We start from the raw sequence: 57,504 nt of genomic DNA, 5'->3' as shown, positions 1-57,504 counted from the left end.
CGGAGCATGCTCCGGCCTTTTTTATCTCTTACAGAAATGGTAAAGAAGGCATAACTCCCCGAGAAATACCGGCTAAGAAGCCTTTATCTGGTTGTTCTTCTTTATTGATTAAAGGAAGGTCATCCAAATCGCCCAGCAAATACGTATTTTTTGCCTGCCAGTCAATCATCCATATTTTCAACAGTGGATAAGCCAGACCGCCCGTAATCCCGGATATCACCACCAACACACACATGCGATAAAGCATACCGTGGTACGTTAAAGTTGAGCGAAAACGAATACGCCCATCATTCAGTGACAGGTTGCTCATAAAATGATTTCGCAACGACACCGTTAAATAACTGGTGCTAACAGCAATCCCAAAATAATAAATTAACTGCGCGATTATCATTTTACGTTGCATTTCCATAAATTGCTGTAAATTCTCAATATCATCATTTGCATACCCAGAACTATCATACTCATTTAATATTTGTTCGAAGATAATATAACCAGCAACAGCGAGAAAAGGTAATAAAGCTAAAAATGCGAGGATGGCATATTTTATACAATACGCAGTATCTAATTTCACCTTGAAACGATGTATACCGAAACTGGTATTGCTCCAGAGAAAACTCATTACCAGACTATATAAAGTACCATTAAAAATACCAATGGAAACAATACCAACTATTGTCATCAGAACCACAGATATAATAACGCTACTTGAACTATTGGCATGTAGCATCTTTGTCGAGATAAAGAAAACAGTCCCCATCCCAACGGCCATTAAAATCGGCAAGAAAAAGGTCACCCACCAGAACCCTTTCATAGAGCAATTAAAACTAAATCTTACGCCGTTGAGACTGGTCATCAAGGCCTGATAACGCAGTCCTTTTGCTGCCATAAATATAAGCAAAACCAACAGTGACAAAGTCAAAACACAGCCAACAAGCGGCATATCTGCTGACACTGTCATTAAGATTGCGAAATAGAAAAAAACAAAAACAAGACAACTAAAAAAAACATTCCCACCGGTAATTCCATAAGAAAATCGTTGTCCGTTAACTTCCATATTAGCATAGAGATAACGCTTACATTTCATTAATGCCCATGGTAAATAGATACCTAGCGTTATAATCGTTAACAACACATTCACCACACAAATAAGAAAATATCTCTCACCTGTACCATGAAAAACAAACGAATGGGACGGAACATCCATTTCATTAATAACTTGAGCCATAAAAATTCCCTGAATTAAAAAATCCATTGATATAATTTATAGATACAGACAGTAAAATGTTCTGCCACGTTACAATACTCTTATCAGTAATAGGCTGGCAAAAACTTTATTGCTTTATAAGATGCTTGCGCACGTAAGAAGAGAGTGGTATTAAACAAATGTATAATTACTTTATTTTTATTGGGTTAAACTATGAATAACATTGCGCCGCAATCACCTGTAATGCGTCGCCTGACGCTGCAGGATAATCCTGCTATTGCCCGCGTCATTCGTCAGGTATCCGCCGAATACGGTCTTACCGCTGATAAAGGCTACACCGTCGCCGATCCGAATCTTGACGAGCTGTATCAAGTGTATAGTCAGCCTGGCCATGCATATTGGGTGGTTGAGTACGAGGGTGAAGTGGTCGGCGGCGGTGGGATTGCGCCATTAACCGGGAGTGAGTCGGACATTTGCGAACTGCAAAAGATGTATTTTCTTCCGGCTATTCGCGGTAAAGGGCTAGCGAAAAAACTGGCCGTAATGGCGATGGAGCAGGCACGAGAGATGGGCTTCAAACGCTGCTATCTGGAAACGACCGCTTTTTTAAAGGAAGCCATTGCGCTTTATGAGCATTTGGGCTTTGAGCATATCGACTATGCGCTTGGCTGCACGGGCCATGTCGATTGTGAAGTGCGGATGCTACGCGAACTCTAAAAAAATGCCCGCTAGTATGTGCTATCGGGCATTTTAATCAATTAATTAGTGGCGAACCCCGTCATCGTCTTCATCGACAAAATCTTCATCGTCGCCATCTTCGCCGTTAGGATCTTCAAAGTAAGTGCCCCAACCGTCGTACTCAACGTCAAATTTCTCCGCCAGCGTCATCAGTTGTTCAACCTGGGCATCGATCAGATCGGCATTCAACGCGCACTCGCTGAGGATGTCGCAGCAAATCACGATATCACCATCTTCAACTTCCAGCTCTTCTGGATCGGTCACTTCGTAACCGAGTTTAAACGCTTCAACTGCCGCTTTTTCCAGAGTTTCCAGATCGTCTGCGGAAAGATGGTGTTCGATGGTGTACAGCGCGTCCGGATCGCTGCCATCTTCCAGTAATTCTTCAATAATCAAACGTGTTTCTTCACGCTGTTCTTCCAGTTGTTCCGGGTTTGCCATGGCTCATTCCTCTTAATGTCCTGCCGATACTCTTATTGTCACACACCACTGACATTGCCTCCACCTTTGTGATAAAGATTTATGCTTTAGACTTGCAAATGAATAATCATCCATATAAATTGAATTTTAATTCATTGAGGCGTTAGCCACAGGAGGGATCTATGTCCGGGTTTTATCATAAGCATTTCCTGAAATTACTCGATTTCACGCCAGCTGAACTCAACAGCCTGCTGCAGTTAGCCGCGAAGCTGAAAGCCGATAAGAAAAGCGGTAAAGAAGAAGCCAAACTCACTGGTAAAAACATCGCGCTCATCTTCGAAAAAGACTCGACCCGTACCCGATGCTCTTTCGAAGTTGCCGCATATGACCAGGGTGCTCGCGTTACTTATCTCGGCCCAAGCGGCAGCCAAATTGGTCATAAAGAGTCGATTAAAGACACTGCCCGCGTGCTTGGTCGCATGTATGACGGTATTCAGTATCGCGGCTATGGTCAGGAGATTGTCGAAACACTGGCGGAATACGCTGGCGTGCCGGTATGGAACGGCCTGACCAATGAGTTCCACCCCACTCAGCTGCTGGCGGATCTTCTCACCATGCAGGAGCATTTGCCCGGCAAAGCGTTCAACGAAATGACGCTGGTCTATGCAGGTGACGCACGTAACAACATGGGCAATTCGATGCTCGAAGCTGCAGCGCTTACCGGTCTGGATTTGCGTCTGGTCGCGCCACAGGCATGCTGGCCAGAAGCTGCGCTGGTTACGGAATGCCGCGCCCTGGCACAGCAAAATGGCGGGAATATTACGCTAACGGAAGATGTAGCCAAGGGAGTAGAAGGTGCTGACTTTATCTATACCGATGTATGGGTGTCGATGGGGGAAGCAAAAGAGAAATGGGCAGAACGGATTGCATTACTGCGTGATTATCAGGTGAACAGCAAGATGATGCAGTTGACCGGTAACCCGGAGGTCAAATTCCTCCACTGCCTGCCCGCGTTTCATGACGACCAGACGACGCTTGGTAAGAAAATGGCGGAAGAGTTTGGCCTACATGGCGGAATGGAAGTGACTGATGAGGTCTTCGAATCTGCTGCCAGCATTGTTTTTGATCAGGCGGAAAACCGCATGCATACCATCAAAGCGGTGATGGTCGCGACGCTCAGTAAATAATTGACATCGCTATAAAGATGCCGGGAAATACAAAAAATATCCCGGCATCATATTATTTTATGCAGTGTGAGTTCTATTCTTCCACCCCAATTTTTCTATTACTGTTCGTAAATCTTCCGGAGGATTTAATTTTTCTAACTGTTCTTTATTAATATATTCATATATATTTATTTTCCCATCCCGGAGGATTTTCATCATTCTTGTTCTAATTTTTAATTCATTCCCCATCTTTTCTTCAAAAATCTTAACGACATAACCCGGTTGTTTTTTTACAATTTCATTTGTTTTTTCTTCATTACCATAAACATATCCTAACTCATTAAGATACAGCTGTTCGCCCTCATACTTCTTAAGTAATTGATAGAAGTACCACTTCGCAAAATCAGGTTGCTTCATGAAAAAACCCTTCAAAAAAATATCATTTACTAAAATGCTGACAGGCACTTCATTAAATAGCAACTTAACATCATCAAATAACCTTAGTATTAAGCGTGATTTTTCTTGATTGCTTAAGTTAAAATCATTGACATATGCAACCAACTTATCCCAAATCAATTCATGTAATTCACAGCTATTTTTATAGGGTTCTTTATCGAGATTGAAAAATAAGGTCTCAGCTATTTTAATTTTAGATTGATCGCAGCTAAAATCTTTAGATTGATCGCGGCTAAAATCAATATAATTTATCACAGAGCATGCATGCTTTATCTTTGCTGAATCACCAATATATTGCATGCTTTTATTAAAACACCAATCCAGTATTCTTACATCATTAATATATGGGGATTTTAAAAAAGTCTCCAGAATCGAAACAATGACCGGTGCAAGGTTAACTTTTGCATCATCTAAGGAATCAATAAGAATATGAGACAGGTTAACTTTGATGTCATTAATTTCATTGTCAGTAGCTTTTTTATTATTAATAAGATAATTATTTAATACGTTAAGGTCATCTATTTCTTTCAGTATCCCTTTTTTACCCAGCAAGTATGAAATCGATTCATTACATACATAAGGCATTAATAGCAGATGTTCTTTCCTTATTGCTAATAATGCATTATTCAATGATTTTTCTAATAAATCCGTAATCGTAGAATCAACTGAACCTTTACAACTCACCTGCGAGTTATTTAAGTCATGAGAATTATTTAACTCCTGCGGAATATTTAATAGACGAGCTATTTCCTTGTTAGCTTCGCGTTGGTAACACGCCAGAATCTTGTTAGTAATCAGGTGTAATGAACTCTCATCTTTTCTTTCAAAGGACTTCCCTTCATAACGATTAGTCGAACCATCAGATTGTTGAAATATAATAGCCGTATGTCCTTGACGAGTCCCCATAGTAGTGATAGTGGAAAGTGTAATTTCTATTTCCACCTTAGATAAATCTGCTCGTTCCCCTTCAGGATTATTCATAACAAACTTCATTATCTCACTGCCATCATTATTTTTGATATAAGATGAGGACTCAATATGAGCCATCATATTTCTTCCCGCTTCATTGGAGCGTTTGCTAAAATCCACATAACCCAGGGTAAATATTTTTACCAAAAACTCCAAAAATGTCTTAGGATCAAGGATATTTCTTGTATTATCCTGCCCCTCGGCATTACGGGCAAAATTATTCATTCCAACACGCCAGGTATTTATAACTTCACTTTTTTGTTTAAAATTGTCGGCTGATGTAATGTGTTGAGAAAAATTCCAACCTGATATTTTGCTCATGACGAACTCCTTAAGTTAATAAGAACGTCTAAGCATTACAAATTTTACTCACAAAAAAATATCAAAAAACGCTCTTTTCACAAACTCGCCGTAAACCTGGAGTTATTTACGGCGAAAAGTCATCACGCCATCAGCATCTTCACTACTGCTTTGCGAACCTGGGCTGGCGCGCCCACTGCGCACAGCGGTTTATGCACTTCCCCCGGATAAAACACAACAAAATCACCTTCATTAAGGATAACTGTTTTCTCATCAACGCCTTCCGGCAAAAATGCGATGTCTTTGTCTGCTAACCAGTCGGTATCAGGGGTGCCTGCAGGTTGCGTGCTGAAGGTCATGCCTTCCTGACCTTTTAACACAATCTGAATGTCGAGATAGCGGGCATGGTACTCCGCACGGCGAGCTTCGTACGGCTCGGTCATATCTTCCGAGATAAGATAAAACAGACGATTGCCTTCGATATCGTGCTTGCCCTTTGGCGTTTCTGCCGTAACGTGTGCTTTGATATGCTCAATCGCCTGGCGTAACTCCTGGGGTAGCCACGGCTGAAGATTATGAATATTTCCGATGATCATCTTTTTCACTCCTTAATTAAAACAATGTTTCATTTCTATCGTTATACGAAAAGATGATCAATTACGCTAGCCTTAACGCGTGAATTATTGTCTTATCACAACTTATCGGCAGGCGCGTTCCCGCCTTTCGGATCAAGGCCAGCATCACTCCTTGAGAAGAGTTTTTATCGCTTCCCCCGCCAGGGCAGCTGTTGCACAGAGTTGTTCGATGGAGTGCCCCTCCCGTGCCTTCGCAGAAAGCCCTGACATCACGGTACTCATAAAATCAGTCACACATTGTGCGCTTTGTGGATGCCGCCTGGCGATATAGTCATAAATGGTCGTTTCTGCGGCGTGATAATATTGAACGGCAATATCACGCGCTTGTGGATCATGACTATGAATACCTTCAAGAACCATACAGCCAGCGCAGCCGCCGTTTTGGCTATATCTGCGCGCCGCTTCTTTTAATACCTCAACCAGGCACTCGCCTACCGGACGATCATCACGAAGAATATCGGCAAGCGGAATAGCTTCCGTACCGACATATTCATTGAGTACACGGCTAAACAACCCAGCCTTACTGCCAAAAGCCGCGTAGAGGCTCGGGGGGTTAATACCAAGATAATCAGTAACTTCAGCAACACTGACTGCATCGAAACCTTTTTGGTGAAAAAGCACTTTTGCCGCAGAGACTGCCTGCTCAGGAGCGAAACGTCTGGGGCGACCTGGAACGCGAGATTGTTTTTTAGTGACCATTACAAAACTTGTTGACAGAAAGTTAAAACAGTTTTGTAATGAATGTTACATAATAAATCAAGGAGTCCTTATGGGCGCTTTTACCGGTAAGACAGTTCTCATCCTCGGTGGCAGCCGTGGAATCGGTGCCGCTATCGTACGTCGTTTCGTCACCGATGGGGCCAATGTACGATTCACCTATGCGGGGTCGAAAGATGCCGCTGAACGCCTGGCACAAGAGACTGGAGCGACAGCAGTATTCACAGATAGTGCTGACAGAGACGCTGTTATTGATGTCGTTCGTAAGAGCGGCGCATTGGATATCCTGGTGGTAAATGCAGGTATTGGCGTCTTTGGCGATGCCCTGGAATTAAATGCCGACGATATTGATCGCCTTTTCAAAATCAATATTCATGCTCCTTATCATGCCTCTGTTGAAGCCGCCCGGCAGATGCCCGAAGGCGGGCGCATCTTAATCATCGGCTCCGTGAATGGCGATCGTATGCCTGTTGCAGGCATGGCTGCTTATGCCGCCAGTAAATCTGCCCTGCAAGGCATGGCGCGCGGGCTGGCCCGTGATTTTGGACCGCGAGGGATCACCATCAACGTCGTCCAGCCAGGACCAATTGATACCGACGCTAATCCCGCCAACGGGCCAATGCGCGATATGTTGCATAGTTTTATGGCCATCAAAAGACATGGGCAACCGGAAGAGGTCGCTGGTATGGTCGCATGGTTAGCAGGGCCAGAAGCCAGTTTTGTTACCGGCGCGATGCATACCATTGATGGCGCGTTTGGCGCATAACCGACTACGCTCAATTAAGCCCAGCCATTATCCATGATGTCTGGGCTTTGTTTACTTACGTCGTCCGCTAAAAGCGGCTCCCGGTAAATATAAATCTTCTGTTCATGTCGTAAATCTTGAGGATAACCAAATGGTAGAAAGAACCGCTGTTTTCCCTGCTGGCCGACATTCACTGTATGCTGAGCATCGTTATTCTGCGGCTATTCGTTCCGGCGATTTGCTGTTTGTTTCCGGGCAAGTAGGAAGTCGAGAGGACGGAACACCAGAACCCGATTTTCAGCAACAAGTCAGACTGGCCTTTGATAATTTGCATGCGACCCTGGCTGCTGCGAGATGCACTTTTGACGATATCATTGATGTTACGAGCTTTCATACCGATCCAGAAAAACAATTTGAAGACATCATGACGGTGAAAAATGAAATATTTAGCGCGCCACCTTATCCAACCTGGACGGCGGTGGGTGTTACCTGGCTGGCAGGCTTTGATTTTGAAATTAAAGTGATAGCGCGCATCCCTGAGCTATAAGCAATAGTGTTAGCCGTTCGTTTTCACCCTCCGCCCTATAAGTCGGATGAATGGAATAAAATGCATATCTGATTGCGTGAAAATGAAAAAGAAAAAAGCAGGAAATGTCTGCAATTATTGATACCGAACGACACTTCCCCTCCGAAATCATAGAAAATAAAAATGCACATACTTTGACTTTTAATTCAAATAAACCGTTTGCGCTGACAAAATATTGCATCAAATGCTTGCACCGCTTCTGACGATGAGTATAATGCCGGACAATTTGCCGGGAGGATGTATGGTTCAGTGTGTTCGACATTTTGTCTTACCGCGTCTGAAAAAAGACGCTGGCCTGCCGTTTTTCTTCCCGTTGATCACCCATTCCCAGCCCCTCAATCGAGGGGCTTTTTTTTGCCCAGGCGTCAGGAGATAAAAGATGGCTAATCCGCTATATCAGAAACATATCATTTCCATAAACGACCTTAGTCGCGATGACCTTAATCTGGTGCTGGCGACAGCGGCGAAACTGAAAGCAAACCCGCAACCAGAGCTGTTGAAGCACAAAGTCATTGCCAGCTGTTTCTTCGAAGCCTCTACCCGTACCCGCCTCTCTTTCGAAACTTCCATGCACCGCCTGGGTGCCAGCGTGGTGGGCTTCTCCGACAGCGCCAATACATCACTGGGTAAAAAAGGCGAAACGCTGGCCGATACCATTTCGGTTATCAGCACTTACGTCGATGCGATAGTGATGCGTCATCCGCAGGAAGGGGCGGCGCGCCTGGCCACCGAATTTTCTGGCAATGTACCGGTACTGAATGCCGGTGATGGCTCCAACCAACATCCGACGCAAACCTTGCTGGACTTATTCACCATTCAGGAAACCCAGGGGCGTCTGGACAATCTCCACGTCGCAATGGTTGGTGACCTGAAATATGGCCGCACCGTTCACTCCCTGACTCAGGCGTTAGCGAAGTTCGACGGCAACCGTTTTTACTTCATCGCGCCGGACGCGCTGGCAATGCCGCAATACATCCTTGATATGCTCGATGAAAAAGGAATCGCCTGGAGTCTGCACAGCTCTATTGAAGAAGTGATGGCGGAAGTAGACATCCTGTACATGACCCGCGTGCAAAAAGAGCGTCTGGACCCGTCCGAGTACGCCAACGTGAAAGCGCAGTTTGTTCTTCGCGCCAGCGATCTTCACAACGCCAAAGCCAATATGAAAGTGCTGCATCCGCTGCCGCGTGTTGATGAGATTGCGACGGAGGTTGATAAAACGCCACACGCCTGGTACTTCCAGCAGGCAGGCAACGGGATTTTCGCTCGCCAGGCGTTACTGGCACTGGTTCTGAATCGCGATCTGGTACTGTAAGGGGGAATAGAGATGACACACGATAATAAATTGCAGGTTGAAGCTATTAAACGCGGCACGGTAATTGACCATATCCCCGCCCAGATCGGTTTTAAGCTGTTGAGTTTGTTCAAGCTGACCGAAACGGATCAGCGCATCACCATTGGTCTGAACCTGCCTTCTGGCGAGATGGGCCGCAAAGATCTGATCAAAATCGAAAATACCTTTTTGAGTGAAGATCAAGTAGACCAACTGGCATTGTATGCACCGCAAGCCACGGTTAACCGTATCGACAACTATGAAGTGGTTGGCAAATCGCGCCCCAGTCTGCCGGAGCGCATCGACAATGTGCTGGTCTGCCCGAACAGCAACTGTATCAGCCATGCCGAACCGGTTTCTTCCAGCTTTGCCGTGCGAAAACGCGCCAATGACATCGCGCTCAAATGCAAATACTGTGAAAAAGAGTTTTCCCATAATGTGGTGCTGGCCAATTAATTGCGGTTGGTAATAAAAGTCTGGCTCCCTATAATGAGCCAGACTTTTTACCGCTGTAATAAAGGAGAAATCATGAGCAAAACTATCGCGACGGAAAATGCACCGGCAGCTATCGGTCCTTACGTACAGGGCGTTGATCTGGGCAATATGATCATCACCTCCGGTCAGATCCCGGTAAATCCGAAAACGGGCGAAGTACCGGCAGACGTCGCTGCACAGGCTCGTCAGTCGCTGGATAACGTAAAAGCGATCGTCGAAGCCGCAGGCCTGAAAGTGGGCGACATCGTTAAAACCACCGTGTTTGTGAAAGATCTGAACGACTTCGCAACCGTTAATGCTACCTACGAAGCCTTCTTCACCGAACACAACGCCACCTTCCCGGCACGTTCTTGCGTTGAAGTTGCCCGTCTGCCGAAAGACGTGAAGATTGAGATCGAAGCGATCGCTGTTCGTCGCTAATCTTGATGGAAATCCGGGCTATCATGCCCGGATTAAGTCTGATGACAAACGCAAAATCGCCTGATGCGCTACGCTTATCAGGCCTACGTGATTCCTGCAATTTATTGAATTTGTAGGCCGGATTGGGCGTTTACGCCGCATCCGGCATGAACAAAGCTCACTTTGTCTGCAATCTGAATCCGGGCCACCATGCCCAGTTTATTCTTTACTGCCAGCCGTAACGACGGCTATAGAACCCTTTCACCAACTGGGTTAACGTCATATACCCTGCCAGAATCGCAACCAGCCACGGGAAATAGCTTAACGGCAGCGCCTGCAGCTGCAGATAACTGGCCAGCGGTGAAAACGGCAATGCGATCCCGACAATCATCACGATCACGGTCATGATCATTAACGGCCACGATGCACAGCTCTGAATAAACGGTACACGACGGGTGCGGATCATATGCACAATCAGCGTTTGCGACAGTAAGCCCACCACAAACCAGCCCGACTGGAACAGCGTTTGCGTTTCCGGCGTGTTGGCATGGAATACCCACCACATCAGGCAAAACGTCAGAATATCGAAGATCGAGCTGATCGGTCCGAAGAAGATCATAAAGCGCCCCAGATCCGCCGGATTCCAACGCTGCGGCTTTTGAATTTGCTCGTCGTCGACGTTATCAAACGGGATCGCCACCTGTGACACATCGTACAGCAGGTTCTGAATAAGCAAGTGTAACGGCAACATCGGCAGGAAGGGCAAGAAAGCACTCGCCACCAGCACGCTGAACACATTACCGAAGTTAGAACTCGCCGTCATTTTGATGTATTTCAGCATGTTGGCGAAAGTGCGACGTCCCTCAATAACCCCCTCTTCCAGCACCATCAGGCTTTTTTCCAGCAGGATGATATCAGCCGCTTCACGGGCAATATCTACCGCGCCGTCCACAGAAATGCCGATATCCGCAGCACGTAAGGCGGGCGCATCATTAATACCATCGCCCATAAAGCCAACCACATGCCCTTCGCGCTTCAGTAAGGTCACAATGCGTTCTTTATGCATCGGCGTCAGGCGAGCAAACAGCGTGGTGCGCTGTGCGAGATTTGCCAGTTCATCGTCAGATAGCGTTTCAATATCACTACCAATGACCACCTCTCCCGCGTCTAGCCCCACTTCATGGCACACTTTCGCTGCAACTAACTCACTGTCGCCAGTAAGGATTTTTACGGTAATGCCACTCGCTTTTAATGCCTTCAGTGCCGGAGCAGTTGTCTCTTTTGGCGGATCAAGGAAAGCAATATATCCTTCGAGGATCAGGTCGGATTCATCCGCTCGCTGGTAATCGCCTTCACGCGCTGGCAGGTATTTCGTCGCCACCGCAACCACGCGCAGCCCCTGACGATTCAGCGTATCAGTAACCCGCTTAATCTTACGCAGCATGGTGTCATCGAGCGGCACAATCTCGCCATTGTGACGCACCTGCGAACACACATTGAGGATTTCCTGCAATGCGCCTTTGCAAACCAGCTGATGGTGCTCGGTATTTTCTGCCACTACCACCGACATCCGGCGACGCTCGAAATCAAACGGAATCTCATCAATTTTTTGCCAACGGCTGGCCAGCGAGCGCGCTGACTCTTCATCCGTACCTTCGAGCACCGCGGTATCAAGCAGGTTTTTAAGTCCGGTCTGGTAATGACTGTTCAACCACGCGCTATGCAGCACGCGTTCGCTGGTTTTACCGGAGATATCGGTATGATTCTCCAGCACAATTTTGTCCTGCGTCAGGGTGCCGGTTTTATCAGTGCACAGAATATCCATTGCGCCAAAGTTCTGAATGGCATCCAGATGCTTGACGATCACTTTCTGTTTCGACAGCTTTACTGCGCCGCGCGCCAGCGTCGAGGTAACAATCATCGGCAACATTTCTGGCGTTAAGCCTACCGCGACCGAAAGCGCAAACAGTGCCGCTTCCCACCAGTCACCTTTGGTGTAACCGTTGATAAGCAACACCACCGGAGCCATCACCAGCATAAAGCGAATCAGCAGCATACTGACGCGGCTGATCCCTTGCTGAAAGGCATTCGGCTCGCTTTCCTGCTCACTAACACGCCCCGCCAGTTGACCAAACCAAGTGTTGGCTCCTGTAGCAATCACCATTGCTTGTGCCGTGCCGCTCACCACGGTGGTGCCCATAAAACACAGGGTGTCGCACTCCAGCGGATTGCTGTGCTCCGGCTGGCGAGTAGTAGCGGCTTTTTCCACGGGCAGAGACTCACCGGTTAACGACGCCTGAGCGACGAACAGATCCCGCGCCTGCAAGATACGTAAATCTGCCGGGATCATATCCCCTGCCGCCAGTTTTATAATATCGCCGGGCACCAGCTGGTCGATCGGGATCTCCAGCCAGCCATTTTCGCCTTTGTCGTTAATTACGCGCAGCACCGTCGCAGTATTGCTGACCATCGCTTTCAGGGCATCTGCCGCTTTAGTGGAACGTGCTTCCTGAATAAAGTTCAGCAACGTAGAAATAGCGACCATTAGCGCGATAACGCCCGCGGCAAATAAATCTTCCGTGGCGTAAGAAATAGCGCCGAGAATGGTGAGTAAAATATTAAAGGGGTTGCGATAGCAGACCCATAAATGAACCCACCACGGCGACGGTTGTTGTGCGGGTAATTTATTTTCACCATGTTGTTCGCGGGCAGATTCCACTTCCGCCTGATTTAATCCTTCCGGATGGGTGTCGAACGTTTTCCACAATTCTTCTTCGGGCATCACCGCCATTTTCAGGCAATGCGCACTTAAGGACGGCGGGACCGCCGTATTCACTGTCTGCTGCGCGCCAGGCAATGGATCGCGATGAACCAGACGGGAAGGTAAATGGCGAATGAACCGGGTAAAAATTTCTTTAAACATAAAGAGTCCCTCCGCACTGTCTGAAACAGTACAGAAATGTCTTCAGGCGTGGCGAAGCCTTACCTGAAGGTAATAAAGCTGAGCAGGGACGTTAAAACGTCACGGCCTTACGCATCCGGTAACGCCGTGAAAAGACGGGCTTACCGGAAAAGTTTTAATCTCCGTCGAGGGAGAGGCGTGGGATCAGGTTCCATATAACCTCCGGTAAGTGAAAAAAGCGCCGCAAATAATAAGGAGAATCCAATAATATTCGTAGCATCTATGGCGATATAATACCTGCTGGCAACTAAACCAACGATAAACCAGACTTTACCCATTGCTGAATGCACGGGTAAAGTTAGGCTCAAATAATTAAACAACACGTTACGGGACAACAGGATGCAAAATCGGCTGACCATCAAAGACATCGCGCGCTTAAGCGGCGTGGGGAAATCTACGGTTTCCCGGGTGCTGAATAACGAAAGCGGCGTGAGCCAGCGCACGCGCGAGCGTGTTGAAGCAGTGATGAATCAGCATGGATTTTCCCCTTCCCGCTCTGCGCGCGCTATGCGTGGGCAAAGCGATAAAGTGGTCGCCATCATTGTTACCCGTCTGGATTCGTTGTCAGAAAATCTCGCCGTTCAAACCATGCTGCCAGCGTTCTATGAACAAGGTTACGATCCAATCATGATGGAAAGTCAGTTTTCCCCACAATTAGTTGCCGAACATTTGGGGGTGCTGAAACGGCGTAATATCGACGGCGTAGTGCTGTTCGGTTTTACCGGCATAACAGAAGAAATATTAGCCCACTGGCAGTCATCGCTGGTTCTGCTGGCGCGTGACGCAAAAGGCTTTGCTTCGGTCTGTTATGACGACGAAGGGGCAATCAAGATCCTGATGCAACGGCTGTATGACCAGGGGCATCGTAATATCAGTTATCTCGGCGTGCCGCATAGTGACGTGACGACCGGTAAGCGACGTCACGAAGCCTACCTGGCGTTCTGCAAAGCGCATAAACTGCATCCCGTTGCCGCTCTGCCAGGCCTTGCTATGAAGCAAGGCTATGAGAACGTAGCAAAAGTGATTACGCCTGAAACTACCGCGTTACTGTGCGCAACCGACACGCTGGCACTTGGTGCAAGTAAATACCTGCAAGAGCAACGCATCGACACCTTGCAACTGGCGAGCGTCGGTAATACGCCGTTAATGAAATTCCTCCATCCGGAGATCGTCACCGTAGATCCCGGTTACGCCGAAGCTGGACGCCAGGCGGCCTGCCAGTTGATCGCGCAGGTAACCGGGCGCAGCGAACCGCAACAAATCATCATCCCCGCCACCCTGTCCTGATCGTTTCCTGAACGATAAATTGTGATCTTCGCTGCGTTTCGGGAACGTTCCCGTTTTTAAATTTTTCCGCGCAATATATTCTGCAGCCAACCAAAAATGTCATCTGCCATGGGGCTTTATGATGAGCAAAATAAACCAAACGGATATCGATCGGTTGATTGAACTGGTCGGCGGGCGCGGCAATATTGCGACGGTGAGCCACTGTATAACTCGCCTGCGCTTTGTCCTCAACCAACCGGCCAATGCCAGACCGAAAGAAATTGAGCAACTCCCCATGGTGAAAGGCTGTTTCACCAATGCCGGGCAATTTCAGGTGGTAATTGGCACCAACGTGGGTGATTACTATCAAGCACTGATAGCGTCAACCGGACAGGCGCAGGTTGATAAAGAGCAGGTAAAAAAAGCCGCCCGGCAGAATATGAAATGGCATGAGCAGTTGATCTCTCATTTCGCGGAGATTTTCTTCCCGTTGCTGCCCGCGTTGATTAGCGGCGGTTTGATCCTCGGTTTTCGCAATGTGATCGGCGATTTGCCCATGAGCAACGGTCAAACGCTGGCGCAAATGTACCCTTCCCTGCAAACGATCTACGATTTTCTGTGGTTGATCGGTGAAGCGATCTTCTTCTACCTGCCGGTCGGGATTTGCTGGTCAGCGGTGAAAAAAATGGGCGGCACGCCGATCCTTGGTATCGTGCTTGGCGTAACGCTGGTTTCTCCACAGCTGATGAACGCTTATCTGCTCGGGCAGCAGCTGCCGGAAGTATGGGACTTTGGCATGTTCAGCATCGCCAAAGTGGGCTATCAGGCGCAGGTGATCCCGGCACTGTTAGCCGGGCTGGCGCTGGGCGTTATTGAAACTCGTCTTAAGCGCATCGTGCCGGATTACCTCTATCTGGTGGTGGTGCCCGTTTGTTCGCTGATCCTCGCGGTGTTCCTCGCCCATGCGCTGATTGGTCCGTTTGGTCGCATGATTGGCGATGGCGTTGCCTTTGCGGTACGTCACCTGATGACCGGCAGCTTTGCTCCGATTGGCGCGGCATTGTTTGGCTTCCTGTACGCCCCGCTGGTGATCACCGGCGTACATCAGACCACGCTTGCTATTGATTTGCAGATGATTCAAAGCATGGGTGGTACGCCAGTGTGGCCGCTGATTGCGCTGTCGAATATCGCTCAGGGTTCCGCCGTGATAGGCATTATCATTTCCAGCCGCAAGCACAATGAACGCGAGATCTCCGTGCCTGCCGCTATCTCCGCCTGGCTTGGAGTCACTGAGCCTGCTATGTACGGCATCAACCTGAAATATCGCTTCCCGATGCTGTGCGCGATGATTGGTTCTGGTCTGGCAGGATTGCTATGCGGCCTGAACGGCGTTATGGCGAATGGCATCGGCGTAGGCGGCCTGCCGGGAATTCTCTCGATTCAACCGAGCTACTGGCAGGTGTTTGCGCTGGCAATGGCTATCGCCATCATCATCCCGATTGTACTCACCTCGTTTATCTATCAGCGGAAATACCGCCTGGGCACGCTGGACATTGTTTAATTTTCTTCGGGGCGCAATTGCGCCCCCTCGCATTTGCAGGAATAACGTAATGACTAATCTTCCCCACTGGTGGCAAAACGGCGTTATCTACCAGATTTATCCAAAGAGTTTTCAGGACACCACGGGTAGCGGCACCGGCGATTTACGTGGCGTTATCCAACGCCTGGATTATCTGCATAAACTGGGCGTTGATGCCATCTGGCTAACCCCCTTTTATGTCTCTCCCCAGGTCGATAACGGTTACGACGTAGCGAATTATACGGCGATTGATCCCACCTATGGCACGCTGGACGATTTTGACGAACTGGTGACACAGGCAAAATCGCGCGGGATTCGTATCATTCTCGATATGGTGTTTAACCATACCTCTACCCAACATGCCTGGTTTCGCGAGGCGCTGAACAAAGCAAGCCCTTACCGCCAGTTTTATATCTGGCGCGATGGAGAACCAGAAACACCACCGAACAACTGGCGTTCAAAATTTGGCGGTAGTGCGTGGCGCTGGCATGCAGAAAGCGAACAGTACTATTTGCATCTCTTTGCACCAGAACAGGCGGATCTCAACTGGGAGAATCCAGCGGTACGCGCAGAGCTGAAAAAAGTCTGTGAGTTCTGGGCCGATCGTGGGGTCGACGGGTTGCGCCTGGATGTGGTGAATCTGATCTCCAAAGACCCGCGTTTCCCTGATGACCTGGATGGCGACGGGCGTCGCTTCTACACCGACGGGCCACGAGCACACGAGTTTTTGCACGAGATGAACCGCGATGTGTTTACGCCACGCGGGTTAATGACCGTAGGTGAAATGTCCTCCACCAGCCTTGAGCATTGCCAGCGATACGCGGCACTGACAGGCAGTGAATTGTCGATGACCTTTAATTTTCATCACCTGAAAGTCGATTATCCCGGTGGTGAAAAATGGACGCTGGCTAAACCTGACTTTGTGGCGTTGAAAACATTGTTCCGCCACTGGCAACAAGGAATGAACAACGTGGCATGGAATGCCTTGTTCTGGTGTAACCACGATCAGCCGCGCATTGTTTCTCGCTTTGGTGATGAAGGTGAATACCGCGTGCCTGCGGCAAAAATGCTGGCGATGGTGCTGCATGGCATGCAGGGAACGCCGTATATCTACCAGGGCGAAGAGATTGGCATGACCAACCCGCATTTCACGCGCATTACTGACTATCGCGACGTGGAGAGCCTCAATATGTTTGCCGAACAGCGCAACAATGGGCGTGATGCCGACGAGTTATTGGCAATCCTCGCCAGTAAATCCCGTGACAACAGTCGCACACCCATGCAATGGAGCAACGGCGATAATGCCGGGTTTACGGCTGGCGAACCGTGGATTGGTCTGGGCGATAACTATCAGGAAATCAACGTAGAAGCCGCGCTGACCGATGAGTCCTCGGTGTTTTACACCTACCAAAAGTTAATCGCACTGCGTAAGCAAGAAGCCGTCCTGACATGGGGCGATTACCAGGATCTGCTGCCAAACAGCCCTGTATTGTGGTGCTATCGCCGTGAGTGGAAGGAGCAAACCTTGCTGGTCATTGCCAACCTTAGCCGTGAGACCCAACCCTGGCAGCCAGGGAAAATGCTCGGCAACTGGCAGCTTGTGATGCATAACTACGAAGAAGCCTCACCACAACCCTGTGCCATGACTTTACGGCCTTTTGAGGCTGTCTGGTGGTTACAGAAGTAAATCTTCGCTAAGCCCCGGTAATGCCTGTCATTCCGGGGTTTTGCCTGTCAGTATGTTGTTTTTGTTGATTTTATAATCAAAAAATTCATTAAAAAATTTACATATCGCTGTAGCGCCCGTCATCCGTACGCTCTGCTTTTTACTTTGAGCTACATCAAAAAAAGTTCAAACATCCTTGATGCAAAGCACTATATATAGACTTTAAAATGCGTCCCAACCCAATATGTTGTATTAATCGACTATAATTGCTACTACAGCTCCCCACGAAAAAGGTGCGGCGTTGTGGATAAGCGGATGGCGATTGCGGAAAGCACCGGAAAACGAAACAAAAAAACCGGAAAACGCCTTTCCCAATTTCTGTGGATAACCTGTTCTTAAAAATATGGAGCGATCATGACACCGCATGTGATGAAACGAGACGGCTGCAAAGTGCCGTTTAAATCAGAGCGCATCAAAGAAGCGATTCTGCGTGCAGCTAAAGCAGCGGAAGTCGATGATGCCGATTATTGCGCCACTGTTGCCGCGGTTGTCAGCGAGCAGATGCAGGGCCGCAACCAGGTGGATATCAATGAGATCCAGACCGCAGTTGAAAACCAGCTGATGTCGGGTCCATACAAACAACTGGCTCGTGCTTACATCGAGTACCGTCACGATCGCGACATTGAACGTGAAAAACGCGGTCGCCTGAACCAGGAGATCCGTGGTCTGGTCGAGCAGACCAACTCCTCGTTACTCAACGAAAACGCCAACAAAGACAGCAAGGTGATTCCAACCCAGCGCGACCTGCTGGCCGGGATCGTGGCTAAACACTATGCACGCCAGCACCTGCTGCCGCGTGACGTGGTGCAGGCACATGAACGTGGTGATATTCACTATCACGATCTCGATTACTCGCCGTTCTTCCCGATGTTCAACTGCATGTTGATCGACCTGAAAGGCATGCTGACCCAGGGCTTTAAAATGGGGAACGCCGAGATTGAACCGCCGAAGTCGATTTCTACGGCAACCGCTGTAACTGCGCAGATTATTGCTCAGGTCGCCAGCCATATTTATGGCGGCACCACCATTAACCGTATCGATGAAGTGCTGGCACCGTTTGTCACCGCCAGCTACAACAAACATCGCAAGACCGCAGAAGAGTGGAACATCCCGGACGCCGAAGGCTACGCTAACTCTCGTACCATCAAAGAGTGCTACGATGCCTTCCAGTCGCTGGAGTACGAAGTAAACACCCTGCATACCGCCAACGGCCAAACGCCGTTTGTGACCTTTGGTTTTGGTCTGGGCACCAGCTGGGAATCGCGCCTGATTCAGGAATCTATCCTGCGTAATCGTATCGCAGGCCTCGGTAAAAACCGTAAAACTGCGGTGTTCCCGAAACTGGTGTTTGCGATTCGCGATGGCCTGAACCATAAAAAAGGCGATCCGAACTACGACATCAAACAGCTGGCGCTGGAGTGCGCAAGCAAGCGCATGTATCCGGATATCCTGAACTACGATCAGGTAGTGAAAGTCACCGGTTCGTTTAAAACCCCGATGGGCTGCCGCAGCTTCCTCGGCGTGTGGGAAAATGAAAACGGCGAGCAGATCCACGATGGTCGTAACAACCTCGGCGTGATCAGCCTGAACCTGCCGCGTATTGCTCTGGAGGCAAAAGGCGATGAAGCCACCTTCTGGAAGCTGCTGGATGAACGTCTGGTGCTGGCACGTAAGGCGCTGATGACCCGTATCGCTCGTCTCGAAGGCGTGAAAGCGCGCGTAGCCCCGATCCTCTATATGGAAGGCGCTTGTGGCGTGCGTCTGAATGCTGACGACGACGTTTCTGAAATCTTCAAAAACGGTCGTGCGTCTATTTCGCTGGGTTACATCGGCATCCACGAAACCATTAACGCGCTGTTCGGCGGCGAGCATGTTTACGACAACGAGCAGCTGCGCGCGAAAGGTATTGCGATTGTTGAACGTCTGCGTCAGGCAGTGGATCAGTGGAAAGAAGAAACGGGTTATGGCTTCAGTCTCTACAGCACGCCGAGTGAAAACCTGTGCGACCGCTTCTGCCGTCTCGATACCGCTGAGTTTGGCGTGGTGCCGGGCGTGACCGATAAAGGTTACTACACCAACAGTTTCCACCTCGATGTGGAGAAGAAGGTGAACCCGTACGACAAGATCGACTTTGAAGCGCCTTACCCGCCACTGGCGAACGGTGGCTTCATTTGCTATGGCGAGTATCCAAACATTCAGCACAACCTGAAGGCGCTGGAAGATGTCTGGGATTACAGCTATCAACATGTACCGTATTACGGCACCAACACACCGATCGATGAATGCTACGAGTGTGGCTTTACCGGCGAGTTTGAGTGCACCAGCAAAGGCTTCACTTGCCCGAAATGTGGTAACCATGATGCCTCCCGTGTGTCGGTGACTCGCCGCGTGTGCGGATATTTAGGTAGCCCGGATGCACGTCCATTTAACGCCGGTAAGCAGGAAGAAGTTAAGCGCCGCGTTAAACATTTGGGGAATGGGCAGATAGGTTAATCCTTCCCCCTCACCCTAACCCTCTCCCTCAAGGGAGAGGGTACCGTTCCGTGCCCCTTCCTGATTCCCGACATAATGAATTGCCTCTGGCCAGTTGGTGTCGTCGCAAGGTGGCAAATGCGTAGCATCGGGGGACTTCGCCCGTACGCACCAGAGCAGTCATGGCGTCAATTGAGAATCGAAAATGAACTTTCATCAGTACTATCCTGTCGACATCGTCAACGGCCCCGGCACTCGCTGCACCCTGTTTGTCTCCGGTTGTGTTCATGAATGCCCCGGTTGCTATAACAAAAGCACATGGCGGGTAAATTCCGGTCAGCCATTTACCAAAGCAATGGAAGACCAGATCATTAACGATCTAAATGACACTCGCATCAAACGCCAGGGGATTTCCCTCTCCGGCGGCGATCCGCTGCATCCGCAAAACGTGCCGGATATTCTGAAACTGGTACAACGAATCCGCGCCGAATGTCCGGGTAAAGACATCTGGGTGTGGACAGGCTATAAACTCGACGAACTCAACGCTGCGCAAATGCAGGTTGTTGATTTGATTAACGTACTGGTCGACGGCAAATTTGTGCAGGATTTAAAAGACCCTTCCCTGATCTGGCGCGGCAGCAGCAATCAGGTGGTGCATCATTTGCGTTAGTCACTCATCCAGCCGTTTAGTCGCGTCTTCATAAACGGCTGAGTTCTCTCTCTTACCAATAGCTATCACCAACACGAGCAACTCTTTATCGTTAACCTGATAAACCAGGCGATATCCCTGTGTGCGCAGCTTAATTTTGTAGCAGTCCGGTAAATCCCGCAGTTTAGCCGATGGATTGCGCGGCCTTTTCAGCACATCCTCAAGCTTTTTTTTAAATTGTTCCCGGACTGTCACGCCCAGTTTTTGCCACTCTTTCAGCGCCCGCGGATCAAACGCCAGCTCATAGTTCATCCAGTCGGACCTTAATGGCCTCTTGTGGGTTGGCCAGTCGTTCCCTGACAGTGCGTAACAAGGCTTCTTCACTATCACTGACAGTGAGCGTTTTTACCGGCATTCGTCCATTTTCCGCAACGTACTGAAACAGCAGTCGCACTGCTTCAGTAGGCGTGATATTTAATTTTTCCAGCACCGCATAAGCCTCATTTTTCAGTTTGTCATCCAGGCGGACGTTAAGTGTGGCCATTATGCCTCCGGTAATTATGAAAAGTGTAATGCATTATAGCATTACATATGCATTACATTCATTTCTGGAAAACGCCTCGCAAAAATGAGGACGACACGCAGGAATATGCCGTGGTGAAGATAGATATTGCGGTGATTTTACGAAGGGAGAAGAAAGCGTTGGGCGGTAACGTTTCACCGCCCAATAAGGAATTAACGATACTTCTGGTGATAGGCGTTGCGGGTCGTTTTCAGTTGCTCTGCGGCAGCCTGCGCTTCTTTTACTTTACCTTCATTTGCCAGCTTCAGCGCGTCGTCAATCTGACCGACCAGAATATCGAAACCGTGGCGGAAGTCTTTCATTTCCGGGCTGTCCGGTGATTTGCCTTCGAGCTTCGGCGGCGTCGCTTTTTGCGCATCCAGCGCTGCGGCGCGCATCTTCGTTAACGCGTCTTTGACTTGCACCGCGTTATCGGCTTTTTCGACCACTTTTAAATTGTCGTTGAGGGTTTCCATATTGTCTTCAAGATCAGCGGCAAACGACGCCGAACTGAATACCAATGAGGAGACTGCAAGAATAGCTAACAGGCTTTTACGCATTGCTCACTTCCTTTTTTATTATGAAGATTTGGCGCGGCAGGTCGCGCCAGTTTTTTACTGCCCGGCGATTTTCATCTCCGGCAACAGCACAGAACCACACTGTATATTACTGCGTGTTTCAATATCGTTACCGACGGTGACAATATTGCGCCACATATCTTTTAAATTACCTGCGATGGTGATTTCACTCACCGGATACTGAATTTCGCCATTCTCTACCCAGAAGCCCGCTGCACCACGGGAATAATCACCGGTAATGGCACTTACGCCCTGGCCCATCAGCTCCGTCACCACCAGCCCGGTGCCCATCTCTTTGAGCATTTGTTCGAAGCTTAGCCCTTGTCCGGCAATCCGCCAGTTGTGAATACCGCCCGCATGTCCGGTGCTTTTCAGCCCCAGTTTCCGCGCCGAGTAGCTGGTCAGCAGCCACTGAGTCAGAATGCCATCTTTAATAATATCGCGACGCTCGGTGCGCACACCTTCGCTGTCGAATGGCGTCGACGCCAGCCCTTTCAGCAGATGCGGATGCTCTTCAATGGTCAGCCAGTCCGGCAGAATTTGTTTACCCAGCGAATCCAGCAGGAAGGTGGATTTACGGTAAACCGATCCGCCCGCTATCGCTCCAACCAGATGGCCAAAAAGCCCGGTTGCCACTTCATTGGCAAAAATGACCGGCGCTTTCATGGTGGAGAGTTTACGCGGTGACAGACGCGATAAAGTGCGGCGAGCACAGTCGGCCCCAACCCACTCTGGCGTTTGCAGATCGCTCATCGCACGGCCAATGGTGTAGGCGTAATCACGCTCCATATCGCCATTTTCTTCGGCAATTACACAGCTGGAGAGCGAATGACGCGTAGAGCAGTAACCCTGCAACATGCCGTGGCTGTTGCCGAAAACTTTGACACCGTAGTGGCTGTTAAAGCTACCGCCTTCGGTATTGGTGATGCGTTTGTCCGCCTGCAATGCCGCCTGTTCTGCGCGGGCCGCCAGTTCAATGGCTTCATCCGGGGAAACTTCCGCAGGGTGGAACAAGTCGAGATCCGGTGCGTCAAAGGCCAGCAGCTCTTTGTCTGCCACGCCGGCACAGGGATCTGGCGAGGTATAACGGGCAATATCTAGCGCCGCCTGTACGGTGCGAGCAATGGCCTGCGGGCTTAAATCGGTAGACGATGCGCTACCTTTGCGGTTCTGGTGATAAACAGTGATCCCCAGCGCGCCATCGCTATTGAATTCAACATTCTCCACTTCACCATAACGCGTGCTTACGCTAATGCCGGTGGTCTTGCTGACGGCAACTTCCGCACCGTCCGATTTGCCTGAGGCCAACTCCAGCGCAGTGGAAACTGCTTCTTCCAGAATCTTGCGCTGCGCTTCAACTTGAGAGATTACTTTCATTGCAAGTGCCATAATGTAGAGAGTTTCTCTGAAGTCTAACAGAGAACCGTTTTTCAGTGCGCATCTTAACTGGTAACATTAGCCTCTTTTTTTAAGGAGCCTGAGATGACTAAGCAGCCCGAAGACTGGCTCGACGACGTTCCCGGTGATGACATCGAAGACGAAGACGATGAAATTATCTGGGTCAGTAAAAGTGAAATTAAACGCGATGCCGAGGAGCTAAAACGCCTTGGCGCGGAAATTGTTGATCTGGGGAAAAACGCGCTGGATAAGATCCCGTTAGATGCGGATCTGCGCGCGGCTATTGAGCTCGCCCAGCGTATTAAGATGGAAGGTCGCCGCCGCCAGTTGCAGCTCATCGGTAAGATGCTGCGCCAGCGCGACGTAGAGCCTATTCGTCAGGCGCTGGATAAGCTGAAAAACCGCCACAACCAGCAGGTGGTGTTGTTCCATAAACTGGAAAACCTGCGCGATCGTTTGATCGACCAGGGTGATGACGCCATCGCTGAAGTATTGAATCTGTGGCCCGATGCCGATCGTCAGCAACTGCGTACTCTGATCCGTAACGCGAAGAAAGAGAAAGAAGGGAATAAGCCGCCGAAATCCGCACGCCAGATTTTCCAGTATCTGCGCGAGTTAGCGGAGAATGAAGGGTAATTTTCGTTGTTGATGTGAGTATGGTTTGCCGGATGCGGCGTAAACGCCTTATCCGGCAATGCTATATCATGCTGAAGCCGAATTACTGCGCAGCTTCCGCTTTCTTCGCCAGACCATCCAGCAGTTTCTGATGGATCCCACCAAAACCGCCGTTGCTCATCACCAGAATATGGTCGCCAGGCTGAGCGGTTTTCACCACCATATCTGCCAGCGTATCCACATCGCCACTCCAGTGAGCAGGCTGAACGCAGGCTTCTGCCACTTCTGCCACCTGCCACGGAATATGCGCCGGTTGCAGCAGGAAGACTTCATCGGCACGACCTAATGAAGGTGCCAGATCGTCTTTGCAGATCCCCATTTTCATGGTATTCGAACGCGGCTCCAGCACGGCAATAATGCGCGCCGTACCGCCAACTTTGCCACGCAGCGCCGCCAGCGTTGCCAGAATCGCAGTCGGGTGATGGGCGAAATCGTCATATACCGTCACGCCATTGGCTTCACCACGCAACTCCAGACGGCGACGAGCATTAATAAACGAACCCAGCGCGTTAGCGGCATCTGCCGGCGCTACGCCAACATGGCGGGCCGCCGCAATCGCCATCAGGCCATTATGCATATTATGTTCGCCTACCAGCGACCATTTCACTTCGCCCACTTTTTCGCCATCCAGCAAGACTTCCCATTCGGAAGCATCGGTGGTCAGCTTTTTCGCCTGCCAGTGACCCTGCTCGCCCACCAGCTCCTGCTCGCTCCAGCAGCCCATCGCCATGGTCTGTTTCAGGTTGATGTCGTTTTCCGGCCAGATAATACGGCCCTGCCCCGGAACGATACGCACCAGATGGTGGAACTGTTTCTGGATCGCTTTCAGGTCGTCAAAGATATCGGCGTGATCGAACTCAAAGTTGTTGAGGATCAGCGTACGCGGGCAGTAATGGACAAATTTAGAGCGTTTGTCGAAGAAGGCGCAGTCATACTCATCCGCTTCGATAACAAAGAAGTCGCTTTCGCCCAGACGCGCCGAAACCTCAAAGTTCCCCGGCACACCGCCGATCACAAATCCCGGTTTGTAACCGCACTGTTCCAGAATCCAGGTCGCCATTCCCGCGGTGGTAGTTTTGCCGTGTGTACCGGCAACGGCCAGCACCCAGCGGTCGCGCAGCACAAAATCGTGCAGCCACTGTGGACCTGACATATAAGGGATGTTTTTTTCCAGTACCGCTTCCACACACGGATTTCCACGGGTCATGGCGTTGCCAATAATCACCAGATCCGGCTGCGGTTCGAGCTGGCTGGCATCGTAACCCTGAATCAGTTCAATGCCTTGCTTCTCAAGTAAGGTGCTCATCGGCGGATACACATTGGCGTCCGAACCCGTTACTTCATGGCCTAACTGGCGCGCCAGCATCGCCAGACCGCCCATAAACGTGCCACAAATTCCTAAAATATGAATGCGCATACGTCACTATCCTTTTTTAATCTGCCGCTCATTTTACGCATATGTCGGGCAAGTGAGAAACGCATTTCAGGATAATCCGTAATTTGCTGGCGCGATTCACCTGAGCGCAACATTGAGATTATTTGTTAAGATTGTTGCGGTCGCTTTACTCCATAAACATTGCAGGGAAAGTTTTATGAAAACGTTAGGTGAATTTATTGTCGAAAAGCAGCACGAGTTTTCTCATGCTACCGGTGAGCTCACTGCTTTGCTGTCGGCAATAAAACTGGGCGCCAAGATTATCCATCGCGATATCAACAAAGCAGGACTGGTTGATATCCTGGGTGCCAGCGGTGCTGAGAATGTGCAGGGCGAGGTTCAGCAGAAACTCGACTTGTTCGCTAATGAAAAACTGAAAGCCGCACTGAAAGCACGCGATATCGTTGCAGGCATTGCCTCTGAAGAAGAAGATGAGATTGTCGTCTTTGAAGGCTGTGAACACGCAAAATACGTGGTGCTGATGGACCCCCTGGATGGCTCGTCCAACATCGATGTTAACGTCTCTGTCGGTACCATTTTCTCCATCTACCGCCGCGTTACGCCTGTTGGCACGCCGGTAACGGAAGAAGATTTCCTCCAGCCTGGTAACAAACAGGTTGCGGCAGGTTACGTGGTATACGGCTCCTCTACCATGCTGGTTTACACCACCGGATGCGGTGTTCACGCCTTTACTTACGATCCTTCGCTCGGCGTTTTCTGCCTGTGCCAGGAACGGATGCGCTTCCCGGAGAAAGGCAAAACCTACTCCATCAACGAAGGAAACTACATTAAGTTTCCGAACGGGGTGAAGAAATACATTAAATTCTGCCAGGAAGAAGATAAGTCCACCAATCGCCCGTATACCTCGCGTTATATCGGCTCACTGGTTGCGGATTTCCACCGTAACCTGCTGAAAGGTGGGATTTATCTCTACCCAAGCACCGCCAGCCACCCGGACGGTAAACTGCGTTTACTGTATGAGTGCAACCCGATGGCATTCCTGGCGGAACAAGCGGGCGGTAAAGCGAGCGATGGCAAAGAGCGTATTCTGGATATCATCCCGGAAACCCTGCACCAGCGCCGTTCGTTCTTTGTCGGCAACGACCATATGGTTGAAGATGTCGAACGCTTTATCCGTGAGTTCCCGGACGCGTAATCTCCTGCGCCTCTCCACACGGAGAGGCGTTTTTATCGCTGCGCAATATTGACTCTTGTCACTGGCGAACTCTGGCGATTCTCCCACAGCACCGTTAATCCACGCTGTAATGCTATAAAAATAAACAACAAAATACCGATGGCGATTTTCGTCCACCATGAGCTCAGCGTGCCATCAAAGTTTATGTAAGTCTGAATCAGTCCCTGAATCGCCACGCCAAAAAGCGTTCCCAGCACCGTTCCTACCCCACCACTTAACAACGTACCACCAATCACCACCGACGCGATGGCGTCCAGTTCCACACCTACGCCCGCCAGCGCATATCCTGCCTGGGTATAAATCGAGAAGACAATTCCTGCCAGTGTCGCCAGTCCGGTAGAGAGCATATAAATGCGAATTGTAGTGCTGCGAGTGGAAATCCCCATCAGGTTTGCCGACGTCGCGTTGCCGCCAATGGCGTATACCTGATTACCAAAACGGGTACGATGCGCGAGGAAAATGCCGATAACCACCACCGCCAGCATCAGCAGTCCCATCGCACTTAAGCGACCGCCGCCAGGGATTTTCCATGCAAGGCTTGAGAGCGTGTCATAAACAGGATGATTTATCGGGATCGACTCTTCCGAAACGAGATAGCTGACGCCACGCAAAAAGAACATTCCTGCCAGGGTAATGATAAATGCCGGGATCTTCAGGGCGTCGATCAAAAGCCCCATAAATGCGCCAAAGGCACAGCCCATTACCAGCACCAGCGGAAATGCCAGCAACGGCGAGAGGCCGAAGTCGCCAATCACTTTTGCCAGAAACACGCCAGTAAAGGCGATCACCGAACCGACGGAGAGATCGATCCCACCGGAGAGGATCACAAAGGTCATACCAACGGCGATTATCCCAAGAAAGGCATTATCAGTCAGGATATTGCAGATCACTCTTGTGGAAGCAAAACCGGGAAACTGGGTCAGACAGTAGATATAACCCAACACAAAGACGCCGATGGTGATCATCAGTGGCAAATTACGTTTTATCACGGTTACGTACCCCTTTAATCAGACTGATAAAGCGTTGCGACTGGACAATCAGCACGCAAAGCACCACCACCGCTTTCACCACCTGGTTCATCTCCGGCGGAAAGCCCGAAAGCAAAATTCCGGTGTTCATCCCCTGAATAATCAGCGCCCCCACCACCGAAAGCAGTAGGTTAAAACGTCCGCCCATCAGCGAACCACCGCCAATCACCACCGCGAGAATGGCGTCCAGCTCCAGCCATAATCCGGCGTTGTTGGCATCGGCACCGCGAATATCCGCCGCCACGATAATGCCCGCAATCGCCGCACACAGCCCGCTCAACACGTAGGTGAACATGACGATGATCCGCGTGTTTACCCCGGCATTTTTTGCCGCCCGCATGTTGATACCAACGGCTTCGATAAACATCCCCAGTGCCGTTTTGCGGGTCAACAGCCAGAACAGGAGAAGCGTCAGTACCGCAATAATGACTGGTGTTGGCAGGAACAACAGCGATCCACTGCCGAACCAGGAGAGATCCGGTGAGTTAAATGTGACGATCTGTCCGGAGGTGATCAGTTGCGCCACACCGCGCCCGGCGACCATCAGGATCAGGGTGGCGACAAACGGCTGAATTTTGAGGATCGCTACCAGTATGCCGTTCCACAATCCTGCCAGGATGCCAGTGCCCAGGGCGCTTAACAAAACAATTGGCAGGCTGAATCCCGCGACCGTCATCGCAGCCGTTGTGGCTCCGGCGATAGCCATCACCGCCCCTACGGAGAGATCAATCCCACCAGTGGCGATAACCAGCGTCATGCCAATCGCCAGTAGCGCAACGGGGGCCGCACGGTTAAGAATGTCGATAGGGCTTCCGAACAAACGCCCATCCTGAAGCACCACCTGCCAGAAATGCGGGGCCACCAGGCTATCGACCAGCAGCACCAGCAACAGTGCCGCCAGCTGCGGCATTCCTGTTGGCCAGCGAAAACGCCTTTTCGGCGGCGTAGTGTCCGGGAGAGATTGAGGCATCACACTGTTCTCCTTACGCCGCAATGGCGTTCATGATCGCCGGAACGGAAAGCTCTGCCAGCGGGATCTCCGCCACCTGTTTGCGATCGCGCATGATAATCACCCGATCGGCATAGCCCACCAGCTCTTCCAGTTCGGAGGAGATCACCAGCAGCGCCAGACCATCAGCGCACAGCGTTTCAATCAGGCGGATGATCTCGGCATGCGCACCAACATCAATGCCGCGGGTTGGCTCGTCGAGGATCAGAAATTGCGGTCGGGTCAGTAGCCAACGTGAAAGCAACACTTTTTGCTGATTGCCGCCGGAGAGAAATTCAATCGGTTGTTCAGTTGAAGGTGTGCGAATGCCAAGCTGGCGGATAAAGCGTTGGGCAATCTCTTGCTGTTCTTTGCGGGAAATCGGTCGTAGCCAGCCGCGCTGGGCCTGGAGAGCGAGGATGATATTTTCCCGCACCGAGGCGGCGGCGATGATGCCATCGGTTTTCCTGTCTTCCGGGCAGAAGCCGATACCCAGTACCGAAGCCTGATGTGGCGATCGCAGGGTTTGCTGTTTGCCTTTGATCAACGCCGTGCCGCTGTCAGCAGGTTTGATCCCGAAGATCACTTCGGCGGTTTCGGTACGTCCTGATCCCAGCAAGCCTGCCAGGCCAACGATCTCGCCGGGGCGTACTTCGAGATCAAACGGTGCGATCGTTCCTTTTTTGCCGTAATTTTTGAACGCGGCAACGGGTTTGTCGCTCAGCAATGTTCGTCCGGCACGCTGTAGCGCGTGGGTGTCCAGCTCACGCCCCAGCATCATTTTTACCAGTTCGATCTGCGGTAGCTCGCGGGTTTCCCGACAGCCTACGAAACTGCCGTTGCGTAAGACGGTGATCCGATCGCTGACCTGATAGACCTGATCGAGAAAGTGAGTGACAAAGATCAGGCTGACGCCGCGATCGCGCAACTGACGCATCAGGCCAAACAGTAACTCTACTTCCTGAGTGTCGAGACTGGCAGTGGGTTCATCGAGGATCAGCACTTTGGCGGAGAGATCGATAGCCCGGCAAATGGCGACGATTTGCTGCATCGCGACTGAAAAGCGGTTGAGCGGTTCGCGCACGTCGAGGGAGAAACCGTAAGATGCCATCAGTTCGGTGGCGCGCTTTTCCATCTCTTTACGGCGTAGAAGGCCGAAACGTTTGGGTTCGCGACCTATGAATAGATTATCAGCGACCGACATATTGGGTAGCAGGTTGACTTCCTGATAGACGGTGCCGATGCCGAGTTGTTGTGCATGGGCGGTATTTTTCGGTGAGATAGTCTGGCCTTCCAGCCAGATGGTGCCACAATCGGCGTGGTAAACACCGGTTAATGCTTTGATTAGCGTCGATTTTCCCGCCCCATTTTCACCGAGCAGCGCCATGATTTCGCCACGGCGCAGGCTGAAATTAACGTTATCTAACGCTTTGACGCCGGGGAAAAATTTACTTAATCCTTCGGTGCGGAGGATTTCCTGGTGTTGGTCGGTCGTCATGGTTTCCCCCGGTGTAAAGCGTGCTCCCAGTAGGCATGATAAGACGCGGTAAGCGTCGCATCAGGCTTCAGTGCACCATCGCCGGATGCGGCGCGAGCGCCTTATCCGGCCTACGAATCGGCATCAGGCATAGCAACCCTCAATACCCCATGTTTTTCTTCTTCTCTAACTCTTCTTTTGCGGTATCAGGCAGGTAAAGGGTGGACTTGGTCAGGGTCAGCTTTTCAGGCATGGTGCCGTCTTTTTTGTATTTCTCCAGCGCGTCGAAGGCGGGACCTGCCATATTCGGCGTCAGTTCAACACTGGCGTTCGCTTCGCCATCAATCATCGCTTTGTAGATGTCCGGCACGCCGTCGATAGAGCCTGTCAGAATATCTTTGCCCGGTTTCAGGCCCGCTTCTTTAATTGCCTGAATTGCACCAATCACCATGTCATCGTTATGGGCGTAAACCATGCAGATGTTTTTGCCGTTGTTTTCCGCTTTGATAAAGCTCTCCATCACTTCTTTGCCTTTGCTGCGGGTGAAGTCACCTGACTGCGAGCGGATAATTTTGATATTTGGCGCATTCTTAATGGCTTCGGCAAAGCCTTTCTTACGGTCAATGGCGACGCTGGCCCCAACGGTGCCTTGCAACTCCACCACGTTGCATGGTTTGCCATTCACTTCTTTTACCAGCCAGTCACCAATCAACTTGCCTTCGAGGATGTTGTCGGCGGTGACAGTGGTCATATAGAGAGATTTGTCTTTCACATCGATGGAACGGTCAAGCAAGAAGACCGGGATTTCGGCATCTTTCGCCTCTTTTAATACCGGCTCCCAACCGGTCGCTACCACCGGAGCGATAAAGATCGCATCCACCCCTTGCGCGACGAAGGAACGTACCGCTTTAATCTGGTTTTCCTGCTTTTGCTGACCATCGGCAATTTTCAACGTAATTCCGCGCTTTTCGGCTTCACTTTTCGCCACATTGGTTTCTGCGGCGCGCCAGCCGGATTCCGATCCGACCTGCGAAAATCCAACGGTTAATGGAGCGGCCAACGCCATAGACGACATGGCTGCCGAGACTGCAGAGACTACAAGTAAGCGTTTCCACATAGGGTTGTCCTCGTCGGGGTAATTATTATTGGTGAAAAGATGTTCGCGAAAAAACTATAGACAATTCGTTATGTAACGGATTGCGTTACATCACACTTCAAAAAAGTAAATAAAACGTTAATCACAAGTTTGTAATCGCTTTCATCTCACTATGAAAAATGCGGCTACGGTTATGGATTTTCCTGCTCTTTAAACCATCTTAAAACTGGCTAAAAAGGAAAATGAAGAAGAAAACAAGCGAAGACATTCGGCGCGAGTTGGCTATAATACTCGGCACTTGTTTGCCACATATTTTTAAAGGAAACAGACATGAGCTTACTCAACGTCCCTGCGGGTAAAGATCTGCCGGAAGACATCTACGTTGTTATTGAGATCCCGGCTAACGCAGATCCGATCAAATACGAAATCGACAAAGAGAGCGGCGCACTGTTCGTTGACCGCTTCATGTCCACCGCGATGTTCTATCCGTGCAACTACGGTTACATCAACCACACCCTGTCTCTGGACGGTGACCCGGTTGACGTACTGGTCCCGACTCCGTACCCGCTGCAGCCGGGTTCTGTGATCCGTTGCCGTCCGGTTGGCGTTCTGAAAATGACCGACGAAGCCGGTGAAGATGCGAAACTGGTTGCGGTTCCGCACAGCAAGCTGAGCAAAGAATACGATCACATTAAAGACGTTAACGATCTGCCTGAACTGCTGAAAGCACAGATCGCTCACTTCTTCGAGCACTACAAAGACCTCGAAAAAGGCAAGTGGGTGAAAGTTGAAGGCTGGGAAAACGCAGAAGCCGCTAAAGCTGAAATCGTTGCCTCCTTCGAGCGCGCAAAGAATAAATAAGTTCTTCTAGCGTAATAACCCTGAACGCCGGGCTTCGGTTAGTAGGGGTTTTTTATGCCCGCGATAAATAAACACACCTTATTCCACCACCGCCTGCAAACGTAATAACGCCTCTTCCACCACCTCACCCGCAGCCAGACCAATACGCTTTGCCAGCCGGGCGCGTAGATCCATCATCCGCACCTGATTCACCAGCACCACGCCGTGCACATCGCCTTCTTCGCAATGTAAAGGAACGCTAAATCCGGCATAACGGGCAAAATTTCCGCCCTGCGTAATGGGGGCCACCAGCGTCATTCCCAGTTGATTAAAGGCTTGAACGGAGAGCACAAGCGCAGGTCGACCAGCACCTTGCTGTTCATGGCCGCTTGCTGGATCAAAGCCAACCAGCACAATGTCTCCCCGTTCAAATTCACTTTTCTTTACCATATTTCGTCACCCGCAGGGGTGGATTTACCCCAGACATCCTGCTCGCTAAGTTCCGTGGCGTTCATGTCACACTGTGCCAGCAGTTCATCAAGCGAGTAGCGCCTGGAGATGGGTGTCAGAATCAGTTGATTGTTGCTCACTTGCGCCTCCACGCTCTGCCCCGGCCGTAAGTTAAGTTCTTTCATCACAACATTAGGAATGACCATACCTGAACTGTTCCCCCATCTTTTTATGGTAATACGCATCTGCACCTCCTTAAGTTATACAAAGTATAACTCACGGTACTACAGGAAACGTTTTACCCCTGCGCATTTGTGAACGCCAGCAGAGTTTTTTATGCGTTAACAGATATGGAAAGCGGCTCGGAGAGAAAAGCAAAAGGTGAGGGAATTACAAAACAGAATGCGAGTCGTCTCGCAAAAAACAACGCCACCCGAAGGTGGCGTATGCGTATGGTCACTTATCCCTGTCTAACCAGTCGCCGCTTTCAATTAGCTTTAATCCATCGACGGGTCGTTGATAAACGTACATCCATGCACTCCCGTACGGCGTCTGAATCAACTGGCGCGCGTATTCACCGCCCCTGGTGCGCAAGGCATCAAGTTCGGCCAGCGTGGCGTTGTCAATACGATAAACTTCACCGTGTACTGTTCCGTTCCCCGGAACTGCGCCTGGATAGTGGCCCAGGCTATACAACTGGTAGTTATCGATACTGAAATCGCCCAGTAACTGGGCATTGGTCATCCAGTGACTGTTGCCTTGTTTGTGGCGTAAACTGCCGTAGACAAATATTCGCATTGCTAAAACTCGAACTGATAGAGCAAATCCAGTGCCTGGTCTACACCAGACACGGCTTCCAGATATAGCTTAGGCATCAGGCGATAACGTAACGTGAGTGTTGCTATAGAGTCAAATATACCCACGCCGTATTTCACTTGTAGACCTGGCAATACATAGCCGCTGACCACCACCTGGGAGGAGTCGCCTACTCCCTGGGTGTCGAGCGCTAAATTGCTTACGCCAAACGTCTCGCCGATTTTACCCACAATCTGACCACTTTGTGCAACCCCCAGACCAATCAGCATTGAGGTCATCGCCGCACTGTCGCTCTGATCGCTCTCCAGCCCTTGTCCACGTAGCAAATAAGACAATGCAGCTTGTTGCGACATGGCCGGGTCAGAGAAGATCTCCGCTTTCGGTTCGTCCGCCAGACCAGTGACGCGAACTCCGGCGATTACGTCGTCTTCTGTAGCATCCGGGTTACGAATAGCTTCGATATTAAGATACGGTTGATCCGGCGGACCAGAGAACAGTAACTCACCCTTACGCACAATCAGATCCTGACCATAGGCATGGAAACGCCCTTCAGGGATGTTGATCTGCCCGTTCAGGCCCAGCCCTTGTTTATCCTGTACGACGTTAAGATCGCCCGTCAGCCGCGCTTTCAGGCCAAAGGCGTCAATGCGCACATTGTTGCCGACGTGGACAATCAGGTTGCTGTTAATGGGAATCGACGCCGTTTTTGCCTCTTCCGGTTGCAGGTTATCGTTAAGCATCACCACATCGCTGGAGACGCCCACCGCACTTTCCGGCAGATCGTGCACCACGATGCGCGCCCACGGGACATCCACGCGACCATCGAGGGTAAACAGGTTTGGTGTAGCCTCGAATACAACATCTGGCGATACATCCATTCGTACCATCGGCGGCACGGTGATCCGCACTTTACTGCCCTTCGCTGTTACCCGCGCCCGCCAGTTTTCAATCTGGCTCCAGTCGGCGTCGCCGTTCAGGTAGATCTCACCCTGCTGGGTCCGCACGGTACCGGCAAGCGTCGAGCGCATACCGTTAAAGTTGACCGCAAGCTGGCTCGGTTGCATATCAAACGGCATAAAGTTGCCGTCGATATCCACACCCGTAACCTGAAGCTGACCAAACAACTGCGGGCTTTGCACATCACCACCCAGACGTAAGTTGGCACTCACCATCCCCGCTGCTTTTTCCCCACGGGTAAAGATGGGGTTTATCATCGCAAGGTTGAAGTTACGGATATTGACGTTGCCACCAAGATTACGGCGGCCTTGCGGATCGGTCACCTGCACCTGTCCATCAAACTGGCCGTTATTGGTCAGGCGGATGGTCCAGCCCAATTCGGCACGGTTGTTACGCAATTCCGCCGTCAGATTCAGTGTCTGAAACGCCACGGGCAGCGCCGCGTCGTTGACGGTTTGCGTTACCTGCACGTTACGCCCCGAAAGGGTGATACTGCCCTGCGGCAGCCCCTCTTTCGTGGTGTCCCAGGCAACGTCCGCTTTACCCGTGAAGATACCGCTGGCCTGAGTGGTTTCTGGCATAAACGGTTTCAGCATGGCGAGGTCGAAGCGGTTGAGATTCACCACCGCACGCCCTTCAGCCCCGGCATCAATGGTTTGCGGCACGCACAGTTCCGCATTCGGGTTAAGCCAACAGTGTGGCCCGATGCTGATTTTTTGCTCCTTATTGCGGTAATCCAGCGCAATATCGCGGGTCAGCGACCACGGGCCGACCGGCGTCTGGAAGCGGGTATTGCTAAGAGTTCCCTTCCAGCGTTCTTCTTTGCGATCAAAACTTCCTGCCAGATTAAGCTGCCCGGAAACCGGCTCGCCCTGAATCCGCAACTGTAACTCGTGCTGTTTTTCGCTGCCTTTGGCATTCAGGGTGACGAGGTTGATACTCACATCGGGCTGCGAGATTTGCTCAACGCGTACGTCAAGTTTACCCGCAATCTGATCGGTGGATTTGATATCGCCTTCCACGCGAACCTGCGCCACGGAAAGTTCCTGCCAGCGCAGGCCGCGCGCGGTGATATCCGCCAGTAGTTGTGGCGCTTCCACCGTGCCGCGTACTTTCACCAGCCCTTTCGCTGTACCGCCAAGCCCCGGCAGCGCGTTATCCAGCCCCGGCGCGTTGATGGTGGCATCAAGATTGAGATCTTTTACCCCCAGCTCGCCTTTCACTTCGGCACTGTTTGGCCCCAGTTCCAGATGCAGCCCTGGGATCTTCCACTGCATATAACTGTTGCCTTTCAGCGTGCCGTCAACGTTCACTTTGTTCTGTTTGACGTTACCGGTCAGCTTCAGTTCTGGCACCTCCATCTGCCAGGTGCCGCCGTACAGGCTACCGCGGGTTTTAATCAAGCCATTGAGTTTCGACGGCCACTCCGGGAACTCTTTGGCGGTGTTAATGCCGTTAAGCGTTAGCTCACCGCGCCAACTAATGGCCTGCTGCCAGTCGAGCAACGCTTTGAGTTCAGTTTTCCCTTCCAGCGCCGCGACGGTGAGTTTGTCGAGATTGACCTGCTGTTCATTACCTTTGGCATCAAGGGTAATGGTGGCTGGCGGGATCTCCTGTCCCTTCACTGCCGTGCGCATAGAGAGCGTGTAATCGGTCATTTTGCCGGTAAGTTTCAGTTTCAGATCATCCGCCTGATACTGCTTCTCTCCAGTGAACGGCCAGTAAAGCTGTTTGCTGTTCACTTCCACGTTGAGCGGCAATCCGGCTTCCGCCAGTCGCGTCTGGGCGCGTAAATCCATATCCACCGGACCAGAAAGGTTAACGCCTATCTCCAGCTGTTCGCGCAGCGCGCCGCCCACTTTCAGCTTCACCTTTTCACCTTTCAACGGCTCCACGTTCAGTGTGCTGTTGAGGGTGATATCCACCGGCCAGTTGTCTGACAGCTGCGCCGTGCCGCTGGCGTTGACAATCCCCTGGTTGGAGTCGATATCCAGCGCGTCCAGTTTGGTATTGCCGTCGATGCTGCTCACTTTCAGCAGCATGGTGCGCACGGTGATGTCTGTGTCGCCCGTCACGCGCAGTTGCTCGCCCTTAAACTCTTCAATGTTCAGGTTGAGCGGCAGATGCACGTCGGTCATTTCCGGCAATACCGGGCGAGAAAAGAGATCTTTCAGCGTTTCGCCGAGCGGTTTTTCATCCGGCTGCGGATTTTCAATCTTCGGTTCGACCACTTCTTCCTGCGCCACTTCTGCCACTTTCGGCAAAGCAATCAACAGGCCTTTCAGCGACGTCGGTTTCAGGGTCAGGGTTTTCTCCTGCCAGTTCAGGCCGGAGGTGAAGTCCATCACCGATACCGTGGTGTCATCAATCTTGATGTTGACGTTATCCAGCGCCACCCGTGTCAGGGTGATGGGATACGGCGTGGAGAGATCCAGCGGGCCGCTATCTTCCTCTTCTTCAACCTGTTCAGAAGGAGGCATTTTTTTACTGTCGATGTTGACCTGAATGTCTTTCAGCGCCAGGTCATTAATACAAACGCTACTGTTCCACAGGCACTCAAGCCCGACCGCCAGATGCAGATTGCCCGCTTTTACCGCCACGCCTGGCTGCTCATAACGAACGTCAGACAAGGTGAGATCGCGCCAACCGCCGGTAACCTTGCCAATATCCAGTCCTGGCACCCAGCGATCCGCCGCTTTAAATACCAGATGCAGGCCGCTGGTGGTGCCCACCAGAAACGCCACCGATCCCAGCAACAGTAAGATAACGATAACCACGCCGAGGCTGATTTTTTTCCATAAACTCATAATTCTGGCCCCAGACCGATGTAAAACTGTAACCCGTGTTCGTCTTTATCCGCGACCGGTACGGCAAAATCGAGTTTGATTGGCCCGACCGGCGATTCCCAGCGCACGCCGACCCCGGTACCGGTTTTAAAGTCGCTGCGGCGAATATCGCTTACCGCTTCGCCGCTATCGACAAACACCGCGCCCCACCATTTTCCGGTCACGTTGTACTGGTACTCCAGCGATCCGGTTATCAACTTCGAGGCCCCTTTCAGGTCACCGTTGGCGTATTTCGGAGCGATTGATTTGTATTTGTAGCCGCGAATACTGCGATCGCCCCCGGCGAAGAAACGCAGATCCGGCGGTACTTTGTCGAAATCACCGGTTTCAATCCAGCCCAGCGTGCCGCGTGTAACAAAACGATGGCGATCGTACAGTGTGCGGATCCAGACGTTCTGCGCCTGGAAAACGGAGAAATCGACATCTGAGCCCCAGGCCGTGTTGGAGTAGTCGATAGAGTAGCGTTGCGAGTCGCCCCAGGTTGGCATCAGGCCACCGCGAGAACGCGTGCGGCTAATCATCACCCCAGGATAAAACAGCATCGTGGTGTTGGTAATTTCACCCTGGGTAAAGTGGTCGAGACTCCAGCGCAGGTTAATGGCACGCTGCCAGCCGCTGGAGAGATCCCAGTAGCGAGAAGCCACCAGCGTAGTGGAGTCAGACTCGGTATCGTTCAGGTCAGTGCGCTTAAAACCGCCCTGCACCAGATAATATTGTTCCAGTGGATTCTTCAGCAGTGGCATTTTATAGCTGAAGTCGAGGGTCTGTTCCGGCGCGGAAATACTGGTACTGGTGGTCAGACTGTGACCATAAGAGTTCATCCACGGCTTTTTCCACGTCGCTTTCACGCGCGGTCCCACGTCCGTAGAGTAACCGACCCCGGTTTCGATGGTGTTTTCTGTGCGCGGCGAAACCACGCCCGTCAATGGTAATACTTTCGTTTCGCGCGCTTTATCAAATTGTGGAGCCACCACCACCGAGTTAAACCAGCCGGTAGCAGAAAGTCGACGGTTCAGTTCTGCCAGATCTTTCGATTCGTACTCATCGCCTTCTTTAAACGGCACCAGATTTTGCAGGTATTCATCGCGGATTTGTGATCCTTCAAAGGTCACATGCCCAAAGCGGTAACGTTCGCCACTGTTATAATCAATATCCCAGAAGGCTTTATGCAGGCCGAGCGCAATGCCCAGCTGCGCTTTGGTAAATTCGCTATCGAAATAACCTTTACGCAACGCAATGCTGGTTAAGGACTTTTTGAAATTTTCATAATCGCCCTGGTTCAGTACCGTACCAATAGCCGGGCGAGTATCGAGCAATTTCAAATAGTCTTTATCGGTCCGCGCGCCGCCGCGCAATACCACATCGGTGCCGCCAATTAACACCGGCACACCTGGCGTGACTTTGGCGATCAATACCTGCCGCCCTTTCTTTGGCGGTGGACGGAGATCAAATTCAATGGTCGGCTGGTAATAACCCAGCGCTTTCAGACCTTCGCGGATGGCATCATCGACGCGTGCGCGAAAGCGACGGTCTGGCGTCACTTCATCACTTTCAATCGTAGAAAGCTGCGCACGAACGTTCTTTTCCAGCTGTCCCGATAACCCCTCGACCTGTAGACGGACGTTCGCGGCGACGGCAGCTCCGCTTAAGCAGAGTAAGCTTACACAGCATAACTGTCGGATATAGCGCACATTTTCTCCTGAATATCCTTTTTTCCTGCCCCTGGAACGCCGTTAAACGGCTTAACAAAAATCCAGTAATATGGATTAAAAAGCAGACTAAACCCCAAATATTTCTTATGTTTTACTTTAGACCTATTCACAGCGGTTATTGTGTGCAAATACGCCTCTTGTTACAACCTTAACCCCAATGACCGATTTTCGGGAGAGCGACACCATGAGTTTATTTGATAAAAAGCATCTGGTTTCCCCCGCCGATGCCCTGCCTGGACGTAACACCCCGATGCCCGTAGCCACGCTGCATGCGGTCAACAGTCACTCAATGACCAATGTACCTGACGGAATGGAGATTGCCATTTTTGCGATGGGTTGTTTCTGGGGTGTGGAGCGACTGTTCTGGCAGTTACCCGGCGTTTACAGCACCGCCGCAGGCTATACCGGCGGCTATACGCCAAATCCGACTTATCGGGAAGTGTGCTCCGGTGATACGGGTCATGCCGAAGCGGTACGCATTGTTTACGATCCTTCCGTCATCAGCTATGAGCAGTTGCTACAGGTATTTTGGGAGAATCACGATCCCGCCCAGGGAATGCGTCAGGGCAATGACCACGGCACGCAGTATCGTTCAGCGATTTATCCGCTGACCCCAGAACAGGATGCCGCAGCTCGCGCCAGTCTGGAACGTTTTCAGGCGGCGATGCTTGCCGCCGATGACGATCGTCGCATCACCACGGAAATCGCGAACGCCACACCGTTTTATTATGCCGAAGATGACCACCAGCAATATCTGCATAAAAACCCGTATGGTTACTGTGGAATTGGCGGAATTGGCGTCTGTCTGCCGCCGGAAGCATAGCGTTACGGGTACAAATGTAGATTGTTGATAAAGTGCTATTTGTCTATGCCGGATGCGGCGTAAACGCCTTGCCAGGCCTACAAAATCGTCCAAAATCAATATATTGTGGGGACTGCGTAGGCCTGATCGGCATAGCGCATCAGCCAGTTTTTCATTTATCAGCAGTCTGAATTTTAACCCTCTGGCGGCTTTACAGTACCTTACGCTATACTAGCCACTGAAAATGCCGGTTCACTTTCTTCGAATCGGCTTTCAATGTGTATTTCACACAAATTAATCAACTTCCCCTTCCGAGGATCTGGCCTGAAAGGTCGGATAAGATATGTTAAACAGTATTTTAGTCATACTCTGCTTGATCGCTGTAAGTGCGTTCTTCTCGATGTCCGAGATCTCGCTTGCCGCTTCACGCAAAATCAAACTTAAACTGCTGGCAGATGAAGGCAATATAAATGCCCAACGCGTTCTGAATATGCAGGAAAATCCCGGCATGTTCTTTACCGTGGTCCAAATCGGTCTGAACGCAGTGGCGATTCTCGGCGGTATCGTCGGTGATGCGGCATTTTCTCCAGCTTTTCACAGCCTGTTCTCCCGCTATATGTCGGCAGAACTCTCTGAGCAACTGAGCTTTATTCTCTCTTTCTCGTTAGTGACTGGCATGTTTATCCTGTTTGCGGATTTAACCCCGAAACGCATCGGTATGATTGCGCCAGAAGCAGTGGCTTTGCGTATCATCAACCCGATGCGCTTCTGCCTGTACGTTTGCACCCCGCTGGTGTGGTTCTTCAACGGCCTGGCGAACATGATCTTCCGTATTTTCAAACTGCCAATGGTACGTAAAGATGACATCACTTCTGATGACATCTACGCGGTAGTGGAAGCCGGTGCGCTGGCGGGCGTGTTACGTAAACAGGAACACGAGCTGATTGAAAACGTCTTTGAGCTGGAATCCCGTACCGTTCCGTCGTCAATGACACCGCGTGAAAACGTGATTTGGTTTGATCTCCACGAAGATGAGCAAAGTCTGAAGAATAAGGTGGCGGAACATCCGCACTCTAAGTTCCTCGTCTGTAATGAAGATATTGACCACATCATCGGCTATGTCGATTCTAAAGACCTGCTGAACCGCGTGCTGGCTAACCAAAGCCTGGCACTGAACAGCGGCGTACAAATTCGCAACACGCTGATTGTGCCGGATACGTTAACCCTTTCAGAGGCGTTGGAAAGTTTTAAAACCGCAGGTGAAGACTTCGCGGTGATCATGAACGAGTACGCGCTGGTAGTGGGGATCATCACCCTCAACGACGTGATGACCACGCTGATGGGCGATCTGGTCGGTCAGGGGCTGGAAGAGCAGATTGTCGCCCGTGATGAGAACTCATGGCTGATTGACGGCGGCACTCCGATTGACGACGTCATGCGCGTGCTGGATATTGACGAGTTCCCGCAGTCGGGCAACTACGAAACCATCGGCGGCTTTATGATGTTTATGCTGCGTAAGATCCCGAAACGCACCGATTCGGTGAAATTCGCCGGCTACAAATTTGAAGTGGTGGATATCGATAACTACCGCATCGACCAGCTGCTGGTGACCCGAATCGACAGCAAGGCCACCGCCCTTTCGCCAAAATTGCCTGATGCTAAAGATAAAGAAGAAAGCGTCGCGTAACCCCCAGAAACATCAACGGCTCCTGAATCAGGAGCCGTCTTATTACTGCATAGCACTTTGGTTAAGCCATCTCTGTTTGCAGACGCATAACCTGACGGTTAACTTCGGACATCACTGACAAATGCAGCTTATCCTTCACTTTTGGGATAAGAATCTTACCCTTATCAAATTCAAAAGCGCCAACGTCCTTGATGTATAACCGTCCACGGAACAGGATCTTTACGTACTTCGCCACCTGAAGTGGGTTGTACCGTTGGAAAATTTTCATTGTTATCTCCTGCTGAGTATTACGCCTGTGCGGTGCCACAATCGGCCCAACTATTATGAGGCGCAAATTTTAATGCTTAGTGACTATAGACTATCCGGGCAATGTTTCCACCGCGTATAACTTTTTTTACCTAAAGGTTACAATTATTCAGAATTATCTTTTTACCGAAGCGCGGTCTTCAGTATAAGCATTCATTTTTCATATGATTTGTGCGCTTGACCGCAAACTGGCATCACACTTGCGGGAAATTCGATAAATAGCACATATGATTAAAACTCAGACCCAAGTGGTCGGATCACCTGCATATCATAAGAAGGAAACACCATGACCCTACGCAAGATTCTGGCACTCACCTGCCTGCTGTTGCCGATGATGGCTTCCGCACATCAGTTCGAAACCGGTCAGCGAGTGCCGCCGATTGGCATTACCGATCGGGGCGAGTTGGTGCTTGATAAAGATCAGTTTAGCTACAAAACCTGGAACAGCGCGCAGTTAGTGGGAAAAGTGCGGGTACTGCAACATATTGCTGGTCGCACCTCTGCAAAAGAGAAAAACGCGACGCTGATTGAAGCGATTAAATCAGCGAAGTTACCGCACGATCGTTACCAGACCACCACCATTGTTAACACCGACGACGCGATTCCGGGTTCAGGGATGTTTGTGCGCAGCAGTCTGGAGAGTAATAAAAAGCTTTATCCCTGGTCGCAGTTTATTGTCGATAGCAATGGCGTCGCGCGCGGTGCCTGGCAGCTGGATGAAGAAAGTTCCGCTGTAGTGGTGCTGGATAAAGACGGTCGCGTGCAATGGGCCAAAGACGGGGCGCTCACACCGGAAGAGGTACAGCAAGTGATGGGCCTGCTGCAAAAGTTGCTCAAATAATGGCAATAACATAAATTCTGCAAAAATAATTTTCCCCTATCGTTATCTATGGGATAGGGGAATTAAGCCTCTGAGTTCTTACGCCGAACTCATACTGGTAACGCTAGTTGCTTTTTTTTAAACGCCTCAATGGTCGATTTATATTTCTCGCAAATCTTTTCTTCGGTAATATCACTATCTGCGGCCAGATTCGCACTTACTATCGCATCCACTTGTTCGGCTAATTCGACTTGTTGGCAACCTGCATTAACCAGAAAATTATAAATAAGAGAGTAATCTTCATCCTCCAAAACAACAGAGGAACCCTTACGAAAACGTTCATCCCCTCCATAGATTTTAAGCGCAAAGCCCAAAGATTCTATGACTATGGCAAAATTATCATCAATTATTTTTTCGTAAATATACCATCCATCGCATTCTTTAATTCCACCTCCTGGTATTTGGAGGTCAAATTTACCCCGTTTTAATTTACTTACTATATCATCCAATACAGCATAACCTAAAGACACGTCACCAAACGCCTGGCGAATATAACCTTTAATCCTTTCCGGTATGTCAGACTGTTTTTTCTGCAGAATATCCCAGGCATACAATCTTCTGTTTTGTTCTAACGGAAACTCGCGGTTTTTGAAATCCATGAATGAGTTATACTCATTTATTGTTATGGGAATTTCTTCGTATTCAAATCCACTGCCTCGCAATGTCATTATATATTCGGCACCGTTATCTTTAAGGCTGAAACTGATAAGAAACTTATCCATGGCGTTAACAGTTTCATTTTTTGATGAAAGTATCTGATAACTATTTTTATCAATCTGAGTTGCGCAACGAAAGAACTCCCTCAAAGTTAACAGGCTATCATAATTTGAAATCCAATCTTTTTTATTAAATGCATGCTGGATATTGTTAAAAAAATTGTTTGAATGTGTTTTTGTATGCGATGATTTTACGAATAACTCCACCGCACCAATAAAATTATTGTGTCTGATCCTGGGTAACATATGGCTACCTTATTTTATTTGGTTATTTTATATCGCCATTAAATATCTCATTATAGAAATAAACTATCAAAAAACGCTCATTATTAAAATATAACTTATTAGCAATTGAATTTTTGCACTTTAAATACAATCTCTTTTTATTTATAACTTTTTAGGTTGGGAGAAATCAGGATGGCAGAATCAGGAAATACACTGTTTCTGCCATCTGAATTTAGTAAATAGACACTCTGAACCCCGGATTCAGGAACGACTCGCGCGGAGTGTAATCCAGCGGTTTACCCTGCCAGTCGTGAACGTGCGCTCCGGCAGCTGCGGCCACAGCATGTCCAGCGGCGGTGTCCCAAATATTCGTTGGTCCGAAGCGCGGGTACAGCTGCGCCTGCCCTTCCGCCACCAGGCAGAATTTCAGCGAAGAGCCGATGGACGTGGTCTGATGTTCGCCAAGCTGTTGCAGATACTCTTTCAGCTCCGCATCTGCATGGGAACGGCTGATAACCACCAGCGGCGGGCGCGCATCACGGACCTGAATCTGCTTGCGCACGCCGCACTCTTCTTTCCACGCTTTGCCTTCTGCCGCGCTGTACATTACGTTCATTACCGGCGCATACACCACACCTAAAATCGGTTTGCCGTGGTCGATGAGCGCAATGTTAACGGTAAATTCGCCATTACGTTTAATAAACTCTTTAGTACCATCCAGCGGATCTACCAGCCAGTAACGCTGCCAGTGCTGACGGACTTCCCAACCGGGAGGATCTTCTTCAGAAAGGACCGGAATATCCGGTGTCAGCGTACGTAAACCGTCCATGATAACGGTGTGTGCGGCAATATCCGCTGCCGTTACCGGAGAATTGTCCGCTTTGCTGACGACGTCCATCGGTTTCGTCCCGTCGTAGACCTGCATAATGGCATCGCCTGCATTCCGTGCAAGCTGGCATACTTGATCTAACATTTCTCCACCTCGTCTCTGTGAGCGGTGTTAACTTATTGTTTTACTTATACCCTATCGTTAATGAATGCGCCAACTGTGATAGTGTCATCATTTTCAAAGCGTAAAATTGTGGCATTCTTCACTGTTCTATAAGTAAGACGTTTATTCTCCCTTTTCTTTCGTATTCCCGATGATAAAAGGATGTCCCTGATGATTAAGTTTAGCGCAACGCTCCTGGCCACGCTGATTGCCGCCAGTGTGAATGCAGCGACGGTCGATCTGCGTATCATGGAAACCACTGATCTGCATAGCAACATGATGGATTTCGATTATTACAAAGACACCGCCACGGAAAAATTCGGACTGGTACGTACCGCAAGCCTGATTAACGATGCCCGCAATGAAGTGAAAAACAGCGTACTGGTCGATAACGGCGATTTGATTCAGGGGAGTCCGCTTGCAGATTACATGTCGGCGAAAGGTTTAAAAGCAGGTGATATTCACCCGGTCTATAAGGCATTAAATACGCTGGACTATACCGTCGGCACGCTTGGCAACCACGAGTTTAACTACGGTCTGGATTACCTGAAAAATGCGCTGGCGGGAGCGAAATTCCCTTATGTAAATGCCAACGTCATTGACGCCAGAACCAAACAGCCAATGTTTACACCGTATTTAATTAAAGGCACCGAAGTGGTCGATAAAGACGGAAAAAAACAGACGCTGAAGATTGGCTATATTGGCGTCGTCCCGCCACAAATCATGGGCTGGGATAAAGCTAATTTATCCGGGAAAGTGACGGTGAATGATATTACCGAAACCGTGCGCAAATACGTGCCTGAAATGCGCGAGAAAGGTGCCGATGTCGTTGTCGTTCTGGCGCATTCTGGTCTGTCTGCCGATCCGTATAAAGTGATGGCGGAAAACTCAGTTTATTACCTCAGTGAAATTCCGGGTGTTAACGCCATTATGTTTGGTCATGCTCACGCCGTTTTCCCGGGTAAAGATTTTGCTGATATCGAAGGGGCTGATATCGCCAAAGGCACGCTGAATGGTGTTCCGGCGGTAATGCCGGGCATGTGGGGCGATCATCTTGGTGTGGTCGACTTACAACTCAGTAATGACAGCGGTAAATGGCAGGTGACGCAGGCGAAAGCGGAAGCACGACCGATTTACGACATCGCTAATAAAAAATCCCTCGCGGCGGAAGACAGCAAGCTGGTAGAAACACTCAAAGCCGATCACGATGCCACACGCCAGTTCGTCAGCAAGCCAATCGGTAAATCTGCCGACAATATGTATAGCTATCTGGCGCTGGTGCAGGACGATCCGACCGTGCAGGTGGTGAACAACGCGCAAAAAGCGTATGTCGAGCATTACATTCAGGGCGATCCGGATCTGGCAAAACTGCCGGTGCTTTCAGCTGCCGCACCGTTTAAAGTTGGTGGTCGCAAAAATGACCCGGCAAGCTATGTGGAGGTGGAAAAAGGTCAGCTGACTTTCCGTAATGCCGCCGATCTTTATCTCTATCCCAATACGCTGATTGTGGTGAAAGCCAGCGGTAAAGAGGTGAAAGAGTGGCTGGAGTGCTCCGCCGGACAGTTTAACCAGATTGATCCTAACAGCACGAAACCACAGTCACTCATCAACTGGGATGGTTTCCGCACCTATAACTTTGATGTGATTGATGGTGTGAATTATCAGATTGATGTTACCCAGCCCGCCCGTTATGACGGCGAGTGCCAGATGATTAATGCCAATGCGGAAAGGATTAAGAACCTGATCTTTAACGGCAAGCCGATTGATCCGAACGCCATGTTCCTCGTTGCCACCAATAACTATCGCGCTTACGGCGGCAAATTTGCCGGTACGGGCGACAGCCATATCGCTTTTGCTTCACCGGATGAGAACCGCTCGGTGCAGGCAGCGTGGATTGCTGAAGAGTCGAAACGTGCGGGGGAAATTCACCCGGCGGCGGATAACAACTGGCGTTTAGCACCGATAACTGGCGATAAGAAACTGGATATCCGTTTCGAAACCTCTCCGTCAGATAAAGCCGCAGCGTTTATTAAAGATAAAGGGCAATATCCGATGAATAAAGTCGCGACCGATGATATCGGGTTTGCGATTTATCAGGTGGATTTGAGTAAGTAATACACTTCTTTTTCGGCCTGCAAATCATCAACCGCATCCGGCATTTATTGGCGGATGCGATGCTGGCGCATCTTATCCGCCCTACAAGCCATGCACCGTAGACCAGATAAGCTCAGCGCATCCGGCAGTTATGCCGCACGTTCATCCCGCACCGCTAACACCTCGGGCAAATTCAACTCAATCCAGTCCGCCAGTGCAGCAACCTTTTCGCTCACCTGCTCGCCCAGCGGCGTGAGGCTATATTCCACATGCGGCGGCACCACCGGATACGCGATACGGTTAAGAAAACCATCCTGTTCTAACGCCTGTAACGACTGCGCAAGCATCTTTTCACTCACCCCACCGATTTTGCGCCGCAGGTCGCTAAAGCGATGAGTACCTTCGCGTAGCGCCACCAGAATCAACACCCCCCAACGGCTGGTGACGTGTTTCAACACCTCGCGCGACGGACACTGTTCAGCGAAGAGATTTCCCTCTTTCAGTTGTTGCGACAGGCTAACCTGACTCATCTCATACTTACCTTTTTGTACGTACTTACTAAAAGTAAGTTTAGGTGTTAGCGTATTTAAACACAAGACAAACGATGGAGACTTCCTATGATCGCAATTACTGGTGCCACTGGCCAACTTGGTCACTATGTTATTGAATCCTTGATGAAAACGGTTCCTGCCAGCCAAATAGTGGCTATCGTTCGTAATCCGGCAAAAGCCCAGGCACTGACAGCACAAGGCATTACCGTGCGTCAGGCTGACTACGGCGATGAAGCCGCACTGACATCTGCACTTCAGGGAGTGGAAAAACTACTGCTGATCTCTTCCAGCGAAGTGGGTCAACGTGCCCCGCAGCATCGTAATGTTATTAATGCCGCAAAGGCGGCTGGTGTGAAATTTATCGCTTATACCAGTCTGCTTCACGCGGATAAATCTCCGCTCGGCCTCGCCGATGAGCACATTGAGACGGAGAAAATGTTGGCTGATTCTGGCATCGTTTACACCCTGCTGCGCAACGGCTGGTACAGCGAAAACTACCTCGCCAGCGCCCCGGCAGCACTGGAACACGGCGTATTTATCGGTGCGGCGGGCGATGGCAAAATCGCCTCAGCAACGCGGGCAGATTATGCGGCAGCTGCGGCACGCGTGATTAGCGAAGCCGGTCACGAAGGCAAGGTTTACGAACTGGCGGGCGATAGTGCCTGGACGTTGACACAGTTAGCGGCAGAGCTGACCAAACAGAGCGGCAAACAGGTTACCTATCAAAATCTGAGTGAAGCTGATTTCGCCGCGGCACTGAAAAGCGTCGGACTGCCTGACGGACTGGCGGATATGCTGGCGGATTCTGACGTTGGCGCATCGAAAGGTGGTCTGTTTGATAACAGCAAAACGCTTAGCAAATTGATTGGCCGCCCAACGACAACGTTAGCCGAAAGCGTAAGCCATCTTTTTAATGTTAATAACTAGTTAATTAAAGTGGCATCCTCCCGCATCCTCTCTGATAATGACGGGATGCCGGGAGCAATCATATCTGCTTCCTGAACGTTTCTTCTGACAGATCAATGGATGCCAGTAATGATTAGCGGCGTGCTGTACGCCCTGTTAGCAGGGTTGATGTGGGGGCTTATTTTTGTCGGGCCGTTGATCGTACCGGAATACCCGGCGATGTTGCAGTCGATGGGGCGTTATCTGGCGTTAGGGTTAATTGCGCTGCCCATTGCCTGGCTGGGACGCGTGCGTCTGCGTCAGTTGGCGCGTCGCGACTGGCTTACCGCCTTGATGCTCACTATGATGGGCAACCTCATCTATTACTTCTGCCTTGCCAGTGCCATTCAACGTACTGGTGCGCCTGTTTCCACGATGATTATCGGCACCCTGCCGGTGGTGATTCCCGTTTTTGCCAATCTGCTTTATAGCCAGCGCGACGGCAAACTCGCGTGGGGAAAACTCGCCCCGGCACTGGTTTGTATTGGCATCGGCCTGGCGTGTGTGAATATTGCTGAGTTAAACCACGGACTCCCCGATTTTGACTGGGCACGTTATACCTCTGGCATCGTGCTGGCGTTAGTTTCCGTGGTCTGCTGGGCATGGTATGCCCTGCGCAACGCCCGCTGGCTGCGGGAAAATCCCGACAAACATCCGATGATGTGGGCAACGGCGCAGGCGCTGGTCACGCTGCCGGTTTCTCTCATCGGCTATCTCGTCGCCTGTTACTGGCTGAATACGCAAACGCCGGACTTCTCCCTACCCTTTGGCCCCCGTCCGCTTTTATTTATTAGTCTGATGATTGCGATAGCCGTGCTTTGCTCATGGGTCGGTGCACTCTGCTGGAACGTCGCCAGCCAGCGATTACCGACCGTGATTCTCGGGCCGCTGATTGTTTTCGAAACGCTGGCAGGTTTGCTGTACACCTTTTTACTCCGCCAGCAAATGCCGCCGCTAATGACGCTAAGCGGTATCGCGCTGTTAGTGGTTGGCGTGGTCATTGCGGTCAGAGCAAAACCGGAAAAACCCTTAATTGAACCTGTCTCTGAAAGTTGACACGCTGGCAGTGAGTTAAATAAGCCTCTGCTACGTAAGGGTTATAGCATTCACCTTAAAGATGCATTTAAAATACATCTTATCTTATTAAGAATGAGGTATCAGCTATGGCTTATCGCGACCAACCTTTAGGTGAACTGGCGCTCTCTATCCCTCGCGCTTCGGCTCTGTTTCGTAAATATGATATGGATTACTGCTGCGGCGGTAAGCAAACGCTGGCGCGTGCGGCGGCACGTAAAGAACTGGATGTTGAGGTCATTGAAGCTGAGCTGGCAAAGCTTGCTGAACAACCGATTGAGAAAGACTGGCGTAGCGCCCCGCTGGCAGAAATCATCGACCATATCATCGTGCGCTACCACGATCGTCACCGCGAGCAACTGCCGGAGCTGATCCTGCAAGCGACTAAAGTCGAACGCGTTCACGCCGACAAACCGAGCGTGCCAAAAGGGCTGACAAAATACCTGACTATGCTGCATGAAGAGCTTTCCAGCCACATGATGAAAGAAGAGCAGATCCTCTTCCCGATGATCAAACAAGGCATGGGCAGCCAGGCAATGGGGCCAATCAGCGTAATGGAAAGCGAGCACGATGAAGCGGGTGAACTGCTGGAAGTAATCAAACACACTACCAATAACGTCACACCGCCGCCAGAAGCCTGCACCACCTGGAAAGCGATGTATAACGGCATTAATGAACTGATTGATGACCTGATGGAGCACATCAGCCTGGAAAATAATGTGCTGTTCCCACGCGCGCTGGCGGGTGAGTGATTTGTTCGATCAACGATCCTGACATGGGCAGGATCGTTGATTATTCAGTCATTCAGTGGAAATAATTCATTGTTGTAACTGGTGTACTCACCTTCAACGGTAAGCAAACTGCCGTTTTTATCAAGATGCGCCGCATCGAGTTGTCGAGTCTCATTACGCCGCTTCGCATCACGTACCAGTCCATCGCCTACGTAATAAATATAGTGGTCATCATGAGCAAAGGTATCTGATAATTGACCATTGGCGTATTTAAACCACGTCCATTGGCCTTTCAGTTCAAAATGCTCAACCGTGTCTTCATCAATAAAATACGTATAGCGATCGTCATGTGCTAAATAATTTAATGGTGTGCCATCGGGGCTTTTATACCACTGCCATTGCCCATTAATATCAAAAATAGTCACATCATCGCTCGCAATGAAATAAACTTTATCCCCTACAATATTAACACCTTCCTGTAATTCTTGTTGCGGGTCTGGTAAATGAATGACCGACAGCGTTTTTTCGACCGCAGAAACATACTTCACCAGATAGAGCGAATCTTTATATTGCGCCACATTCTCCGTCAGCGGGCGAAAATATTCCGGATCAACATCAGGAATAGTCGCAACCCGGCAGTCATTAGCACGCCTGGAAGCATCACGCGTCAACCATGTTACTTTATCCCGCTGCAGGTCAAACGTACTCCGACAATTTTTACCGAACGCATAACGTTTCTCCCCGTCTTTATCGCGATAAATTAGCAGTGAACCGGCTATCCAGCGCACAATATGAAAGGTATCCGGATCGGCGTTGATGGCATCTCCATTCACAAAGACCTGTGATTTAGTCCGCCAGATTGTATCCCAGGGTCCCGGATTACTTTTGCTTTGGCAGCTATTGGGGGAAAATAAAATAATTCGTCGGTCCCAGGATTTAACGCCAAGAATAGAATACCCTTGCGCACTGCCCAACCAGTGCCCCTGAAAGTAAATATTGTGACGATCTTTCAGCACATCCGCGGAATCACCTGAACCGCCGACTTGTTGCAACGAATCCATATCGACCTGCTTTTCGTCGCGATTATCATCCGTGCGTTCACCATCAAAATAGAGACTATCTTTATCGGCGGCAAAACGCCCCCACGCGCGGAATGTTGCAACATCAACTTTCGGTGTTCCCGGCGGGTTCTGGACTATTTTCCCTGCCCATAAAATATGGCGGCCATCGGTTAACCAGTCGAAACGCCAGCCGCCATTTGACCGATAGCCAGAGAAGGGAGCCACCCGCACAAAATCATTATTGATATCATCAGGTGAATCGTATTCACCATCAGTGCCGTTGGGTACGCGGCGAAGTTGTTTGAACTTTACCTGCGGCAAATGAATATCCGGAAAATCGATACCGTAACCGTCACTATCTTCAACGATATATTTTGTGCCTTGCCCCCACGGCTGGTAGTAAAACGCAGCATAAGGCACGCCGGAGCAGGCTATCGAAGCGGTTGAAAATAAAGCCAGTGCGAGACAAACGGGTTTAATTGGCAACATAGCATCATCCTGAAGCTGTTAGCGTGTAAGAGGTTATTTAAATAAGGGTTTCAGACCGCTCGGGGGTTGCTTCACCGTAGACCATTCTGCTGAAATGGGGTTGTAACGCAGCCATTCAGTTTGCTCGTAGTGTTTTCCGTCGATTGTGGTTAATCCACTAAGTTCGTGACTGTAGAGTTGCCCGTCTGTAGTGATATACATGTAGCCAGTTACCATGCTTTCCCTATCTAATAATTCAAAAACATCCTCTGGCTTGGGTGTTATCAGTTCACCTTCACCTAATGCATTGGTTTTAACCTTATAGAATTGATCTTTGTAATAGCCTACCGACCCGGTAAGTAAGGTAAAATATTCCGGATCAACTCCTTTAAGCGTTTCATAAACACAATCACTGCCCGCAGGCGTCGCTTCTTGTTTGAGCCTGGACACATTCTTCAAACCGATATTAAATAACGCACAACTGTGACCAATATCTTCCAACGTATAGTCATGCTCGCCGCTTTTATCGCGATAAACTAACCGTTCGCCAGGCATCCAGCGGATTATCTGAAAGGTTTTGCGATCGGCGGGCAGCGGCTTGCCATTAACAATCACCTGCGAATTTGTCATTACAACAAATTGCAGGGATGAATCATGCCGCAGGATTTGAAACCCGTCAGCGCTGCCCAACCAGTGCCCCTTATGCCAAAGACTATTTTTATCACGCAGTAAATTCCAGATGTCCGTCTCTTCAAGCGTTGACATATCCACCTGCTTATCACCGCTATTATCATCGGTACGCTGGCCGTCAAAATAGATACTGCGTTTATCAGCAGCGAAAGCGCCGAATGCCTTAAAACTGGCGGCATCGACATTAGGTTCACCGGATGGATTTTTCAGGACTTTGCCTGCCCAAAGGACAGAACGTCCATCGGTGAGCCAGGTATGCTGGCAATCCCCCTCGTCATCACAGTCGAACTTATCGGGATTAAAATCGGAGAGCAGCCGGGTTTCTTGTTTATTGGCTAAATTGGCAATGCGCCAGAGGCGGGAAAAATTAACGTCTGGTAATTCGGAGAGGATCTCATCTTCTTTTCCCTTCTGTTCGGCAACGTAAACCGTGCCTTTTTCATGCTGGCGGTAATAAAAATCCGCGCCCCAGGAAGGTGAAATGGAGAGAGGTAATGCGGCGATTAATAACCAACTGCGCTTAACCATAGTGAACTCTGCAACGAGTGGCAAAGATTCACGGTAAGCTCGCGCCTGAGGGCTGTCTATGATGGTAGATATTTTTAAGAATATATAAAGACAAAGGCACCCGCAGGTGCCTTTCAGAGCTATAAACGCAGCATTACTTCGCCATGCGTTTTTTACCAATAAACAACCAGCCCAGCCCCAGAGCGATAAACCACAGCGGGGTAACCAGCAGCGCCTGGCGGGTATCATCTTCCAGTGTCAGCAGCACGACCACGAACACAAAGAATGCCATACATACCCAGCACATCAGCTTGCCGAGCGGCATCTTGTAGATTGATTTCTCATGCAAGTGCGGACGCTGTTTGCGATACACCAGGTACGAGCAAAGGATAATCGTCCAGACGAACATAAACAGAATCGCGGAAACGGTCGTGATCATCGTGAACGCGCCAATCACGCTGGGATTCACATACAACATCACCACGCCGCCGAGCAGACAGATACAAGAGAAGGTCAGCCCTTTCGCGGGTACTGCGCGCTTAGAGAGTTTAGCGAACGCTTTCGGTGCCACACCTTCCTGCGCCAGACCAAACAGCATACGACTGGTAGAGAAGACGCCGCTGTTAGCGGAAGAAGCGGCAGAGGTCAGCACCACAAAGTTGATCACGCTGGCAGCCGCAGGCAAACCTACCAACACAAACAGCTCAACGAACGGGCTTTTCTCCGGGACTACCGAACTCCACGGCGTCACGGACATAATAACAATCAGCGCGAAGACATAGAACATAATGATACGGATCGGAATGGAGTTAATCGCGCGTGGCAGTGATTTCTCTGGATCTTTGGTTTCCGCAGCTGTTGTACCTACCAGCTCAATCCCTACGAAAGCGAAAACCGCTATCTGGAATCCGGCAAAGAAGCCACTTAAACCTTTCGGGAACCAGCCGCCATCATTCCACAAATGCGCGAATGACGCTTCCACACCGGTCGGTGACTGAAAGTGCATCGCCACCATGACCAGGCCGACGACAATCAGCGACACAATGGCGACGATTTTGATCATCGCAAACCAGAACTCCATCTCACCGAACATTTTCACGGTGGCGAGGTTGAGCGTCAGCAGCAGCACTATCACCGCCAGCGAGGCGACCCAGTCGGAGAGCTCGGGGAACCAGAACTGAGCATAAGCCGTGATCGCCACCACGTCTGCCATACCGGTTACAACCCAGCAGAACCAGTAAGTCCAGCCGGTGAAATATCCTGCCCACGGCCCGAGTAAATCGGAAGCGAAGTCACTAAAAGATTTGTATTCCAGATTCGAAAGCAGCAATTCCCCCATTGCCCGCATCACGAAAAAGAGCATAAAACCGATGATCATATAAACGAAAATGATCGACGGCCCGGCAAGGCTAATCGTTTTGCCGGACCCCATAAACAACCCCGTACCAATGGCACCGCCAATGGCAATAAGCTGAATATGTCGGTTTGTGAGATTGCGCCGTAGCGACTGTTCAGCCGGAGCCTGATCATCGGCAACGACTTTTACCTGATCTACCATGTTTTTTTCTTCCTGTACCTGTCTGTGTTGTTCAGGCTCTACGGCCTTTAGTCAGTCTATGATACGACGAATCTGTATCGGGACTCATCGATATTAGGTAACAATACGCGGGATGAATACTAAGATTTAGATCTAATGTTAATTTTATGTTTAAAGTGAGTGTCATATCACGGTGATAACGCGAAACAGCTCACAAAAATACACGCTTACGCGGTCTTTGCAACACAAAATAGCGCCGTTTGGCAAACTGAAGGGTTTATTGCTGAATGCCTGCTCCCCTCTGGCTCGAGGGGAACAGAATGCGCTGCTTAGAGGATTTCCAGCAGTTCGACTTCAAACACCAGGGTGCTGAACGGAGGGATGGATGCGCCTGCGCCGCGCTCGCCATATGCCAGTTCCTGCGGGATAGTCAGTTCCCATTTAGAACCTACCGGCATCAGAGTCAGTGCTTCAATCCAGCCAGGGATCACGCCATTAACCGGGAATTCAGCGGGTTCACCACGAGCAACGGAGCTGTCAAACACGGTGCCGTCGATCAGTTTACCGGTGTAATGAACACGAACGCGGTCGGTACGTGCCGGAATTGCGCCTTCACCCTGGTTGATCACGCGGAATTGCAGGCCAGATTCGGTGCTATTCACACCTTCTTTTTTGGCGTTTTCTTCCAGGTATTTCACACCTTCAGCAGCCATCGCCTGGAAACGCTGACGACGAACGGCATCGGCGCGTTCGTGGATTTCACGCAGCGCGCGGTGCACCACATCAACCGGAACAGCCGGATGTTTGCCTTCCAGCGCATCAGCAATGCCTGCAACCAGTGCTTCTGGCAGCAGCCCTTCCAGGCCAGATTCACTCAGTTGTTGCCCTACCTGCAAACCAATGCCGTAGCTTGCTTGCGCTTCGATGGTGTCAAAAGTTGGGGTGGTCATCGTATTTCCTTTCTTAGGGTATAAAGTAGCGGGCAGCATATCAGCCACACTTCTTTGGGTAAAACTTTGTCGCGGGAATGATGACAAATCCCGGGGAAAAAGAAACAATAGCAATATCCCGTATGAATATAATAAAGGCGGGTTTACCACGGACATCATAGCGTTAGCTTATTCATAGGCTATGATTGAGGAACAAGACGCGGAGCAGGAGGAAACCATGCCCGGGCGCTTTGAACTAAAACCAACCCTGGAGAAAGTCTGGCACGCGCCGGACAATTTTCGCTTCATGGACCCGCTGCCGCCGATGCATCGTCGGGGGATCATTATTGCCGCCATTGTATTGGTGGTCGGATTTCTGCTTCCATCTGATGATACGCCCAACGCGCCGGTGGTGACGCGTGAAGCGCAGTTAGATATTCAGTCGCAATCACAACCGCCGACAGAAGAACAGCTGCGGGCGCAATTAGTCACCCCACAAAATGATCCTGATCAGGTGGCTCCGGTCGCTCCAGAACCTATACAGGAAGGCCAGCCAGAAGAGCAGCCGCAAACTACCCAAACGCAACCATTCCAGCCAGATAGCGGAATTGATAATCAATGGCGCTCTTACCGTGTCGAACCCGGTAAAACGATGGCGCAGCTGTTCCGCGACCACGGACTGCCCGCTACCGATGTCTATGCAATGGCGCAGGTAGAAGGCGCGGATAAGCCGCTGAGTAATTTGCAAAACGGGCAGATGGTGAAAATCCGCCAGAACGCCAGCGGCGTGGTGACGGGCTTAACCATTGATACGGGGAATAATCAACAGGTCCTGTTTACCCGTCAGCCGGATGGCAGTTTTATTCGCGCGCGGTAGATGAAGGGTCAACCAGAAGCCAGCTAAGGAGCGTCTCTTTGATGACCTTACGTCTGGCTTCCAGTGCCTGAGGTGAAACCATACTGATATGTTGACATCCTCCACGCCCTGAAGGACGTGGATCCCTGCTACGTTCAGGCTGTCGCCTAAATCATTTCGGGGGGTTCCTGCTTCAACGAGCGGCCTGACTGCACCATCTCTCCACAGGCAAGAACGGCGTGCCCCGCCGCTAAAATGTTACGAGCGCCATTTACATCGGCGTTCGCTGTATATCCACATGCCTGGCATCTGAATTTACTTTGTGACAGGCGATTTTCTTTCGCTGTATGACCACAGCACGCGCAACGCTGGCTTGTGTACGCTGGCGGAACAGCAAGCACCTGACCGCCACGCCAGAGCTGCTTGTACTCAAGCTGGCGGCGCATTTCATACCAGCCCTGATCCAGTATCGAACGGTTTAAACCTGATTTTGCCCGGACATTGCGCCCCGGCTGGCTGACCGTACCCGCTGCTGACTTTGACATGTTGCTGACCTTCAAATCCTCAATGACTATCATTGCGTGGTTTTTGCTGACGGTCGTTGTGACTTTGTGAAGGTAGTCCCTGCGGATATTTGCGATACAGGAATGCAGTCGCTGTATTTTGCGTTTCTGCTTCTGCCAGTTATTGCTGAATTTGACCTTGCGGCTTAACTGTCGCTGAAGTCTCGCCAGCTTCTTCTGGTTTTTCTGAAAACTGTTTACAGGCTCAAAGACTGTGCCATCTGACAGCGTGGCGAGTTTAGCCACGCCAGCATCCAGCCCGACCATTGATGCTGAAGGGTGAACCGGAGTTGATACTTCATTTTCAGTCTGAATACTGATGTACCACTTACCGCAGGACTGGCTGACAGTGACATTTTTCACAACACCCGTGACCTGACGGCTATTCCGGTAGCGCATCCAGCCAAGTTTCGGCAGAAAAATACGGCTGTTTTCCTGATCGAGCTTAACGCCCTGCGGGTAGCGGAATGCATCATTCTGTCCCCGCTTTTTGAATCGGGGAAAAGCAGCCCGCTTCTGGAAGAAGTTTTTGTAAGCCCGCTCAAGGTCTTTCAGTGACTGTTGCAATGGCTGTGAGGGCGAATCTTTAAGCCATTGCGTTTCAGTGGCGTTTTTCCACTCAACCAGCCAGGAAGCCATTTTCCCGTAAGGGATGTATTTATTACCGGCCTCATGATTCTCATTCTGACGTGCCAGAGCACGATTGAAAACGAAACGACATGCGCCTGCGAAGCGCCTCATTTCACGCTCCTGTTGACCACCGGGTCTTAACTGGAATTTAAATGCCTGTAGTCGTTTCACAGGCCAAATGATACTTTGGTCTGTGAGAAAAGAAACCGATATCCGGCGTGGAAGGCATTGTGTTTTCCTGATGCATGTTCACCAGGTCTTTGTCACCAAATACCGACGTCAGATTTTTGACCATGACGCGACAGAAAAACTACGCACTTACTTTTCAAATGTATGTGCTGATTTTGAAGCTGAACTGGTTGAAATGGATGGCGAACCAGATCACGTCCAT

At 50.3% G+C, this 57,504-nt stretch carries 54 protein-coding genes and 2 pseudogenes; 25 read left to right on the top strand and 31 right to left on the bottom strand.

The window, feature by feature from the left end; genetic code table 11:
* Window positions 1-28: 28 nt before the first annotated feature.
* On the bottom strand, window positions 29-1,225 hold the full coding sequence (locus ACJHYR_RS22455; protein ID WP_059327944.1) for a YjgN family protein: 1,197 nt from the start codon (window positions 1,223-1,225) through the stop codon (window positions 29-31).
* A gap of 192 nt (window positions 1,226-1,417) precedes the next feature.
* On the opposite strand from ACJHYR_RS22455, the gene ACJHYR_RS22450 reads away from it, so the two are divergent.
* A complete protein-coding gene (locus ACJHYR_RS22450) occupies window positions 1,418-1,921 on the top strand; it encodes a GNAT family N-acetyltransferase (protein ID WP_001059404.1) in 504 nt (167 codons plus the stop codon).
* Window positions 1,922-1,966: 45 nt separating this feature from the next.
* On the opposite strand, the gene rraB is transcribed toward ACJHYR_RS22450, so the two are convergent.
* Complete coding sequence (gene rraB / locus ACJHYR_RS22445) at window positions 1,967-2,383, bottom strand: ribonuclease E inhibitor RraB (protein ID WP_000002953.1); 417 nt, start codon at window positions 2,381-2,383, stop codon at window positions 1,967-1,969.
* 161 nt (window positions 2,384-2,544) lie between these two features.
* On the opposite strand from rraB, the gene argF reads away from it, so the two are divergent.
* The gene (argF, locus tag ACJHYR_RS22440; protein ID WP_000012907.1) at window positions 2,545-3,549 is read left to right on the top strand and encodes an ornithine carbamoyltransferase; all 1,005 of its coding nucleotides are present in this window, start codon (window positions 2,545-2,547) and stop codon (window positions 3,547-3,549) included.
* Between the two features lie 57 nt (window positions 3,550-3,606).
* On the opposite strand, the gene ACJHYR_RS22435 is transcribed toward argF, so the two are convergent.
* The 3 genes from ACJHYR_RS22435 to ACJHYR_RS22425 all read right to left on the bottom strand — a co-directional run bounded on the left by ACJHYR_RS22435 (window position 3,607) and on the right by ACJHYR_RS22425 (window position 6,587).
* Window positions 3,607-5,274, bottom strand: a complete 1,668-nt coding sequence (locus ACJHYR_RS22435; RefSeq protein ID WP_001550512.1) for a hypothetical protein — start codon at window positions 5,272-5,274, stop codon at window positions 3,607-3,609.
* Between the two features lie 122 nt (window positions 5,275-5,396).
* The gene (tabA, locus tag ACJHYR_RS22430; RefSeq protein ID WP_000583470.1) at window positions 5,397-5,849 is read right to left on the bottom strand and encodes a toxin-antitoxin biofilm protein TabA; all 453 of its coding nucleotides are present in this window, start codon (window positions 5,847-5,849) and stop codon (window positions 5,397-5,399) included.
* Between the two features lie 144 nt (window positions 5,850-5,993).
* A complete protein-coding gene (locus ACJHYR_RS22425) occupies window positions 5,994-6,587 on the bottom strand; it encodes a TetR/AcrR family transcriptional regulator (protein WP_000256673.1) in 594 nt (197 codons plus the stop codon).
* Between the two features lie 70 nt (window positions 6,588-6,657).
* Between ACJHYR_RS22425 and bdcA the strand changes: the two genes are divergently transcribed.
* From bdcA to ridA, 6 genes are all read left to right on the top strand, one after another.
* Complete coding sequence (gene bdcA / locus ACJHYR_RS22420; RefSeq protein ID WP_000500712.1) at window positions 6,658-7,371, top strand: SDR family oxidoreductase; 714 nt, start codon at window positions 6,658-6,660, stop codon at window positions 7,369-7,371.
* Window positions 7,372-7,501: 130 nt separating this feature from the next.
* Window positions 7,502-7,897: a RidA family protein gene (locus ACJHYR_RS22415; protein ID WP_059327942.1), complete on the top strand. Its 396-nt coding sequence runs from the start codon at window positions 7,502-7,504 to the stop codon at window positions 7,895-7,897.
* 280 nt (window positions 7,898-8,177) lie between these two features.
* Window positions 8,178-8,312: a pyr operon leader peptide gene (gene pyrL / locus ACJHYR_RS22410; protein WP_001296693.1), complete on the top strand. Its 135-nt coding sequence runs from the start codon at window positions 8,178-8,180 to the stop codon at window positions 8,310-8,312.
* A 3-nt stretch (window positions 8,313-8,315) separates the two neighbouring features.
* Window positions 8,316-9,251 carry an aspartate carbamoyltransferase gene (gene pyrB / locus ACJHYR_RS22405; protein ID WP_059327941.1) on the top strand — a complete coding sequence of 312 codons (936 nt, stop codon included), beginning with the start codon at window positions 8,316-8,318 and terminating at the stop codon, window positions 9,249-9,251.
* A 12-nt stretch (window positions 9,252-9,263) separates the two neighbouring features.
* The gene (gene pyrI / locus ACJHYR_RS22400; RefSeq protein WP_000148581.1) at window positions 9,264-9,725 is read left to right on the top strand and encodes an aspartate carbamoyltransferase regulatory subunit; all 462 of its coding nucleotides are present in this window, start codon (window positions 9,264-9,266) and stop codon (window positions 9,723-9,725) included.
* A 72-nt stretch (window positions 9,726-9,797) separates the two neighbouring features.
* Window positions 9,798-10,184, top strand: coding sequence for a 2-iminobutanoate/2-iminopropanoate deaminase (gene ridA / locus ACJHYR_RS22395; protein ID WP_000047539.1), 387 nt, complete (start codon window positions 9,798-9,800; stop codon window positions 10,182-10,184).
* Between the two features lie 205 nt (window positions 10,185-10,389).
* On the opposite strand, the gene mgtA is transcribed toward ridA, so the two are convergent.
* The gene (gene mgtA / locus ACJHYR_RS22390; protein ID WP_000471850.1) at window positions 10,390-13,086 is read right to left on the bottom strand and encodes a magnesium-translocating P-type ATPase; all 2,697 of its coding nucleotides are present in this window, start codon (window positions 13,084-13,086) and stop codon (window positions 10,390-10,392) included.
* Between the two features lie 140 nt (window positions 13,087-13,226).
* Complete coding sequence (mgtL, locus tag ACJHYR_RS22385; RefSeq protein ID WP_001387276.1) at window positions 13,227-13,280, bottom strand: mgtA regulatory leader peptide MgtL; 54 nt, start codon at window positions 13,278-13,280, stop codon at window positions 13,227-13,229.
* 181 nt (window positions 13,281-13,461) lie between these two features.
* Between mgtL and treR the strand changes: the two are divergent.
* From treR to nrdG, 5 genes and pseudogenes are all read left to right on the top strand, one after another.
* Window positions 13,462-14,412 (top strand): annotated as a pseudogene (gene treR, locus ACJHYR_RS22380) (trehalose operon repressor TreR); the annotation flags it as partial.
* Window positions 14,413-14,530: 118 nt separating this feature from the next.
* Window positions 14,531-15,952, top strand: a complete 1,422-nt coding sequence (treB, locus tag ACJHYR_RS22375) for a PTS trehalose transporter subunit IIBC (protein ID WP_001299664.1) — start codon at window positions 14,531-14,533, stop codon at window positions 15,950-15,952.
* Window positions 15,953-16,001: 49 nt separating this feature from the next.
* Entirely contained in the window at window positions 16,002-17,657 is a 1,656-nt protein-coding gene (gene treC / locus ACJHYR_RS22370; protein WP_072837563.1) for an alpha,alpha-phosphotrehalase, read from the top strand.
* 393 nt (window positions 17,658-18,050) lie between these two features.
* Window positions 18,051-20,189: an anaerobic ribonucleoside-triphosphate reductase gene (gene nrdD / locus ACJHYR_RS22365; protein ID WP_000187798.1), complete on the top strand. Its 2,139-nt coding sequence runs from the start codon at window positions 18,051-18,053 to the stop codon at window positions 20,187-20,189.
* A gap of 184 nt (window positions 20,190-20,373) precedes the next feature.
* Window positions 20,374-20,838 carry an anaerobic ribonucleoside-triphosphate reductase-activating protein gene (gene nrdG / locus ACJHYR_RS22360; protein WP_001009182.1) on the top strand — a complete coding sequence of 155 codons (465 nt, stop codon included), beginning with the start codon at window positions 20,374-20,376 and terminating at the stop codon, window positions 20,836-20,838.
* Here nrdG and ACJHYR_RS22355 read toward each other — a convergent pair whose 3' ends face one another.
* The 4 genes from ACJHYR_RS22355 to pmbA all read right to left on the bottom strand — a co-directional run bounded on the left by ACJHYR_RS22355 (window position 20,839) and on the right by pmbA (window position 23,346).
* The gene (locus ACJHYR_RS22355; RefSeq protein WP_001105433.1) at window positions 20,839-21,129 is read right to left on the bottom strand and encodes a type II toxin-antitoxin system RelE family toxin; all 291 of its coding nucleotides are present in this window, start codon (window positions 21,127-21,129) and stop codon (window positions 20,839-20,841) included. It abuts the gene before it with no gap.
* Window positions 21,119-21,361 carry a type II toxin-antitoxin system RelB/DinJ family antitoxin gene (locus ACJHYR_RS22350; protein ID WP_000212715.1) on the bottom strand — a complete coding sequence of 81 codons (243 nt, stop codon included), beginning with the start codon at window positions 21,359-21,361 and terminating at the stop codon, window positions 21,119-21,121. Before ACJHYR_RS22350 ends, ACJHYR_RS22355 begins: the two co-directional genes overlap by 11 nt.
* A gap of 191 nt (window positions 21,362-21,552) precedes the next feature.
* On the bottom strand, window positions 21,553-21,939 hold the full coding sequence (gene cybC, locus ACJHYR_RS22345; RefSeq protein WP_001232253.1) for a cytochrome b562: 387 nt from the start codon (window positions 21,937-21,939) through the stop codon (window positions 21,553-21,555).
* Between the two features lie 54 nt (window positions 21,940-21,993).
* The gene (gene pmbA / locus ACJHYR_RS22340) at window positions 21,994-23,346 is read right to left on the bottom strand and encodes a metalloprotease PmbA (RefSeq protein WP_001162171.1); all 1,353 of its coding nucleotides are present in this window, start codon (window positions 23,344-23,346) and stop codon (window positions 21,994-21,996) included.
* Between the two features lie 93 nt (window positions 23,347-23,439).
* On the opposite strand from pmbA, the gene yjgA reads away from it, so the two are divergent.
* A complete protein-coding gene (gene yjgA, locus ACJHYR_RS22335) occupies window positions 23,440-23,991 on the top strand; it encodes a ribosome biogenesis factor YjgA (RefSeq protein WP_000166270.1) in 552 nt (183 codons plus the stop codon).
* Between the two features lie 82 nt (window positions 23,992-24,073).
* Here yjgA and mpl read toward each other — a convergent pair whose 3' ends face one another.
* A complete protein-coding gene (mpl, locus tag ACJHYR_RS22330) occupies window positions 24,074-25,447 on the bottom strand; it encodes a UDP-N-acetylmuramate:L-alanyl-gamma-D-glutamyl-meso-diaminopimelate ligase (protein ID WP_059327939.1) in 1,374 nt (457 codons plus the stop codon).
* A 175-nt stretch (window positions 25,448-25,622) separates the two neighbouring features.
* Between mpl and fbp the strand changes: the two genes are divergently transcribed.
* Entirely contained in the window at window positions 25,623-26,621 is a 999-nt protein-coding gene (fbp, locus tag ACJHYR_RS22325) for a class 1 fructose-bisphosphatase (protein WP_000853753.1), read from the top strand.
* Window positions 26,622-26,653: 32 nt separating this feature from the next.
* Here fbp and yjfF read toward each other — a convergent pair whose 3' ends face one another.
* The 4 genes from yjfF to ytfQ form a co-directional block, all read right to left on the bottom strand.
* On the bottom strand, window positions 26,654-27,649 hold the full coding sequence (yjfF, locus tag ACJHYR_RS22320) for a galactofuranose ABC transporter, permease protein YjfF (RefSeq protein WP_000595993.1): 996 nt from the start codon (window positions 27,647-27,649) through the stop codon (window positions 26,654-26,656).
* The gene (ytfT, locus tag ACJHYR_RS22315; RefSeq protein ID WP_001305656.1) at window positions 27,636-28,658 is read right to left on the bottom strand and encodes a galactofuranose ABC transporter, ATP-binding protein YtfT; all 1,023 of its coding nucleotides are present in this window, start codon (window positions 28,656-28,658) and stop codon (window positions 27,636-27,638) included. Before ytfT ends, yjfF begins: the two co-directional genes overlap by 14 nt.
* A 13-nt stretch (window positions 28,659-28,671) precedes the next feature.
* Window positions 28,672-30,174 (bottom strand): galactofuranose ABC transporter, ATP-binding protein YtfR, encoded by a 1,503-nt coding sequence (gene ytfR, locus ACJHYR_RS22310; RefSeq protein ID WP_059327938.1) that lies wholly within the window; start codon window positions 30,172-30,174, stop codon window positions 28,672-28,674.
* Between the two features lie 139 nt (window positions 30,175-30,313).
* The gene (ytfQ, locus tag ACJHYR_RS22305; protein WP_000265933.1) at window positions 30,314-31,270 is read right to left on the bottom strand and encodes a galactofuranose ABC transporter substrate-binding protein YtfQ; all 957 of its coding nucleotides are present in this window, start codon (window positions 31,268-31,270) and stop codon (window positions 30,314-30,316) included.
* A gap of 309 nt (window positions 31,271-31,579) precedes the next feature.
* Here ytfQ and ppa point away from each other — a divergent pair, with 309 nt between their 5' ends.
* A complete protein-coding gene (gene ppa / locus ACJHYR_RS22300) occupies window positions 31,580-32,110 on the top strand; it encodes an inorganic diphosphatase (protein WP_000055075.1) in 531 nt (176 codons plus the stop codon).
* A gap of 78 nt (window positions 32,111-32,188) precedes the next feature.
* Here ppa and chpB read toward each other — a convergent pair whose 3' ends face one another.
* The 5 genes from chpB to tamA all read right to left on the bottom strand — a co-directional run bounded on the left by chpB (window position 32,189) and on the right by tamA (window position 38,849).
* Window positions 32,189-32,539, bottom strand: a complete 351-nt coding sequence (chpB, locus tag ACJHYR_RS22295; protein ID WP_000239581.1) for an endoribonuclease toxin ChpB — start codon at window positions 32,537-32,539, stop codon at window positions 32,189-32,191.
* Complete coding sequence (gene chpS, locus ACJHYR_RS22290) at window positions 32,533-32,784, bottom strand: type II toxin-antitoxin system antitoxin ChpS (RefSeq protein ID WP_001223213.1); 252 nt, start codon at window positions 32,782-32,784, stop codon at window positions 32,533-32,535. Before chpS ends, chpB begins: the two co-directional genes overlap by 7 nt.
* A gap of 211 nt (window positions 32,785-32,995) precedes the next feature.
* Window positions 32,996-33,337, bottom strand: a complete 342-nt coding sequence (locus ACJHYR_RS22285; RefSeq protein ID WP_001219160.1) for a gamma-glutamylcyclotransferase — start codon at window positions 33,335-33,337, stop codon at window positions 32,996-32,998.
* 2 nt (window positions 33,338-33,339) lie between these two features.
* A complete protein-coding gene (tamB, locus tag ACJHYR_RS22280) occupies window positions 33,340-37,119 on the bottom strand; it encodes an autotransporter assembly complex protein TamB (protein WP_059327937.1) in 3,780 nt (1,259 codons plus the stop codon).
* Entirely contained in the window at window positions 37,116-38,849 is a 1,734-nt protein-coding gene (gene tamA / locus ACJHYR_RS22275) for an autotransporter assembly complex protein TamA (protein WP_001269292.1), read from the bottom strand. The genes tamB and tamA overlap by 4 nt, the downstream gene beginning before the upstream one ends.
* 205 nt (window positions 38,850-39,054) lie before the next feature.
* On the opposite strand from tamA, the gene msrA reads away from it, so the two are divergent.
* Together msrA and ACJHYR_RS22265 are read left to right on the top strand one after the other, a co-directional pair.
* Complete coding sequence (gene msrA, locus ACJHYR_RS22270) at window positions 39,055-39,693, top strand: peptide-methionine (S)-S-oxide reductase MsrA (protein WP_072837562.1); 639 nt, start codon at window positions 39,055-39,057, stop codon at window positions 39,691-39,693.
* 322 nt (window positions 39,694-40,015) lie between these two features.
* Window positions 40,016-41,359, top strand: a complete 1,344-nt coding sequence (locus tag ACJHYR_RS22265; protein WP_000935042.1) for a hemolysin family protein — start codon at window positions 40,016-40,018, stop codon at window positions 41,357-41,359.
* A 61-nt stretch (window positions 41,360-41,420) separates the two neighbouring features.
* Here ACJHYR_RS22265 and ACJHYR_RS22260 read toward each other — a convergent pair whose 3' ends face one another.
* The gene (locus ACJHYR_RS22260; RefSeq protein WP_000689228.1) at window positions 41,421-41,627 is read right to left on the bottom strand and encodes a DUF1107 domain-containing protein; all 207 of its coding nucleotides are present in this window, start codon (window positions 41,625-41,627) and stop codon (window positions 41,421-41,423) included.
* A 324-nt stretch (window positions 41,628-41,951) separates the two neighbouring features.
* On the opposite strand from ACJHYR_RS22260, the gene ACJHYR_RS22255 reads away from it, so the two are divergent.
* Window positions 41,952-42,506: a YtfJ family protein gene (locus ACJHYR_RS22255; RefSeq protein WP_000175285.1), complete on the top strand. Its 555-nt coding sequence runs from the start codon at window positions 41,952-41,954 to the stop codon at window positions 42,504-42,506.
* Window positions 42,507-42,595: 89 nt separating this feature from the next.
* Here ACJHYR_RS22255 and ACJHYR_RS22250 read toward each other — a convergent pair whose 3' ends face one another.
* Together ACJHYR_RS22250 and cysQ are read right to left on the bottom strand one after the other, a co-directional pair.
* A complete protein-coding gene (locus ACJHYR_RS22250) occupies window positions 42,596-43,507 on the bottom strand; it encodes a hypothetical protein (RefSeq protein WP_000937647.1) in 912 nt (303 codons plus the stop codon).
* A 211-nt stretch (window positions 43,508-43,718) separates the two neighbouring features.
* Entirely contained in the window at window positions 43,719-44,459 is a 741-nt protein-coding gene (gene cysQ / locus ACJHYR_RS22245; RefSeq protein ID WP_000886909.1) for a 3'(2'),5'-bisphosphate nucleotidase CysQ, read from the bottom strand.
* Between the two features lie 189 nt (window positions 44,460-44,648).
* Here cysQ and cpdB point away from each other — a divergent pair, with 189 nt between their 5' ends.
* A complete protein-coding gene (gene cpdB / locus ACJHYR_RS22240; RefSeq protein ID WP_059327936.1) occupies window positions 44,649-46,592 on the top strand; it encodes a 2',3'-cyclic-nucleotide 2'-phosphodiesterase in 1,944 nt (647 codons plus the stop codon).
* A gap of 128 nt (window positions 46,593-46,720) precedes the next feature.
* On the opposite strand, the gene ACJHYR_RS22235 is transcribed toward cpdB, so the two are convergent.
* Window positions 46,721-47,101 (bottom strand): winged helix-turn-helix transcriptional regulator, encoded by a 381-nt coding sequence (locus ACJHYR_RS22235; protein ID WP_000084622.1) that lies wholly within the window; start codon window positions 47,099-47,101, stop codon window positions 46,721-46,723.
* 87 nt (window positions 47,102-47,188) lie between these two features.
* Here ACJHYR_RS22235 and qorB point away from each other — a divergent pair, with 87 nt between their 5' ends.
* The 3 genes from qorB to ytfE all read left to right on the top strand — a co-directional run bounded on the left by qorB (window position 47,189) and on the right by ytfE (window position 49,893).
* Window positions 47,189-48,049: an NAD(P)H:quinone oxidoreductase gene (qorB, locus tag ACJHYR_RS22230; protein ID WP_000560581.1), complete on the top strand. Its 861-nt coding sequence runs from the start codon at window positions 47,189-47,191 to the stop codon at window positions 48,047-48,049.
* Window positions 48,050-48,157: 108 nt separating this feature from the next.
* Window positions 48,158-49,123 carry a DMT family transporter gene (locus tag ACJHYR_RS22225; protein WP_001305661.1) on the top strand — a complete coding sequence of 322 codons (966 nt, stop codon included), beginning with the start codon at window positions 48,158-48,160 and terminating at the stop codon, window positions 49,121-49,123.
* Window positions 49,124-49,230: 107 nt separating this feature from the next.
* Window positions 49,231-49,893, top strand: coding sequence for an iron-sulfur cluster repair protein YtfE (gene ytfE, locus ACJHYR_RS22220; protein WP_000331457.1), 663 nt, complete (start codon window positions 49,231-49,233; stop codon window positions 49,891-49,893).
* A gap of 44 nt (window positions 49,894-49,937) precedes the next feature.
* Here the strand turns inward: ytfE and ACJHYR_RS22215 are convergent, their stop codons facing one another.
* From ACJHYR_RS22215 to fklB, 4 genes are all read right to left on the bottom strand, one after another.
* Entirely contained in the window at window positions 49,938-51,422 is a 1,485-nt protein-coding gene (locus ACJHYR_RS22215) for a hypothetical protein (protein ID WP_000936773.1), read from the bottom strand.
* 33 nt (window positions 51,423-51,455) lie between these two features.
* Window positions 51,456-52,619, bottom strand: a complete 1,164-nt coding sequence (locus ACJHYR_RS22210; RefSeq protein ID WP_000240846.1) for a DKNYY domain-containing protein — start codon at window positions 52,617-52,619, stop codon at window positions 51,456-51,458.
* Window positions 52,620-52,752: 133 nt separating this feature from the next.
* Window positions 52,753-54,156, bottom strand: coding sequence for a D-serine/D-alanine/glycine transporter (gene cycA, locus ACJHYR_RS22205; protein WP_059327935.1), 1,404 nt, complete (start codon window positions 54,154-54,156; stop codon window positions 52,753-52,755).
* 308 nt (window positions 54,157-54,464) lie between these two features.
* Window positions 54,465-55,085 carry an FKBP-type peptidyl-prolyl cis-trans isomerase gene (gene fklB / locus ACJHYR_RS22200; protein ID WP_000211225.1) on the bottom strand — a complete coding sequence of 207 codons (621 nt, stop codon included), beginning with the start codon at window positions 55,083-55,085 and terminating at the stop codon, window positions 54,465-54,467.
* 217 nt (window positions 55,086-55,302) lie between these two features.
* On the opposite strand from fklB, the gene ytfB reads away from it, so the two are divergent.
* Window positions 55,303-55,941: a cell division protein YtfB gene (gene ytfB, locus ACJHYR_RS22195; protein ID WP_059327934.1), complete on the top strand. Its 639-nt coding sequence runs from the start codon at window positions 55,303-55,305 to the stop codon at window positions 55,939-55,941.
* On the opposite strand, the pseudogene ACJHYR_RS22190 reads toward ytfB, so the two are convergent.
* Window positions 55,925-56,032 (bottom strand): annotated as a pseudogene (locus ACJHYR_RS22190) (TetR/AcrR family transcriptional regulator); the annotation flags it as partial. The gene ytfB and the pseudogene ACJHYR_RS22190 overlap by 17 nt on opposite strands.
* A gap of 55 nt (window positions 56,033-56,087) precedes the next feature.
* On the bottom strand, window positions 56,088-57,284 hold the full coding sequence (locus tag ACJHYR_RS22185) for an RNA-guided endonuclease InsQ/TnpB family protein (protein WP_001309930.1): 1,197 nt from the start codon (window positions 57,282-57,284) through the stop codon (window positions 56,088-56,090).
* A gap of 7 nt (window positions 57,285-57,291) precedes the next feature.
* Here ACJHYR_RS22185 and tnpA point away from each other — a divergent pair.
* Window positions 57,292-57,504, top strand: a 213-nt coding sequence (tnpA, locus tag ACJHYR_RS22180; RefSeq protein ID WP_410233150.1) for an IS200/IS605 family transposase, incomplete at its 3' end; no start/stop codon positions are given.

The organism is Escherichia sp. WS1450, from assembly GCF_046487395.1.
Classification (GTDB): Bacteria; Pseudomonadota; Gammaproteobacteria; order Enterobacterales; family Enterobacteriaceae; genus Escherichia; species Escherichia coli.
This window is presented reverse-complemented; position numbering and strand designations above follow the sequence as displayed.

Bases quoted from the DNA above. Each gene is read 5' to 3' on its own strand.
- ACJHYR_RS22455 (WP_059327944.1), bottom strand. From the start codon at position 1,225: ATGGCTCAAGTTATTAATGAAATGGATGTTCCGTCCCATTCGTTTGTT.
- ACJHYR_RS22450 (WP_001059404.1), top strand. From the start codon at position 1,418: ATGAATAACATTGCGCCGCAATCACCTGTAATGCGTCGCCTGACGCTG.
- rraB (WP_000002953.1), bottom strand. From the start codon at position 2,383: ATGGCAAACCCGGAACAACTGGAAGAACAGCGTGAAGAAACACGTTTG.
- argF (WP_000012907.1), top strand. From the start codon at position 2,545: ATGTCCGGGTTTTATCATAAGCATTTCCTGAAATTACTCGATTTCACG.
- ACJHYR_RS22435 (WP_001550512.1), bottom strand. From the start codon at position 5,274: ATGAGCAAAATATCAGGTTGGAATTTTTCTCAACACATTACATCAGCC.
- tabA (WP_000583470.1), bottom strand. From the start codon at position 5,849: ATGATCATCGGAAATATTCATAATCTTCAGCCGTGGCTACCCCAGGAG.
- ACJHYR_RS22425 (WP_000256673.1), bottom strand. From the start codon at position 6,587: ATGGTCACTAAAAAACAATCTCGCGTTCCAGGTCGCCCCAGACGTTTC.
- bdcA (WP_000500712.1), top strand. From the start codon at position 6,658: ATGGGCGCTTTTACCGGTAAGACAGTTCTCATCCTCGGTGGCAGCCGT.
- ACJHYR_RS22415 (WP_059327942.1), top strand. From the start codon at position 7,502: ATGGTAGAAAGAACCGCTGTTTTCCCTGCTGGCCGACATTCACTGTAT.
- pyrL (WP_001296693.1), top strand. From the start codon at position 8,178: ATGGTTCAGTGTGTTCGACATTTTGTCTTACCGCGTCTGAAAAAAGAC.
- pyrB (WP_059327941.1), top strand. From the start codon at position 8,316: ATGGCTAATCCGCTATATCAGAAACATATCATTTCCATAAACGACCTT.
- pyrI (WP_000148581.1), top strand. From the start codon at position 9,264: ATGACACACGATAATAAATTGCAGGTTGAAGCTATTAAACGCGGCACG.
- ridA (WP_000047539.1), top strand. From the start codon at position 9,798: ATGAGCAAAACTATCGCGACGGAAAATGCACCGGCAGCTATCGGTCCT.
- mgtA (WP_000471850.1), bottom strand. From the start codon at position 13,086: ATGTTTAAAGAAATTTTTACCCGGTTCATTCGCCATTTACCTTCCCGT.
- treB (WP_001299664.1), top strand. From the start codon at position 14,531: ATGATGAGCAAAATAAACCAAACGGATATCGATCGGTTGATTGAACTG.
- treC (WP_072837563.1), top strand. From the start codon at position 16,002: ATGACTAATCTTCCCCACTGGTGGCAAAACGGCGTTATCTACCAGATT.
- nrdD (WP_000187798.1), top strand. From the start codon at position 18,051: ATGACACCGCATGTGATGAAACGAGACGGCTGCAAAGTGCCGTTTAAA.
- nrdG (WP_001009182.1), top strand. From the start codon at position 20,374: ATGAACTTTCATCAGTACTATCCTGTCGACATCGTCAACGGCCCCGGC.
- ACJHYR_RS22355 (WP_001105433.1), bottom strand. From the start codon at position 21,129: ATGAACTATGAGCTGGCGTTTGATCCGCGGGCGCTGAAAGAGTGGCAA.
- ACJHYR_RS22350 (WP_000212715.1), bottom strand. From the start codon at position 21,361: ATGGCCACACTTAACGTCCGCCTGGATGACAAACTGAAAAATGAGGCT.
- cybC (WP_001232253.1), bottom strand. From the start codon at position 21,939: ATGCGTAAAAGCCTGTTAGCTATTCTTGCAGTCTCCTCATTGGTATTC.
- pmbA (WP_001162171.1), bottom strand. From the start codon at position 23,346: ATGGCACTTGCAATGAAAGTAATCTCTCAAGTTGAAGCGCAGCGCAAG.
- yjgA (WP_000166270.1), top strand. From the start codon at position 23,440: ATGACTAAGCAGCCCGAAGACTGGCTCGACGACGTTCCCGGTGATGAC.
- mpl (WP_059327939.1), bottom strand. From the start codon at position 25,447: ATGCGCATTCATATTTTAGGAATTTGTGGCACGTTTATGGGCGGTCTG.
- fbp (WP_000853753.1), top strand. From the start codon at position 25,623: ATGAAAACGTTAGGTGAATTTATTGTCGAAAAGCAGCACGAGTTTTCT.
- ytfT (WP_001305656.1), bottom strand. From the start codon at position 28,658: ATGCCTCAATCTCTCCCGGACACTACGCCGCCGAAAAGGCGTTTTCGC.
- ytfR (WP_059327938.1), bottom strand. From the start codon at position 30,174: ATGACGACCGACCAACACCAGGAAATCCTCCGCACCGAAGGATTAAGT.
- ytfQ (WP_000265933.1), bottom strand. From the start codon at position 31,270: ATGTGGAAACGCTTACTTGTAGTCTCTGCAGTCTCGGCAGCCATGTCG.
- ppa (WP_000055075.1), top strand. From the start codon at position 31,580: ATGAGCTTACTCAACGTCCCTGCGGGTAAAGATCTGCCGGAAGACATC.
- chpB (WP_000239581.1), bottom strand. From the start codon at position 32,539: ATGGTAAAGAAAAGTGAATTTGAACGGGGAGACATTGTGCTGGTTGGC.
- chpS (WP_001223213.1), bottom strand. From the start codon at position 32,784: ATGCGTATTACCATAAAAAGATGGGGGAACAGTTCAGGTATGGTCATT.
- ACJHYR_RS22285 (WP_001219160.1), bottom strand. From the start codon at position 33,337: ATGCGAATATTTGTCTACGGCAGTTTACGCCACAAACAAGGCAACAGT.
- tamB (WP_059327937.1), bottom strand. From the start codon at position 37,119: ATGAGTTTATGGAAAAAAATCAGCCTCGGCGTGGTTATCGTTATCTTA.
- msrA (WP_072837562.1), top strand. From the start codon at position 39,055: ATGAGTTTATTTGATAAAAAGCATCTGGTTTCCCCCGCCGATGCCCTG.
- ACJHYR_RS22265 (WP_000935042.1), top strand. From the start codon at position 40,016: ATGTTAAACAGTATTTTAGTCATACTCTGCTTGATCGCTGTAAGTGCG.
- ACJHYR_RS22260 (WP_000689228.1), bottom strand. From the start codon at position 41,627: ATGAAAATTTTCCAACGGTACAACCCACTTCAGGTGGCGAAGTACGTA.
- ACJHYR_RS22255 (WP_000175285.1), top strand. From the start codon at position 41,952: ATGACCCTACGCAAGATTCTGGCACTCACCTGCCTGCTGTTGCCGATG.
- ACJHYR_RS22250 (WP_000937647.1), bottom strand. From the start codon at position 43,507: ATGTTACCCAGGATCAGACACAATAATTTTATTGGTGCGGTGGAGTTA.
- cysQ (WP_000886909.1), bottom strand. From the start codon at position 44,459: ATGTTAGATCAAGTATGCCAGCTTGCACGGAATGCAGGCGATGCCATT.
- cpdB (WP_059327936.1), top strand. From the start codon at position 44,649: ATGATTAAGTTTAGCGCAACGCTCCTGGCCACGCTGATTGCCGCCAGT.
- ACJHYR_RS22235 (WP_000084622.1), bottom strand. From the start codon at position 47,101: ATGAGTCAGGTTAGCCTGTCGCAACAACTGAAAGAGGGAAATCTCTTC.
- qorB (WP_000560581.1), top strand. From the start codon at position 47,189: ATGATCGCAATTACTGGTGCCACTGGCCAACTTGGTCACTATGTTATT.
- ACJHYR_RS22225 (WP_001305661.1), top strand. From the start codon at position 48,158: ATGATTAGCGGCGTGCTGTACGCCCTGTTAGCAGGGTTGATGTGGGGG.
- ytfE (WP_000331457.1), top strand. From the start codon at position 49,231: ATGGCTTATCGCGACCAACCTTTAGGTGAACTGGCGCTCTCTATCCCT.
- ACJHYR_RS22215 (WP_000936773.1), bottom strand. From the start codon at position 51,422: ATGTTGCCAATTAAACCCGTTTGTCTCGCACTGGCTTTATTTTCAACC.
- ACJHYR_RS22210 (WP_000240846.1), bottom strand. From the start codon at position 52,619: ATGGTTAAGCGCAGTTGGTTATTAATCGCCGCATTACCTCTCTCCATT.
- cycA (WP_059327935.1), bottom strand. From the start codon at position 54,156: ATGGTAGATCAGGTAAAAGTCGTTGCCGATGATCAGGCTCCGGCTGAA.
- fklB (WP_000211225.1), bottom strand. From the start codon at position 55,085: ATGACCACCCCAACTTTTGACACCATCGAAGCGCAAGCAAGCTACGGC.
- ytfB (WP_059327934.1), top strand. From the start codon at position 55,303: ATGCCCGGGCGCTTTGAACTAAAACCAACCCTGGAGAAAGTCTGGCAC.